The sequence below is a fragment of the Kitasatospora sp. NPDC018058 genome, from assembly GCF_044327205.1.
Lineage (GTDB): Bacteria > Actinomycetota > Actinomycetes > Streptomycetales > Streptomycetaceae > Kitasatospora.
Genome location: NZ_JBIRFA010000020.1, coordinates 109064 through 154076, shown reverse-complemented (window position 1 = coordinate 154076; position 45013 = coordinate 109064). Strand labels below are relative to the sequence as shown.

At 73.5% G+C, this 45013-nt stretch carries 38 protein-coding genes and 1 pseudogene (1 of these 39 only partly in view); 24 read left to right on the top strand and 15 right to left on the bottom strand.

Features of this window, described 5'->3' with window-relative positions; genetic code table 11:
- A pseudogene (locus ACH4E7_RS27380) lies at positions 1–184 on the top strand (haloperoxidase); the annotation flags it as partial.
- A 266-nt stretch (positions 185–450) separates the two neighbouring features.
- The gene (locus ACH4E7_RS27375) at positions 451–1329 is read left to right on the top strand and encodes an NAD-dependent protein deacetylase (protein WP_396251705.1); all 879 of its coding nucleotides are present in this window, start codon (positions 451–453) and stop codon (positions 1327–1329) included.
- On the opposite strand, the gene ACH4E7_RS27370 is transcribed toward ACH4E7_RS27375, so the two are convergent.
- Entirely contained in the window at positions 1304–2137 is an 834-nt protein-coding gene (locus tag ACH4E7_RS27370; protein ID WP_396251704.1) for a hypothetical protein, read from the bottom strand. The genes ACH4E7_RS27375 and ACH4E7_RS27370 overlap by 26 nt on opposite strands.
- A gap of 160 nt (positions 2138–2297) precedes the next feature.
- Here ACH4E7_RS27370 and ACH4E7_RS27365 point away from each other — a divergent pair, with 160 nt between their 5' ends.
- The 3 genes from ACH4E7_RS27365 (at position 2298) to ACH4E7_RS27355 (ending at position 5384) form a co-directional block, all read left to right on the top strand.
- Complete coding sequence (locus ACH4E7_RS27365) at positions 2298–3167, top strand: SAM-dependent methyltransferase (RefSeq protein WP_396251703.1); 870 nt, start codon at positions 2298–2300, stop codon at positions 3165–3167.
- 165 nt (positions 3168–3332) lie between these two features.
- Positions 3333–4196, top strand: a complete 864-nt coding sequence (locus ACH4E7_RS27360; RefSeq protein WP_396251702.1) for a hypothetical protein — start codon at positions 3333–3335, stop codon at positions 4194–4196.
- Between the two features lie 423 nt (positions 4197–4619).
- Positions 4620–5384 (top strand): D-Ala-D-Ala carboxypeptidase family metallohydrolase, encoded by a 765-nt coding sequence (locus tag ACH4E7_RS27355; RefSeq protein ID WP_396251701.1) that lies wholly within the window; start codon positions 4620–4622, stop codon positions 5382–5384.
- Between the two features lie 57 nt (positions 5385–5441).
- On the opposite strand, the gene ACH4E7_RS27350 is transcribed toward ACH4E7_RS27355, so the two are convergent.
- Positions 5442–5879 (bottom strand): helix-turn-helix domain-containing protein, encoded by a 438-nt coding sequence (locus tag ACH4E7_RS27350; RefSeq protein WP_396251700.1) that lies wholly within the window; start codon positions 5877–5879, stop codon positions 5442–5444.
- 208 nt (positions 5880–6087) lie between these two features.
- Between ACH4E7_RS27350 and ACH4E7_RS27345 the strand changes: the two genes are divergently transcribed.
- Positions 6088–7155 carry a DUF2690 domain-containing protein gene (locus tag ACH4E7_RS27345; protein ID WP_396251699.1) on the top strand — a complete coding sequence of 356 codons (1068 nt, stop codon included), beginning with the start codon at positions 6088–6090 and terminating at the stop codon, positions 7153–7155.
- Positions 7156–7232: 77 nt separating this feature from the next.
- Here the strand turns inward: ACH4E7_RS27345 and ACH4E7_RS27340 are convergent, their stop codons facing one another.
- The 3 genes from ACH4E7_RS27340 to ACH4E7_RS27330 form a co-directional block, all read right to left on the bottom strand.
- On the bottom strand, positions 7233–8705 hold the full coding sequence (locus tag ACH4E7_RS27340) for a SulP family inorganic anion transporter (RefSeq protein WP_396251698.1): 1473 nt from the start codon (positions 8703–8705) through the stop codon (positions 7233–7235).
- A gap of 101 nt (positions 8706–8806) precedes the next feature.
- Positions 8807–9418, bottom strand: coding sequence for a carbonic anhydrase (locus tag ACH4E7_RS27335; protein WP_396251697.1), 612 nt, complete (start codon positions 9416–9418; stop codon positions 8807–8809).
- A gap of 131 nt (positions 9419–9549) precedes the next feature.
- Positions 9550–9843 (bottom strand): hypothetical protein, encoded by a 294-nt coding sequence (locus tag ACH4E7_RS27330; protein WP_396251696.1) that lies wholly within the window; start codon positions 9841–9843, stop codon positions 9550–9552.
- 757 nt (positions 9844–10600) lie between these two features.
- Between ACH4E7_RS27330 and ACH4E7_RS27325 the strand changes: the two genes are divergently transcribed.
- From ACH4E7_RS27325 to ACH4E7_RS27305, 5 genes are all read left to right on the top strand, one after another.
- The gene (locus tag ACH4E7_RS27325; protein WP_396251695.1) at positions 10601–11155 is read left to right on the top strand and encodes a hypothetical protein; all 555 of its coding nucleotides are present in this window, start codon (positions 10601–10603) and stop codon (positions 11153–11155) included.
- A 365-nt stretch (positions 11156–11520) separates the two neighbouring features.
- On the top strand, positions 11521–13890 hold the full coding sequence (locus tag ACH4E7_RS27320; protein WP_396251694.1) for an ATP-binding protein: 2370 nt from the start codon (positions 11521–11523) through the stop codon (positions 13888–13890).
- 350 nt (positions 13891–14240) lie between these two features.
- Positions 14241–16493, top strand: coding sequence for a hypothetical protein (locus tag ACH4E7_RS27315; protein ID WP_396251693.1), 2253 nt, complete (start codon positions 14241–14243; stop codon positions 16491–16493).
- A 172-nt stretch (positions 16494–16665) separates the two neighbouring features.
- Positions 16666–17016: a hypothetical protein gene (locus ACH4E7_RS27310; RefSeq protein WP_396251692.1), complete on the top strand. Its 351-nt coding sequence runs from the start codon at positions 16666–16668 to the stop codon at positions 17014–17016.
- 145 nt (positions 17017–17161) lie between these two features.
- Positions 17162–17812: a sigma-70 family RNA polymerase sigma factor gene (locus ACH4E7_RS27305; RefSeq protein ID WP_396251691.1), complete on the top strand. Its 651-nt coding sequence runs from the start codon at positions 17162–17164 to the stop codon at positions 17810–17812.
- A 50-nt stretch (positions 17813–17862) separates the two neighbouring features.
- Here the strand turns inward: ACH4E7_RS27305 and ACH4E7_RS27300 are convergent, their stop codons facing one another.
- Positions 17863–20706 (bottom strand): BTAD domain-containing putative transcriptional regulator, encoded by a 2844-nt coding sequence (locus ACH4E7_RS27300; protein WP_396251690.1) that lies wholly within the window; start codon positions 20704–20706, stop codon positions 17863–17865.
- A 290-nt stretch (positions 20707–20996) separates the two neighbouring features.
- Between ACH4E7_RS27300 and ACH4E7_RS27295 the strand changes: the two genes are divergently transcribed.
- Together ACH4E7_RS27295 and ACH4E7_RS27290 are read left to right on the top strand one after the other, a co-directional pair.
- Entirely contained in the window at positions 20997–23600 is a 2604-nt protein-coding gene (locus tag ACH4E7_RS27295) for a BTAD domain-containing putative transcriptional regulator (protein ID WP_396251689.1), read from the top strand.
- Between the two features lie 271 nt (positions 23601–23871).
- Positions 23872–26229, top strand: a complete 2358-nt coding sequence (locus ACH4E7_RS27290; protein ID WP_396251688.1) for an ATP-binding protein — start codon at positions 23872–23874, stop codon at positions 26227–26229.
- A 57-nt stretch (positions 26230–26286) separates the two neighbouring features.
- Here ACH4E7_RS27290 and ACH4E7_RS27285 read toward each other — a convergent pair whose 3' ends face one another.
- Entirely contained in the window at positions 26287–27549 is a 1263-nt protein-coding gene (locus ACH4E7_RS27285; protein WP_396251687.1) for a serine hydrolase domain-containing protein, read from the bottom strand.
- Positions 27550–27858: 309 nt separating this feature from the next.
- Between ACH4E7_RS27285 and ACH4E7_RS27280 the strand changes: the two genes are divergently transcribed.
- Both ACH4E7_RS27280 and ACH4E7_RS27275 read left to right on the top strand, forming a co-directional pair.
- Complete coding sequence (locus ACH4E7_RS27280; protein ID WP_396251686.1) at positions 27859–28842, top strand: phosphatidylserine/phosphatidylglycerophosphate/cardiolipin synthase family protein; 984 nt, start codon at positions 27859–27861, stop codon at positions 28840–28842.
- A 216-nt stretch (positions 28843–29058) separates the two neighbouring features.
- Positions 29059–29964, top strand: coding sequence for an alkaline phosphatase family protein (locus ACH4E7_RS27275; protein WP_396251685.1), 906 nt, complete (start codon positions 29059–29061; stop codon positions 29962–29964).
- Between the two features lie 34 nt (positions 29965–29998).
- On the opposite strand, the gene ACH4E7_RS27270 is transcribed toward ACH4E7_RS27275, so the two are convergent.
- Positions 29999–31246 carry an MFS transporter gene (locus ACH4E7_RS27270; RefSeq protein ID WP_396251684.1) on the bottom strand — a complete coding sequence of 416 codons (1248 nt, stop codon included), beginning with the start codon at positions 31244–31246 and terminating at the stop codon, positions 29999–30001.
- Between the two features lie 82 nt (positions 31247–31328).
- Here ACH4E7_RS27270 and ACH4E7_RS27265 point away from each other — a divergent pair, with 82 nt between their 5' ends.
- Both ACH4E7_RS27265 and ACH4E7_RS27260 read left to right on the top strand, forming a co-directional pair.
- Positions 31329–31853, top strand: coding sequence for a MarR family winged helix-turn-helix transcriptional regulator (locus ACH4E7_RS27265; protein WP_396251683.1), 525 nt, complete (start codon positions 31329–31331; stop codon positions 31851–31853).
- 48 nt (positions 31854–31901) lie between these two features.
- A complete protein-coding gene (locus ACH4E7_RS27260) occupies positions 31902–32501 on the top strand; it encodes a hypothetical protein (protein WP_396251682.1) in 600 nt (199 codons plus the stop codon).
- Here the strand turns inward: ACH4E7_RS27260 and ACH4E7_RS27255 are convergent.
- Together ACH4E7_RS27255 and ACH4E7_RS27250 are read right to left on the bottom strand one after the other, a co-directional pair.
- Entirely contained in the window at positions 32489–33517 is a 1029-nt protein-coding gene (locus tag ACH4E7_RS27255) for a hypothetical protein (RefSeq protein WP_396251681.1), read from the bottom strand. The genes ACH4E7_RS27260 and ACH4E7_RS27255 overlap by 13 nt on opposite strands.
- A gap of 125 nt (positions 33518–33642) precedes the next feature.
- Positions 33643–34113 carry a DUF1348 family protein gene (locus tag ACH4E7_RS27250; protein WP_396251680.1) on the bottom strand — a complete coding sequence of 157 codons (471 nt, stop codon included), beginning with the start codon at positions 34111–34113 and terminating at the stop codon, positions 33643–33645.
- Between the two features lie 104 nt (positions 34114–34217).
- Between ACH4E7_RS27250 and ACH4E7_RS27245 the strand changes: the two genes are divergently transcribed.
- The gene (locus ACH4E7_RS27245) at positions 34218–34787 is read left to right on the top strand and encodes a TetR/AcrR family transcriptional regulator (RefSeq protein ID WP_396251679.1); all 570 of its coding nucleotides are present in this window, start codon (positions 34218–34220) and stop codon (positions 34785–34787) included.
- A 111-nt stretch (positions 34788–34898) separates the two neighbouring features.
- Here ACH4E7_RS27245 and ACH4E7_RS27240 read toward each other — a convergent pair whose 3' ends face one another.
- On the bottom strand, positions 34899–35774 hold the full coding sequence (locus ACH4E7_RS27240; RefSeq protein ID WP_396251678.1) for a chitosanase: 876 nt from the start codon (positions 35772–35774) through the stop codon (positions 34899–34901).
- Between the two features lie 95 nt (positions 35775–35869).
- Positions 35870–37081, bottom strand: coding sequence for an alginate lyase family protein (locus tag ACH4E7_RS27235; RefSeq protein WP_396251677.1), 1212 nt, complete (start codon positions 37079–37081; stop codon positions 35870–35872).
- A 254-nt stretch (positions 37082–37335) separates the two neighbouring features.
- Here ACH4E7_RS27235 and ACH4E7_RS27230 point away from each other — a divergent pair, with 254 nt between their 5' ends.
- Entirely contained in the window at positions 37336–37479 is a 144-nt protein-coding gene (locus ACH4E7_RS27230) for a hypothetical protein (RefSeq protein WP_393036491.1), read from the top strand.
- 152 nt (positions 37480–37631) lie between these two features.
- On the opposite strand, the gene ACH4E7_RS27225 is transcribed toward ACH4E7_RS27230, so the two are convergent.
- Positions 37632–38927 (bottom strand): DUF5685 family protein, encoded by a 1296-nt coding sequence (locus ACH4E7_RS27225; protein ID WP_396251676.1) that lies wholly within the window; start codon positions 38925–38927, stop codon positions 37632–37634.
- Between the two features lie 182 nt (positions 38928–39109).
- On the opposite strand from ACH4E7_RS27225, the gene ACH4E7_RS27220 reads away from it, so the two are divergent.
- The 3 genes from ACH4E7_RS27220 to ACH4E7_RS27210 are packed head-to-tail and all read left to right on the top strand — an operon-like array spanning position 39110 to position 41887.
- Positions 39110–39673, top strand: a complete 564-nt coding sequence (locus ACH4E7_RS27220; RefSeq protein ID WP_396251675.1) for a helix-turn-helix domain-containing protein — start codon at positions 39110–39112, stop codon at positions 39671–39673.
- Positions 39670–41169 (top strand): MFS transporter, encoded by a 1500-nt coding sequence (locus ACH4E7_RS27215; protein WP_396251674.1) that lies wholly within the window; start codon positions 39670–39672, stop codon positions 41167–41169. The genes ACH4E7_RS27220 and ACH4E7_RS27215 overlap by 4 nt, the downstream gene beginning before the upstream one ends.
- Before the next feature lie 28 nt (positions 41170–41197).
- Positions 41198–41887, top strand: a complete 690-nt coding sequence (locus tag ACH4E7_RS27210; RefSeq protein WP_396251673.1) for an alpha/beta fold hydrolase — start codon at positions 41198–41200, stop codon at positions 41885–41887.
- A gap of 79 nt (positions 41888–41966) precedes the next feature.
- On the opposite strand, the gene ACH4E7_RS27205 is transcribed toward ACH4E7_RS27210, so the two are convergent.
- Positions 41967–43451 carry a DUF2252 domain-containing protein gene (locus tag ACH4E7_RS27205; protein ID WP_396251672.1) on the bottom strand — a complete coding sequence of 495 codons (1485 nt, stop codon included), beginning with the start codon at positions 43449–43451 and terminating at the stop codon, positions 41967–41969.
- Positions 43452–43527: 76 nt separating this feature from the next.
- Here ACH4E7_RS27205 and ACH4E7_RS27200 point away from each other — a divergent pair, with 76 nt between their 5' ends.
- Positions 43528–43941, top strand: a complete 414-nt coding sequence (locus tag ACH4E7_RS27200) for a DUF2809 domain-containing protein (protein ID WP_396251671.1) — start codon at positions 43528–43530, stop codon at positions 43939–43941.
- A gap of 7 nt (positions 43942–43948) precedes the next feature.
- On the opposite strand, the gene ACH4E7_RS27195 is transcribed toward ACH4E7_RS27200, so the two are convergent.
- Positions 43949–44731, bottom strand: coding sequence for an SGNH/GDSL hydrolase family protein (locus ACH4E7_RS27195; protein ID WP_396251670.1), 783 nt, complete (start codon positions 44729–44731; stop codon positions 43949–43951).
- A gap of 219 nt (positions 44732–44950) precedes the next feature.
- Between ACH4E7_RS27195 and ACH4E7_RS27190 the strand changes: the two genes are divergently transcribed.
- On the top strand, positions 44951–45013 hold the start of the coding sequence (locus tag ACH4E7_RS27190; RefSeq protein ID WP_396251669.1) for an MBL fold metallo-hydrolase. Its footprint extends 831 nt past the window's final position; 63 of the gene's 894 nt are visible here — the first part of the coding sequence; it begins with the start codon at positions 44951–44953; its stop codon lies beyond the right edge, outside the window.

Below are 45013 nucleotides of genomic sequence, written 5' to 3'. Positions count from 1 at the left end.
CGGTGCACAGCACCGGTTCACGGTGACCTCGAAGGGCGTCAGCCGCACCTTCGCCGGCTTCCAGGACGCCGCCACCGAAGCCTGGCTCAGCCGGACCTGGTCCGGCCAGCACACCTCCCTCGACAACAGTGCCGGTCAACGACTCGGCACGCAGGTGGCCACGTTCGTGGCACAGCATCTCTGACCGCCCGCACCCGTACGGCGTGAACGCCCCGTGATGAACAGCCGGCTGTACCCGACACGTCGGGTACAGCCGGCTCCTCGTCGCGCGGGCGCCGGAGGGATCCACGGGGTCGGCCGACGCGCCGAAGACATCGACGTCCGCCATGGCTCCACCACGTGTCGGGAATCCCTGACATGTCGACTTCTTCCGACGGGTCTTCCGGCAGCCGCGGCCTGTGGCGGGACCGTCCTCGCGCCGGTTCGGCCGTGGGTCCTACGCTGGAGGGCATGGGTGTGCCCGCGAGGACTCTCGGCGGTACGGCGGCCGATGCGGTCGGCCTGGAGGCGCTGGTGCGGCTGCTGGCCGGGCGCGGTGTCGTGGTGCTCAGCGGTGCGGGGCTGTCGACGGAGTCGGGCATCCCCGACTACCGGGGCGAGACCGGCAGCCGGCGGCGCGGATCGCCGATGACGTACCAGGAGTTCACCGGTGGCGAGGCGGCCCGGCGCCGGTACTGGGCGCGCAGCCACGTCGGCTGGCGCACGATCGCGCGGGCCGAGCCGAACGCCGGGCACCGTGCGGTGGAGCAGCTGCGGCGCTCGGGCCATGTGTCGGCCGTGATCACCCAGAACGTGGACGGCCTGCACCGCGCCGCCGGTACGCGGACGGCGGTGGAGCTGCACGGCGGGCTGCACCGGGTGGTCTGCCTGGGGTGTCGGCGCGGCAGCTCGCGCGAGGAGCTGGACCGGCGGCTGGAGGCGCTGAACGCCGGCTTCCGGGCGGGGTCGGCCCGGGTCAACCCCGACGGGGACGCCGAACTGCCGCAGGCGCTGGTGGACGGCTTCAGGGTCGCCCCCTGTACGGCCTGCGGGGGAGTACTCAAGCCGGACGTGGTCTTCTTCGGCGAGACCGTGCCCAAGCCCCGGGTCCAGCGCTGCTACGAACTCGTCGACGCCGCCCAGGCGTTGGTGGTCCTCGGCTCCTCGCTCACGGTCATGTCCGGACTGCGCTTCGTCCGCCACGCCGCCCGGGCGGGCACGCCCGTGGTGATCGTCAACCAGGGCGCGACCCGTGGGGACGACCTGGCCGAGGCCAGGGTCGGCCTGCCGCTGGGCGCGGTGCTGACCGAGGTCGCCCGGCAGGTCAGGGCCGGGTCCCCGTCAGCCTGAGCAGGGAGGCTTTGAGGGCGCCGACGAACGCCTCGTGAACGGCCTCGTCGACCAGGTCGAGGGAGAGGTAGGGGTTGAGGTCCTCCAACTCGACGAGGAGGAGCTCGCCCTCGGGGGTGCGGCAGGCGTCCACCCGCTGGATGCCGTGCTCGACGGTGTTCCACGCGATGAAGCGCTGGGCGAACTCCAGGTCGGCGGCGGTGGGCTCGTACCGTTCGAGGCGCCAGCGCTGCTCGGGGTCGGGGGCGTGCAGGGCGTACTGGAAGGCGTCGTCGACGAAGTAGAAGGAGACCTCGTAGGCGAAGCGGATCAGCGGCTGGACCAGGACACCGTCGTACGTCACGGTGTCGAGCCGGTCGCGGGGGACGATCCGCAGACCGATCGAGTCGGCGCCGAGCTTCGGCTTGACGACGTACTCGGGGACGACGGGCAGGCGGGCGAGGTCCTCGGCCCGGTCGACGGTGGGGATGACCGGGTACCCGGCGGCGCTCAGGTCGAGCAGGTACTGCTTGCCGGCCATGTCGGCGCGCCCGGTCAGCTGGGTGTAGACGCGGGTGCCGCGTTCGAGCGCGGCGCTGCGGAAGGCCTCGTACTCGGTGCGGTAGTTGAGCACCGGGCCGCTGTTGCGGACGAGGACCACGTCGAAGGCGTCCATCAGCGCGACGGCGTCGAGCGGGTGGCACAGTGCGACGTCGAAGTCCTCGCGCAGGCGAGCGGAGAGCCGGATGTCCTCGTCGCAGTACCGGCGGCCCCGGGCCTGGTAGGCCAGGTCGGTGACGAGCAGGAGTCTGGGCTTGGCGGCGGGCATGTCGTCTCCTGAAGATCATCTATCCCGCTCAGCCTACTACGACCGCTTTTGTCGAGAGCCGGCCGCATGCTGACCGCAGCCCGACCGGACTTGCCATGCTGTACCCGTGAGTTGGCTAGACTGCGCGGGCCTGACGTGATCACAGATGAGGGGGCAGCGGATGAGCGCGGACGAGACCTGGATGACGGCCGGCGAGCCGGGGATGTCCGGCGAACCGGTCGCCCCGCACATACGCCAGGACATCCCGCACAGCGCCCGGATGTACGACTACTTCCTCGGCGGCAAGGACAACTTCGCCGTCGACCGCGAAGCCGCCGAACGAGTGCTGACCGTCTTCCCCACCATGCGCATCGCCGTCCAGGCCAACCGCACCTTCATGCACCGCGCCACCCGGGCCCTGGCCCGACGCGGCCTGCGCCAGTGGCTGGACATCGGCACCGGCATCCCCACCTCGCCGAACCTCCACGAGGTCGCCCAGAGCGTGGAGCCGGGCGCCCGCGTGGTCTACGCCGACAACGACCCCGTCGTCCTGGCCCACTCCCGCGCCCTGATGACCAGCACCCCCCAGGGCCGTACCGCCTACGTCCACGGCGACGTCCGCGACCCGGCCTCGATCCTGGCCACCTCCGAGGTGGCGCGGACCCTCGACCTGGACCGGCCCGTGGTCCTCTCGATGGTGGCCCTGCTCCACTTCGTCCCCGACCTGTCCGACGCCCACGCCATCGTCAAGCACCTACTGGACCCGCTGCCGGCGGGCTCCGCGCTGGTCCTCTCCCACGCCACCGCCGAACTCGACCCGCCCGGTGCCACCAAGGTCGAGGAGATCTACAACCAGGCCGGCACCTCCCTGCGGCTGCGCCCCAAGGCCGAGTTCGCGACCTTCTTCGAGGACCTCGACCTCCTCGACCCCGGCATCGTCCCCGCCCACCGCTGGCACCCGGACGAGACCGACGACCCGACCGGCCTCCTCCCCGCCACCGTCACGGACGCCCAGGTCTCCTTCTACGCCGGTGTCGCCCTGAAGCCCTAGCCGTACGCCCTGCTCGCCCTCGGCTCAATGGCACTGCCTGCGGGTCATGTTCCGTGTGGCATCTGCGCGTTCGGGCTCGGGCCGGGCAGGCCGGGCAGGACGCGGGGGCGGGCCCGCGGACAAGCCCTTTCAGGCGCCCGGGGCGGTCCCCTATCCTCCCCGGACATGATGATCAACACGGCGCTCGCCGACCTCCTCGACGGCGGAGCCGCCACGACCGACCCCGAGCGGGTGCTCGGCGCACTGGTCGACCACGGGATCCACGTGCCGATCCGGGAGGACGGCTCGGTCCTGTTCTTCCGCGCCGAGGACGGCACCCCCGACCTGCCCGGATACATCAGCGAGGCCTGTTGCGCCGGGCACCTGCCGGAGGCGGCGGGGGCGGTGCACTGCGACGTGCTGCGGCTGCTGGACATCGTCGAGGAGAGCGGGGTCGGGGGCCTGGTGCTCCAGTCCACGCGGGGGTGGGCCCGGGTGCCGGCGGCGCTGCTGATCCGGACCGCGGGCGAGCGGGGCCGGAAGTCCCAGGGCGGGGAGCAGCTCAAGCTCAGCTGGTCGACCCACCCGGTGGCGGTGGCCCTGCGGGACGCGCTGACGCGCCGGATGCGGGAGTTCCCGGAGGTGCGGAAGGCCTGGGTGTCGCGGGCCCGCTGGCTGGAGACCGGGCAGGAGCACCTGCTGGTGCACATCGCCGTCGACGAGGAGCTGCCGTCGCAGTCCGCGGACCGGCTGATGCGGACCCTGCTCGCCGAGGAGGTGAAGCTCGGCGACGACGACCCCAGGGTGGCCATGATGGCGCTGAACACCGTCCAGCACGCCGAGGCGATCGAGGAGTTGGAGGGCTTCGGGCTGGACACCGTACGGGTGGACCGCGTGACGGGTCGGATGGAGGTGCTGTCGCGGGAGTACGACGACCCGGAGGCGGCGGAAGCGGCCCGCCGCGCCCTCGACCTCGCGGACGCCGAAGCCGGGGCCGAGTCCACGCCCGAGGCCCCGAAGCGCCCGAGACGGTGGTGGCGGCGCTCCTGAGCCCGTGGCTGACCCACCCGCCGGCCCGGGTCCGGCGGCCCCCGGCGTCCGGGGTGTCCCGGGACGGGGGAGGGACGGGGATGCGTGGTGGGGCGGGTCGGTGGGCTCCTAGCGTGGCGGGCGAGTGGTCCGTCCAGGGCGGACCGGTGCCGGATCGAGGAGAAAGCAGCAGGTACCCCCGCATGAGCCCAGAACCCGCTGAACCCCGGTCGTCGCACCTTCCTGGCCGGTGCCCCGGCCGTCGGCGCCGCCGCCCCGTTCGGGTCCGGCTGTCCGCCGGGGTGGCGCGCGCCGCGACCGGGCCGGTGATCGCCGACACCACCGCGTGGAGCCGGTTGCTCGGCTGACCGGACGGGCACCAAGCCCTGAGCGCCCCCCAAGGCGCGACGCCCTGACGGCCGACTCCTCGAAGGAACACGAGAAATGAACAGCTCCTCCCTCGACCGCCGCTCACTGCTGCGCTACGGCACCGGCGCCGTGGCCGCCGCCGGGCTCGCCGTGGTCGCCGACGTCGGGTTCGCCCGGCCCGCGGCGGCCTACGGCTGGTCCGGCATGCTCAGCCAGGGTTCGTCCGGCTCGGATGTCGCCGAGCTCCAGATCCGCGTCGCGGGCTGGGCGGCGGACTCCGCCTCGCAGACCTACGTGGCCGTGGACGGCTCCTTCGGGCCTGGCACCGCCGCCGCGGTGCGCCGGTTCCAGGCCGCGTACGGGCTCAGCGCCGACGGTGTGGCCGGGCCGCAGACCTTCGGTGTGCTCGACGCGCTGGAGAAGTCCGACGGTTCGACCGCCCACTTCGCCTGGTCGGAGTTCACCAGCCACGACGGCTCCGGCTTCGGCGGTGGCAACGTCGGCTCCGGTGCGGTGCAGGAGAACGTCCGCCGCACCATGTACAAGCTGGAGGCGCTGCGGAAGAAGGCGGGCGACCGCGCGATCAGCGTCAACTCCGGCTTCCGCAGCACGTCGTACAACGCCCGGGTCGGCGGGGCGTCGAACTCCATGCACACCTACGGCGTCGCCGCCGACATCGCGGTCTCCGGACTGTCCACCCTCGCGGTCTACCGGATCGCCGAGACCTGCGGCTTCTCCGGCCTGGAGACCTACACCGTCTCCTGGCAGCACGTGGACAGCCGGATCGAGCACGGCGACTACGGCTCGGGCTTCTGGTGGTGGCAGGACGGCGTCGCGTAACCACGAACCGGCCCGGGCACCGCGCTCCCCTTCGCGCGGTGCCCGGGCCTCAGCAGATCAGACGCTGTGCCGCAGCGGCCGTCGGCCGGCGGCGGCCAGCCCCGCGCCCGCCGCGAGACCCAGCCCGAGCAGGACCAGGCGCCGCAGGATGACGGCCTGCCGGTGGTGCGGGCACTCGGGCGGCCGGTGGTCGGACGGCCCGTCCGGCAGGGCGCCGGGCGCGCCGACGGTGACCCGGCAGGTGCTGGCGAGGTGCCACAGCGCGAGCAGCTGCTCGGCATCGCCCTCGCAGACCGAGGCGATGCTCTCCACCGCGTCGCGCGGCGGGAACTGCTTGCCGTTCACCCAGCGCTCCCACGAGGACTTCGCGTAGTGGGTGCGTTCACTGATGCGGGCGTAGGTCAGGCCCGATGCGGACTTCAGCGACTGGAGCTCCTTGGCGAGTCTGTCGGCAGGGGACAGAGACGTGATGTCGGACGCGTGCTGGCGGCCCATGAGCCTTCTCCCCGTACTTGCTCTGATCGGTTTGGGCAGGGTCAACTCTCCGATATTTGACGGCGATCATTCGAGTGTCTCCGAATGTTCTGAGACGGCCGGTCCCGTCTCACGGCCCGGAGCTGGGCCTTTGGCGGGCGGGCCGGAGACGGGTGAGACGGTGCGCCGGGAGCCGATCTAAACTGATCATCTGAAAAGTGATCAGTTCATGTCTTCTGTCGACCTGTCAGAGGGGACCGCGATGAGCCAGCCCTGGAAGCCACTTCCTGACGATCTATCGGAATCCGCCCGGCGGTTGGCCGAAGAGCTGCGCGCGGTGAAGGACACGCATCGGATCTCGCTCGCCGAGCTCGGCAAGCGGACCTACCTCAGCAAGGCCTCCTGGGAACGGTGGCTGAACGGGAAGCGGTTGATCACCCCGCAAGCGTTAGCCGGGCTGATCGCGGCGGTGGAGTGCGACGCCGAGCTGTTGACCGACCTGCTGCGGCAGGCCGAGGCCGCGCGGGAAGAGAGCGCTCCGGAATCCGTGCCCGTGCCCGCGCCCGTGCCCGTTCCCGTTCCCGTGCCCGTTCCCGTTCCCGTGCCCGTTCCCGTTCCCGTGCCCGATTCCGTGCCCGTGCCTGTTCCGGTGCCCGGGCTTCCCGCGGAGGCGCCCGCGCTACCGGTCGAAGCGGAGGAGCGCGCACCGGTACCCGAGCTGTCGACCGGCATCCCCACGGCACGGGTCGCCGCCGCCGTGGCCGCCGCCGTCGCCGCCGTGCTTGTCCTGGTCGCGGGCCTGTGGTTGCGCGACCCCCGGGGTGACGGCGCCGCGGTCGCGGCGACGGTGCCGGCCGCTACGGCTACCGAGCCCGCCCCGCTCTGCCAGGGCGTCGGCTGCGCGGGCAAGGACCCCCAGGCGATGGGGTGCGAGACCGACGACCACACCCTGCTGAAGGGCAACGTCGGCCAGGTCGTCCTGTACGTCCACTACAGCCCGCGGTGTCGGGCCGCCTGGGCCGGGATCACCGACGGCTCCCCGGGGGACAGCGCCACCATCACCACCAACACCGGCTGGCAGGAGACCGCCCTGATCCACTGGGGCTACGACAACTACTCGGTGATGGTCGACGCCAGCCCGGGCGACACCACCCTGCGCGTCTGCGGCCACCAGAAGGGCGGCGACGGCTGCACCCCCGTGGTCGCCGACCCGGCCGCGCGCGCCAGCGCCCTCAGCCTCCCCGCACCCCCGACCGTCACCACCACCCCGACCGTCACCACCACCCCGACCTCCTGAGACGGCTGCGAGGACCGGGACCGAGCCCCATGGGGTGGACGGGGTGCCGCCCCATGGGGCTCGGTCGGGGGTCGGGGTCAGGCGGTCACGGCCGTCCGGTCGGGTTGGACGGTAAGGGCGTTGTGCTGGTCGGACCAGATCTGCAGGGCGCTCATGCAGGCGTGATCGAGGTGGCGCAGTCCGGCCAGGTTGAGTTCGATCGGCCGGTCGGTGGGCAGCTGCTCCAGGGCGTCGAGGATGCGGGGCAGGCGCAGGAAGGTGGCGTTGCCGAAGATCCGGACCCGTACCAGGCCCTCGCCCCGGTCCTCGACCTCGATGTGGACCTGCGAGGTCTCCCAGGCGGCCTTGACCACCGCCATGGCGAGGCCGATCAGCACACCCTCGAACATGTTGGTGACCAGGATCGCGCCGGCGGTGACCACCAACACGACGGCCTCGCCGCGGTGTTCGCGCCACAGCGGCCGGAGCTCCTTGGTCGGCAGCAGCTTGAACCCGGCGTGGACCAGCACGCCCGCCAGCGCGGCCGTGGGGATCACGCCGAGCACGGCCGGGAGCAGTGCGGCGAACAGCAGCAGCCAGAAGCCGTGCAGCACCCGTGAGACCTTGGTCCGGGCGCCGGCCTGGACGTTGGCGGCGCTGCGGACGATCACCGCGGTCATCGGTAGCGCGCCGAGCAGCCCGCACACGGTGTTGCCGGCGCCCTGGGCCATCAGTTCCTTGTCGTAGTCCGTCTTCGGTCCGTCGTGCAGCCGGTCCACGGCGGCGGCGCTGAACAGGGACTCCGCGGAGGCGATCAGGGTGAAGGCGACGATGGTGGCCAGCAGGCCGACCTCGCTCAGCCGGGCGAAGTCCGCCCCGCCGGGCGGCTGGATGGCCTCCAGCAGGCCCCTGACCTGCACCCGCTTGACCGGCAGGTCGAAGATGACGGTGGCGGCGGTCGCAGCGCCGACCGCGACGAGCGGACCGGGCAGCAGTTGGGCGCGGCCCGGCAGCCTCTTCCACAGCACCATGATCAGGACGGTGGCGGCGCCGATGCCGACGGCGGTGAGCGCCGGACCGGACCGGACGACGTCGAGGGCGAGCCGGGGCAGCCCGGCGAGGCTGGACAGTCCGGCGCCGGGCGCCTTGCCGTCGGCGAGCGCGTAGATCTGCCCGGCGACCAGGACGAGCCCGATGCCGGCCAGCATGCCGTGCACGACGGAAAGCGAGATCGCGCGGAAGAAGCGGCCCAACTTGAGCGCGCCGAGGGCGAGTTGCAGCAGGCCGCAGGCCAGGACGACCACGCCGAGGGCGGTCAGTCCGTAGTCCTGCACCAGGGTGAGGACGAGCACGGTCAGGCCTGCGGCCGGACCGCTGACCTGGAGGCTGCTGCCGGGCAGCAGGCCGGTGATCAGCCCGCCGACGATGCCGGTGATCAGGCCGAGTTCGGCCGGGACATCGGAGGCGACGGCGACGCCCACGCACAGCGGCAGGGCGACCAGGAAGACGACGAGGGAGGACGTGAAGTCGGTGCGCAGCGCGGAGCGCAGCGTGGAGAAGGAGGAAGTCATGGGCGTTCTCTGTTCGAGGGAGGGAACGTCGTGGAGGGGGCACCCGCCGTGCACGGGCACGGTGGGTGCCGGTTCGTGGAGCGTGCGGAGCCCGGTGGGGTCTACAACGGCCGGAACACGCCGCTGGCCGGCGTCCAGGCCTGCACCTCGCCGGTCTCGACCGTGTAGTACCAGGCGTGCAGTCGCAGTCGGCCGACCGCCAGGCGTCGGGCGACGAACGGGTAGCTGCGCAGGTGGTCGATCTGGGTCAGTACGTGCTGCTGGGTGACGGCGACCAGGTCCTCGCGCGGGGCCGGGGGCTCCGCGGTCTCGTCCGGGCCGGGCTGGTGCCCGGCCCCGGCCAGCCAGCGTCCCACCAGGGGCATCTCGGCGACCCGCTGCCGGCGCATCAGGCCCTGGACGGCGCCGCAGTGCGAGTGGCCGCACACCACGATGTCGGGGACGCCGAGGGCCTGGACGGCGAACTCCACGGAGCCGGCGACGCCGCAGGCGCCGGTCTGGGCACGGTAGCGGGGGACGATGTTGCCCGCGGTCCGCAGTTCGAAGAGGTCCCCGGGGCGGGCCCCGGTGAACATCGACGGGATCACCCGGGAGTCGGAGCAGGAGATGAACAGGGCTTGCGGCCGCTGGCCGTTGGCCAGACGGGCGAACTCCTCCCGCCGCTCGGAGAGCGCGGTGGGGAAGGTGCGGGCGTGCTCGATGAGGGTCTGCATGAAATCGGCCTCGTGACTCTTCGTGTGCTCACCGGGCCGAGCGGGGAGGCTCGGCGGGGAGCGGTACAGGGACGCGAAGAGTGCGTGCGGCGCACGCCCGACGTGGGAACGTGGGTGCCGCACGCCGCCTGTCAGCAGCGGAACGTCTGCAGGGTGGTGGCGTCGGGGGTGAGCGCGGAGGCCGGGCTCCAGGCCTCTCTCGCTCTGCGTGGATGGGCCGCACCGGCCGGGGTCTCGGCTTCCGGGACCGTCGCCGTGACGTCCGGGGCCTCGCCGGCGGGGGTCGGTTCGTCGATCAGCTGGGACCGGCGCGGGGCCAGGACCGGTGCGGCCGCCGTGTTCTGGCGGGTCGAGGTGTCGGCCTCTTCCGGATCCGAGAGCGAGCCGCGCGGTTTGCGCTGCTCGGCCTCCTTCTCGAGTGCCATCGCGCACACCGGGCGCGAGGCGGCCGACGCGGCTTTGGTGGGCATGAGCAGCATGAACGCGGCAAAGGTCAGCAGAACCGCTGCTGCTGCGACCCGCCGTATCACCACTGGACTCCCGACGTCGTACTCGTCGTGCCGACGCCGAAACATTACCTGCTCTTGGTGAACCCCTGCCCGAACTCCGAACGTGATGTGGGCAACAAGCGCGTCCGCCCCACTGGACAACTTTCGGAAGGGTGCACTCAGTTGTGGTCGGGTTGTGCGGGTTGTATCGGCACGGAGGGGGAGTGGTGGGGTCGGCGACGCCCGTTCGGTACGGCGCGAGTATGCCGTCGGGCACCGACGCCGCCGGTCAGCGGGGCAGGGCCGGGCCGGCCCGGAGCATCAGCTCGCGGCGCAGCGGCCGGAAGCCCGCCGCCTCGGTGAGGGCCTGGTCGGCCGGGCGCGGCCCTGACGCTTCGTGAATCCCTGGGGCGCCCATGCGTCCGGGCGGGCTCGAACGCCCCGTCTGTATCATCTGTTCGCACGCAGGGGCAGGGGCATGTACACGTGGAAACGCTGGGGCCGTACGAGCCGGTGCAGGTGGGCCCGTACCGCGTCCTCGCCGAGATCGGCCGGGGTGGGATGGGCCGGGTGCTGCTGGGGGCCGGACCGGACGGGCGGCTGGTGGCGGTCAAGCAGGTGCATGAACGGTTCGCCGCCGACGCCGGGTTCCGGGCCAGGTTCCGGCGGGGTCCCCGCCGAGACCCGCCCGCTCGTGGCCGCGTGCCTGGCCAAGAACTCCGCGGCGCGCCCGACCTACCTGCTGCTGCGCGACCCGAACGGCCCGGCGGTACCGGACAAGTACCTCAAGGCGCCGGTCTGCGCGGAGGCCGCCGCGCGACTGCCGCTGCCGTCCTCGGAACGCAAGCAGGACGCCGACGGCTACCTGGAGCAGTCCACCTTCGCCCGGACCAATTGCTTCTGGTACGGCTCGACCGTCGTCGCCGGGCAGCGTTACTCGGATCAGACGCCGTCCGCCGCCGTCCAGTGGGAGTTGCAGCGCAGTGCCGGCAGCAGCGACAACGCCACGCAGAAGCAGCGCAAGGACTTCGCCTCCGCGGCCAAGGGCAAACGGCGCGACGACAGGCCCGGGATCGGCGAGGAGGCGTACTGGGACTCGCCGGGGAACGGGGAGGGGTGCTCGCTGGCCGTCCGCGACGGCAATCTGAGCCTGTTCGTCGGCCTGGGCGGCAAGGAGCACCCGGCGGCGGACTGCGAGGCGGAGGCCGTGAAGGTCGCCCGCGCGGCCCTCGCGGCGATGCCGCGCTGACTGGTGTCGCGCTGGGTGATGCGCGCTGAATGGTGACGGTCCGCAAGCTGCGGTACACCCCTTGCGCGGCTCGCGGACCGGCGGACGGGCGGTGCCCCGGCACCGTCCGTCGGTCCGGTGGATCAGTTGCTCACGTCGATGCAACCGGACCTCTGGTCGGACGCGAAGCAACCCTGCCGGCGTTCATGCGTTCCTCCTCGGACGGATCCGTTCGGTGCTCATCCTCGCGGCAGCGCGGCGGGTCGACCATGACGTCGATCTGACATTGACCTGACACTTGGGCCTGTCGCCCGCTACGCTCATTCGCGATCCGGGGTCGGACGGGTGGGGCGACGGCACGGTTCGCAGGGGATCCGGGGGGATGTGTGGGGGCTGCTGTTTTCGCCGCGCTGTTGCGGGAGCGACGCCTGGCGGCGGGGTGGAGCCAGGACGAGCTCGCGGAGCGCTCGGGGGTGTCGGCGCGATCGATCAGCGCCCTGGAGGCGGGTGGGCGCCGGCCGCGGATGTCCTCGGTGGTCCGGCTCGCCGAGGCCCTCGGTGTCGATCCGGACACCCGTACCCGGTGGCTGACGGCGGCCCGGGACACGGACGCGCAGCGCTCGGCGGACGCTTCCGGGGAGGCCCCGGCGCCCGGAGGCGGTGCCGTCGTCTCCCCGGCGCTCCCTCCCGCCGTGCCGTCCGGCCCGGCCGGGCCGACCGGTCCGCAGCAGCTGCCCATGGCCGTCCGGCACTTCACCGGTCGCGCCCGTGAGCTCAAGGTGCTCGACGAGCTGCTGGACGACGTGACGCCCGGTTGCGGAGCGGTCGTGATCTCGGCGATCGCCGGCACCGCGGGCGTGGGCAAGACCACGTTGGCCGTGCACTTCGCCCACCGGGTAGCCGACCGCTACCCCGACGGCCAGCTCTTCGCCAACCTGCGCGGGTTCGACCCCGCGAGGGACCCGGTCGACGCCTCCGAGGTGGCGCGCGGCTTCCTGGACGCGCTGGGCGTTCCGGCCCTCCGTGTGCCCGCCGACCCGGACGGGCGGCTCGCGCTCCTGCGCAGCCGGCTGGCCGGCACCCGGACGCTGATCGTCCTGGACAACGCCCGCGAGGCGGAACAGGTCCGCCCGCTGCTGCCGGGCTCGAACACCTGCCTGGTCGTGGTCACCAGCAGGAACCGGCTGCCCGGGCTGGTCGCCCTGGACGGCGCCGTCCCGCTGACCCTGGACGTGCTCTCCCGAGCGGAGGCGCGCGACCTGCTCGCCCGCCGCCTGGGTCGCGGGCCCGTCGAGGAGCAGCAGGAGGCGGTCGACGAGCTGGCCGAGCTGTGCGCCCGGCTGCCGCTGGCCCTGAACATCGCCGCCGCGCGGGCGGCCGACCACCCCGGCACCCCGCTCGACGTGTGGGCGCGCGAACTGCGTGACTCCCGCGTGCGCCTGGACCTCCTGTCGGCCGGCGACAGCCACGCCGACGTCCGGGTGGTGCTCTCCTGGTCCTACCGCGCGCTGGCTCCGCAGGCCGCCCGGCTGTTCCGGCTGCTCGGCCTGCACCCGGGCCCGTTCGTCAGCGCGGCGGCGGCCGCGAGCCTCGCGGGCCTGCCGCTGTCCGAGACCCGCGCTCTGCTGGAGGACCTGCACCGCGCCCATCTGATCGCCGCGCCGGAGCGGGGCCGGTACACCTTCCACGACCTGCTGCGGGCGTACGCCGCCGAGCAGGCGGAGGCCCTGGAGCCGCCACGGGGGCAGGCCGAGGCGATGGTGCGGATGTTCGACCACTACCTCCACACCGCGCACCGGGCCGGCTGCCTCGCCTACGCCGACGACGCCTCCTGGCAGTCGCTCGACCTCGCGGAACCGGCCGTCGGGGTGGCACCCGAGGACCTCACCGACCGTCGGCAGGCGCTCGACTGGTACCGGGAGGAGCAGCCGGCGCTGGAGCGGATCGTCGACCTGGCGCACCGGACGGGAGCCGACGTCCACGCCTGGCAGCTCGTCGGCGCGCAGGTGGCCTACCTGCTCAAGTCCGGGCTGTGGCAGCAGTGGCAGCGGGCGAGCGAGACCGCGCTGGCCGCCGCCGAGCGCACCGGGGACCTCGGCCGGCAGGCCCACGCCCACCGCTGGCTCGGCCAGGTGCACCGCTCCCAGGGCCGCCAACCCCAGGCCCAGCGCGAACTGCGCCTGGCCCTCGACCTGTTCGACGCGCTCGGGGACCGGCCGCGTCAGGGCAGGACCCAGCTGGACCTCGCCATCGCCCACGGCGAGGAACATGCCAACGTCGAGGCGGTGGCCGAGTCCCGTCGGGCGCTGGAGCTGTTCCGGGCCATGGGCGACCCCTCCGGGCAGGCCCTCGCGCTCAACAGCATCGGCTGGTACCTGGCGCAGCAGGGCGAGCTCAGGGAGGCGCTCCCGTACTGCCGCCGCGCACTGGCGCTGGCCCAGGACGCCGGGAACCTCCCCGGCCAGTCCTCGATCTGGGACAGCATCGGCTTCATCCACCACCACCTCGGCGAGTACCACGAGGCGCTCCCCGCCTACCACGAGTCGCTGCGGCTGCGTCAGGCGGTCGGCGACTACTTCCTCCAGGCCGACATCCACACCCACATCGGCGACACCCACGTCGCCCTCGGGGACGTCGCGGCCGCCCGAGCCTCCTGGCTCCAGGGCCTCGCCATCCTCGAAGACCTGCAACACCGGGACGCCGACGCCGTCCGGGCCCGGTTGAACGCCCACGCCGGGCCGGAGCGGCTCCGGTGAGCGGCGCACCCGGCGCCGGAAATTGCCCTGACCGGTATTCCGGCCGTGCGTGGACGGCCGCGAAATCCGCGCGGCCGGGAACATTGTCAGGCGCCCGCCAGAATCCTCGGCCGGCGCCGTTCTGGAGCGCGAAAGCGCTGGTCGCGGCCGTTCGGTCAGGGCGTCATCAAATACCGTCAATCCGCCGCACATTGACGGGTACACATTCTGACCGGGCCTTTCCTCCGGTGCTTCCCCAGCCTTGGTAAACCTTGTTCCCAGCCTGCTGCGCGTGCCCGATCAGGCCGGGCATGATCGGCTTCCATGAGTCGAATCACCGTTATGCCGGTAATACCGCAGGGGGCCTTCGCGTGAGGGCCTTCCGCTTTCTCCCCGCCGTCGCGCTGGCCGTCGCCACCGCGGTGATCGGGTTGGCCACCGTCGTCCCGGCCTCGGCCGCGACCTCGCGGGTGGACCTGAACGTCCTGGTGGTCACCGACGGCAACCCCTGGGTCGAGGGGATCCGGCAGCAGCTGGCCGCCGAGGGCGTGCCGACCACCGTCATCGACCTCACCAGCACCAGCCGCGCCACGATCACCGCCGGCTTCCTGGCCGACACCCTGGCCGACGGCACCCCGCACGGCCACTTCGAGGGCGTCGTGCTGCCCAGCGACGCCCCGTCCCAGCTCTCCGCCGCCGAGCTGAGCGCGCTGGCCGGCTACGAGCAGGGCTACCAGGTGCGGCAGGTGGACGCCTACGTCTGGCCCGGCGCCAACACCGGCCTGAACGCGCCGAGCTGGTCCGGCTCGCTGGACGGCACCACCGCCACCGCGACGGCCTCCGCCCGGGCGGGCGCCTTCCGCTACCTGAACGGCCCGGTGGCCTTCGAGGGCGCCCCCGGCGGCAACGGCTCGTACGGCTACCTGACCACCCCGCTGCCCGACAACCCGGCCACCGGCTCGCACTTCGAGCCGTACCTGACCGAGACGGTGCCCGGTACCACCACCCAGGGCACCCTCGCCGGGATCTACACCTCGGGCGGGCGCGAGCAGTTGGTGCTGACCTTCGCCTACAACTACTACCAGCAGCAGTACCGGCTGCTGGCGCACGGCATCGTGGACTGGGTCACCAAGGGCGTCCACCTGGGCTACTGGCGCAACTACTTCTCGGCCCACATCGACGACCTGTTCAACGCCAACTCCCGGTGGAGTCAGAGCGGTCACTGCACCCCGGGCGAGGGCGACTGCGTCGGCAGCGTGCTCGCGACCACGCCGATCCGGATGACGCCGGCGGACGTCACCGCCACCGTCGCCTGGCAGCAGCAGAACAACTACACCCTGGACTTCCTGTTCAACGGCGGCCCCAGCCTGGACTACGCGTCGGCGAGCGGCGGCACCGACTCGCTGACCACCGCCCTGCTGGCGAACAAGAACAGCTTCTGGTGGCTCAACCACACCTACCAACACCCCTTCCTGGGCTGCGTGCAGAACTTCACGGTGATCCCGTGGAAGTGCCAGACCGACTCCACCGGCGCGATCCAGTACGTCGACCAGGCGACCGTCGACAGCCAGATCCAGCAGAACATCCAGTTCGGCCAGGCCAACGGACTGCCGTTCCGGCCGGGCGAGTTGGTGGCCGGTGAGCACTCCGGCACCGTGATGCTGCCGCAACAGCCCAACGACAACCCGAACTTCCTCGCCGTGCTCAGCCAGAACAACATCCAGTGGCTCGGCGTGGACGCCTCCCGGGAGAGCGGCCAGCGGCAGATCGCCTCGGCGCTCGGCGTGCCGCGCCACCCGGTCAACGTCTTCTACAACGTCTCCACCCAGTCCGACGAGGTGAGCGAGTACAACTGGCTCTACACCTCGAAGGCCAACGGCGGCAGCGGCAACTGCGAGGCCAACCCCACCACCACGACCTGCATCACGCCGCTGGACCTCAACACCGGCTGGGCGGACTACGTCCTGCCGCTGCAGGAGAAGATCACCCTCGGGTACGTGCTCGGCAACGACCCGCGCCCGTTCTTCATGCACCAGTCGAACCTGACCGACGACCGGCTCGCCCTGCAGACCCTGACCGGCATCCTCTCCACCTACCGCGGCTGGTTCACCCCGGACACCCCGGTGGTCAACCAGACCCTCACCGACGCGGGGACGACGCTGCAGCAGCAGACCGCCTGGCAGCAGACCCTGACCGCCGGCACCGTCAGCGGCTACATCCAGGGCGGCGCGGTCACCGTCCAGGGCCCGGCCGGCACCACCGTCCCGGTCACCGTGCCCACCGGCACCACCGTGACCGGCGGCGCCGCCTTCGGCACGGTCTACGGCGGCGAGCAGTCCGGCTACACCACCCTCGGCGCCGCGCCGACCGGCCTGACCCTGGCCTCCGCGGCCTTCGGCACCGCCACCACCGCCGGCCCGACCCCGAGCACCGGGATCGCGCTCGCCTCGTACGCGATCGGCTCGCCGCACGAGGTGCACCGCAACGGCACCGCCGTGACGGTCACCGACCCGTTCGGCACCCATGTGCTGCCCAAGCTCGCGGGCAAGCCGGACGAGGAGCTGCACGTCGGCTCCACCCACCACCACCCCTACCAGACCCCGCCGGGGCAGGTGAAGAAGTAACTCCTGTCGAGCGCGGACGGCCGGTCGGGGGGCACCTGCCCCGACCGGCCGTCGGCGTGCCGGGCGGTTGGCTAGAGTCGCGGCACGGAAGCCCCCTGGCGCCAGGCCGGGAACGGCTGAACCGCTGTCGGCGCAGAGGCCGTTGAACGGGACGGGACGGGGAGGAACGGGGATGGAAGCGGACCGGTCGGAGGCGCGCGCGTTCATCGCGGCCCTGGTGCGCGAGGAGGCGCCGAGCCTGCCGGGTACGCCCGCGCTGGCCGTGCCGGAGGGGTCGGTGGCCGAAGTGACCGCCGTCGCCCGGCGACTGGCCCTGTACGTGCTGCCGGCGGGTCGGCCGGGGCCGGAGCCCGCGCCCGAGCTGCTGGAGCTGGCGGCGGCGCTGGTGGTGGACGAGCACCCGTCGGCGCCGCGCTGGTCGGCGGCCGAACGCCGGCGGCTGGCGCACTGGGTCGCGGTGCTGATCGAGCACCGGGGCGAGGACGGGGTGCAGGACCTGGTCCGGGAGCTCAACCGGGGCTGAGGCCGGCGGTCGGACGGCGCTCGGACCGGGACGTTGGCGGATCGTTGGCGGGTCCTTGGCAGCGCCCGGCAGCCTGCTGTGAGGAGCCGCCGAGAACCGATGGCGGGCTCCCAGCCGTGCCCTTGCCCGACCTGAGAGGTAGCGCGTGTCGAAGCCGTCCGTTGCCCAGCCCGCCCCCGGCCCCCAGCCGTTCGTCGTCACACCGGCCATCGCAGACACAGCGGACGCACCGGACCCCGCGCCGGCGACACCCGGGCCGGGCACGGCCCGCCCGACCCTCGCCCCGGAGTTCGTCGCCGAGATCCACCGGCTGCACGGCGGCTACATCCTGCGCTCCCTGCTCCGGATCACCGGGGGCGACCGCGGCAAGGCCGAGGACATCCTGCAGGAGACCCTGCTGCGGGCCTGGCAGCACCCGGAGGCGATGAGGAACGGCCCCGAGGGCAGCCGGCCCTGGCTGTTCACCGTCGCCCGGCGGATCGCGATCGACCACTACCGGATGGCCGCCTCCCGCGCGCCCGAGGCGATCGGGGAGCCCCTGGAGGACCATCCGGTGGCCGAGGACCCGTACGAGCAGGTGGTGGTCGCCCGGGACATCGCCCTGGCGCTGCGGCGGGTGCAGAAGCACCACCGGGAGGTGCTGGTCGAGCTGCACCTGAAGGACCGCTCGGTGCAGGAGGCCTCGGCCAAGCTGGGGGTGCCGCCGGGGACGGTCAAGTCCCGGAACTTCTACGCGGTCCGGGCGCTGCGGCCGGTGCTCGCGGCGGAGCACGGGTACGCGCCGGTCAGCCCGTGACGTCGCGACGGGCGGTCCGCGGGCCGGGGAGCCCGCGGACCGCCCGCCGGTCAGGCCGTGAACTCCAGCCGGTCACCCCGCAGGCTGAGCGACGACTCCAGGGCGGCGGTGAACTCGCTGCTGAAGCCCGCGAGGTGTTCGAGGCGGCGGAAGCGGTCGAGCGCCGAGCACAGCCGCTCCCGGACCGCCGGTCCGCGCCCGCGCGCCAACAGGTGGGTGGCGTAGGACTGTTCGGCGACGGCGTGCAGATAGAGCAGGCCCGCCTCCTCACAGGCGGCGAGCAGCCGGTGCCAGGCGAGGTCGGCGGCCGTGTCCCGGACGGCCGGTGACAGGGCCTGGGCCTCGGTCAGCAGCGACCACAGGTGGACCTGGGTGACCGGCAGGGGCGGCAGCAGCTCCCTGGCCTCCCGGGAGCGGCGCTGCGCGGCCTCCGGATCGCCGGTGGCCAGACTGACCCAGCCCTGGTGCACCAGGGCGTCGACCAGTCGCTTGCGGTTGCCGGACTCGACGGCGAGCGCCGTCGCGTCGGCGGCCAGCCGCCGGGCCTCGGCGGAGTCGCCCAGCATCGCGGTGACCAGCCCGAGGGTGGCGAGCGCCCGGACGTGTGCCGAGGCGGCCGCGGGCCCCTCGGCCGAGCCGGACTCGGCGGCGGCCACCGCCCTGCGCGCCGCCTCGGCGGACTCCCGGCGGCGTTCGAGCGCGACGAGCGCCTGCGCCCGGCAGTTGTGCAGGAAGGCCGCCGCGACGGGGTCGCCGCACCGCTCGGCCGCGGCCAGGCCGACGTCGGCGCGGGCCAGCCAGTCGGTGAAGCGGCTGGCACCGTAGTAGAGCGATCCGGTGGTCAGCGCGAGCCGCCAGGCGCGGTCGGGGGCGGCGACGGCGGCGCCGTCGACGAGCACCCGGATCGCGGGCTCCTCCGCGCGGAACCAGTCGAGCGCGGCGCGGATGCCGGCGGCGGACGGCACGGCGTACCGCGGGCGGGCGGGGCCGGCGGCGTCCCCCCGTCCGGCGGCGTCCTCCTGCCGGTCGGTGTCCTCCTGACCGGGGTCGAGGTAGCTGCCGCAGTGCTCAAGGGCGGCCTGGTAGTAGTCCAGCAGGCGCTCACGGGCCTGCTGCTTGCATTCCTCGGGCCGGGCGGCGAACAGCTCGACGCCGAACAGCCGGACCAGGTCGGTGCGGTGGTAGCGGCCGGGGGCGGTGCCGGTGAGCAGGTGGTGGGAGGCCAGTTCACCGAGCGCCCGGTGGGCGGTGGCGGTGTCGGTGCCGAGCAGCGCGGCACTCGCGAGGGTGTCCACCTCCCGGCCGGGGTGGGCGGCGAGCAGGGTGAGGAGTTCCACCGCCTCATCGGTCAGGTGGCGAAGCGTCAGTGTCAGCTGCGGCCGGATGCCGGTGCTGTCGTCGATGTCCAGGCCGGCCAACCGGGTGTCCTCGTCGGCCAGTTCGTCGGCCAACTCCGCGACCGACCAGGTCGGGTGGGTGGCCAGCCGGGCGGCGGCGAGCCGCAGGGCGAGCGGCAGGTGCTCGCAGAGGCGGGCGAGCCGCGCGGCCTCCGCCGGCTCGGCGCGCAGCCGTTCGGGGGCCAGCAGCTGTTCCAGCAGCCGCAGGGCGTCGTCCTCGGGCAGTGCGGTCAGACGCAGCAGGGTGGCGGCGTCGGTGGCGACCAGTTCCTCCAGTGAGCCGCGGCTGGTGACCACGGCGGCGCAGTCCGGCCCCCCGGGCAGCAGGTCGGTGAGCTGGTCGGCGCCGGCGGCGTCGTCCAGGACCACCAGCAGGCGCCGGTCCCGGGTCCGTTCGCGGTAGAGCGCGGCCCGGTCGGCCAGGGTGCCGGGGATGTCGCCGTCGGGCACGCCGAGGGCGCGCAGGAAGTGGCCGAGGACGGCCGCGGGGTCGGCGGGGCCGCCCGGGTCGAGGCCGCGCAGGTCGGCGTAGAGCCGGCCGTCGGGGAAGCGGTCGGCGGCCCGGTGGGCCCAGGCGGTGACCAGCGCGCTCTTGCCGACCCCGGCCGGGCCGACCACCAGCGCCGGGCCGTCGGAGGGCCGGTCGGCGGCGCAGGCGCGGTCCAGCCAGGCCAGCTCGGCCGCCCGTCCGACCAGCTCGACGCGCTGCCGGGGGAGTTGCCGCGGGACCCGCACCACCGGCTGGGCGGCGGCCGGCGGCCGGTCGTCCGCCAGGACCTCGGCCAGTGCCGCCCGCAGTGCGGGCCCGGGGTGGATGCCCAGCTCGCGGTCCAGCCGCAGCCGGGCCTGGTGGTAGGCGTTCAGCGCGTCCGCGGGCCGTCCGGCCTGGTGCAGACAGCGCATCAGCAGCGCCACCAGCTCCTCGCGCAGCCCGTCCCGTCGGACGTTCTGCTCCAGCACCGCCACCGCCGCCGCGCCGGTGCCCTGGTGCAGCCGCAGTCCGGCCCAGCGGAGCAGGGCGGCGGTGCTGGACTGCTTCAGGTGGTCCACCGCGGCGGCCCGCAGCGGGGTGTCGGGCAGGTCGGTCAGGGCCTCGCCGCGCCACAGCCGCAGGGCCTCCTCCAGCAGCGCGATCGCCTGGGTGTCGTCGCCGTGGCCCGCCTGTTCCTCGGCCCGCCCGATCAGCGCCTCGGAGCGCAGCGCGTCCACCTCCTCGGCCGGCCCGGTCAGCAGGTAGCCGGACGCCCGGGTGTGCAGCTCGAACGGCGTGTCGGCGAGCACCTTGCGCAGCGCGGCGACATGCCCCTGCACCGCCGCCCGTGAGCTGGCCGGCGGGCGGTCCCCCCACAGCAGCTCGCAGAACTGGTCCACGGTGACCAGCCGCCCCAGCCGCAGTGCCAGCAACGCCAGGATCGCCCGCCGCTGCGGCCCCGCCAGCGTGGCGAAGCCGTCCGCCCCGACCCGCAGCTCCACCGGCCCGAGGAGCCGAATCCGCACCAGTACCCCCACCATCCACCAGGCCGCACCCGACCTATCCCGAAGCCGGCCCTCGGGGTGGCGCAGTGTAGTGCGCGTCCGTGTCCTGAACGCACTCGAACGCTCACCGCCGGCAGGGCCTCCACCGGTACAGAGCCCGAAGAGGCGCGCGATGGTTGCCTCCGTGCGGGCATCGGTGGCCGCGGCGATGTCGGTCACGTGAACCAATCGGCTCCGGTCCGTCGTACCTTCCTACGATGGGTGGGCAGGCCCCGGGGCGAAAGGGGCAGGTCGGAACGGGGGAGGGGACGATGGACATCTGGCTGCTCGGGCCGATGACGGTTCGGCGAGCCGACGGCACGGAGGTCACGCCCTCGGCCCCGAAGCGGCGGGCGCTGCTGAGCGCGCTGGCCGTACGGCTGAACCAGCCGGTGAGCGCCGAGCAGCTGATCGAGCTGGTCTGGGCCGGTGTCGCCCCGCCCACCGCCAGGGCGGCGCTGCAGGGGCACGTGGCGGCGCTGCGGCAGCTGTTGGACGACCCCCGGCTCGCACTCGGTACCCGAGGGGGCGGGTACGTCCTGGAAGGGGACGCGGACCGGGTGGACCTGGTGCGCTTCGGCTCGCTCTGCGACCGGGCGGGGGTGCTGCTGCCCGAGCCCGCCGCCCGGGTCGAGCCGGACGACCCCGCCGTGCCGCTGCTGCGGACGGCCCTCGACCTGTGGCGCGGCCCGGCGCTGGCCGACTGCGGATCCGAGCTGCTGCGCGAGCGCACCCTCCCGTACCTGACCGACCTGCGGCTGCGCGCCCTGGACCGGCTGGCCGAGGCACTGCTGCGGGCCGGTCGCGGCGGCGAGTTGACCGCCGAACTGGCGGAGGCCGCCGCGGCACACCCGACCCGGCGGATACTGGCCGCCCGGCTGATCCAGTGCCTGGAGCAGGCCGGTCGCGGCGCCGAGGCCCGGGAGTGGCACGAGCGCACGGCGGCCCGGTCGAGCCCCCGGAGACAGACCCCGCCCGACCGCCGCTTCGTCGGCCGCGCCGCCGAACTCGCCCGACTGCACGAGACCCTGGCCCTCGCCGCCCGGACCGGCCGACCGATCCTGGTCACCGGCCCGGCCGGAGTCGGCAAGACCGCCCTGGTCCGGCACTGGGCGGCCCAGCGCTTCCCGGACGGCGTGCTGTACGCCGATCTGCGCGGCTTCGACCCGGACGGGCCGCGGCAACCCGCCGACGTGTTAGGCGGGTTCCTCACCGACCTCGGCCTCGCCCCGGACGCCCTTCCCGCCGAACCGGAGGATCGCGCCGCCCGTTACCGCGAACTCCTGGCCGACCGCAGGATGGTGATCCTGCTGGACGACGCCGCCTCGTACCGTCAGCTCGCCCCGCTGCTGCCCGACCGCCCCTCCTTCCCGTCGGACGGCGCCGGTCCGGTCGCCGTGGTCACCAGCCGCGGCCGCCTGCGCGAGCTGCTGGTCCACGAGGACGCCCTGCCGCTCCCGCTCGGCCCGCTGACCGCCGAGGACTCCCACGCCCTGCTCGCCCGCACCCTCGGCCCCGAGTTCCCGGACCGCCCCGCCGCCGACCCGGAGGCCGTCGCCGAGATCGCCGAGGGCTGTGACCACCTGCCGCTCGCGCTGCGCCTGGCCGCCGCCCGGCTGGCCGCCCGCCCGGACTGGTCCGCGGAGGACCTCGCCGCCGAACTCGCCGACGAGCAGACCGGCCTGGACGCCCTGGCGGGCACCGGAACCGGCCGCGGCCCGACCGGCATCACCGCCGCCCTGGACCGGACCTACCGGACGCTGCCGCGGGCCGCCGCCCGGCTGTTCACCCTGCTCGGCCTGCACCCCGGCACCGTCCTCGACACCGCCACCGCCGCCGCCCTCGCCGACCTCCCGCGGGGCGTCACCCGCACCCTGCTGGCCGCCCTCGACACCGTCCACCTGCTGGAGGAGGTCAGCCCCGGCCGCTTCGCCCGCCGGGAGCTGGTCCGTCGCTACGCCGCCCGGCAGGCCGCCGAACTCGGCTGCGAGGAACGGTTCGTCGCCCTCGACCGGCTGATCGCCCACTACCTGGAGCTCACCGCCGACTGGACGGCCGAGGGCTCGGCGCCCGGCGGCGGCACCCGGGCGGCGTCCTGGTTCCGGCGCGAGGAGAGCGCGCTGAGGGCCGTCGTGGTCTGCGCAGAGCAGTACGGACGTACCGTCGCCGCCTGGCAACTCGCGCACCGGATCGGCCTGTTGTACGAGACCACCGGCCACGACCGGACCCACTGGCGGGCCGTCGCCGAGGCCGGGCTGCGCGCCGCCCACGCCGGCCGGGACGAGTCGGCCGTCGCCCGGCTCGGTACCGACCTCGCCGTCCTGCACATCGACCGCGAGGCCCACCGCACCGCCGTCGAGCACCTGGAGCGGGCCGTCGCGGCCGCCGACCGGGCCGGGGACGCGGTGCTGCGCCACCACTGCCGCAGCCGGGTGGCCGCCGCGCTGCTGCGGGCTGGGCGGCACGACCGGGCGGTGCCCATCCTCACCGACCTGGTGGCCGCCGCCCGCACCCCGGCCGCCGACCACCTGCTGGTCCGTTCGCTCACCGACCTCGCCGACGCCCTGGCGCTGGCCGGTGCCCCTGAGCGGGCGCTCGCCCACGCCGACGAGGCGGTCCGCACCGCCACCGCCCGCACCGGCGGTGCGGAGGCCGTGCTCGCCGCCCACAGCCGGGCCCGCGCACTGCATGCCCTCGGCCGTCGGGAAGCCGCTCTGTCCTCCGCCCGACTGGCGGTCGCCCTCGCCCGGAGCGTCGGCGACGCCGCCGTGGAGGCGCGCTCCCACGGTCTGCTCGCCGACCTGCTGTTCGAACTCGGCCGCAGAGCCGAGGGCGAGGAGGCCAGACGCCGGGAACGGGAGCGAGGGCGTGCCTGACGATTCCCGCCGGGCGCGAATGGCCGGGCACGCCCCAGCGGCGGGCGAGCGCTGAGGATGCGGCCGTCGCTCGCCACAGGCGGAACTATCGGCGGTTCCAGCGTGTGCCGGAGCGCCGCCGCCACCGGCGGAACCGGATGTCACCGCAGGTCAAGGAGTACATCCCTGGGCGGATGCCGGTTCGGGGCATACTTCTGCCTGGGGAGGTCCGGCCGGCGCAACGTCGGGCGGAACTGCGGTAATTCGCGGCGCGATCGGGGACGGGCGGGGCATGACCTCTGGGGGCAGTACGGGGACGGGGACGGGCGGCGAGTTCTGCCGCCTGCTGGCCGGGTACCGGGTCGAGGCGGGCCTGACCCAGGAGGAGCTGGCCGCCGGAGCCGGGGTCAGCCTGCGCGCCCTCGGGGACATGGAGCGCGGCCGTACCCGCGGACCGCAGCGGCGCACCGTCCGGGCACTGGCCGCGGCCCTGCGGCTGGACGAGGCGCAGGCGGCCGCCCTCGACCGCGCCGCGCAGTCCGGCCGCCCCCGCGGCACCCGGCGGCCGGCGGCCCCGGCGGCGACGCAGGCGGTGACCCGGGCACCGGCGCAGGCATCGACGCAAGCGCCCACCGCCCGGCCCGCCGAACCGGGAGCACCGACGGAGCCCCCCACCGCCCTCGCCCTCCCGCGCGACATCGCCGACTTCACCGCCCGCGAGGAGGCCCTCGCCGCCCTCGCCGCCCTCGCCGACGACGAACAGCCCGCCCACCCCCGGGTGGTGCTGGTCAGCGGACAGCCCGGACTCGGCAAGACCGCCTTCGCCCTGCACGCCGCCCACGCCCTCGCCCCGCGCTTCCCGGACGGCCAACTCTCCCTCGACCTCGGCGGCATGGCCCCCACCCCGCTCTCCGCCCGCGAGGCCCTCGGCCAGGTGCTGCGCGCCCTCGGCGTCGCCGACGCCGCCGTGCCCGCCGGGACGGAGGAGCGAGCCGGCCTCTACCGCGCCCTGGTGCGCGACCGCCGGCTCGTGCTGGTGCTGGACGACGCCGCCGACGAGAGCCAGGTGCGCCCGCTGCTGCCCGGCTCCGGGCCGGCCGTGACCATCGTGACCAGCCGGGCCGCCCTGCCCGGCCTGGAGTCGGTGCACCGGCTGCGGCTGGGCGTGCTCTCCCCGGCCGAGGCGGTCGGCCTGCTGGCCCGGATCGCCGGGCGCGAGCGGATCGAGGCCGCGCCCGACGCGGCCGCCGACCTGGCCCGGCTCTGCGGATACCTGCCGCTCGCGCTGCGGATAGCCGGTCAGCGGCTGGTCGCCCGACCGCAGCAGCAGGTGGTTCACCTGGTGCGTCAACTCGCCGCAGAGGAGAGCCGGTTGGACCTGCTGGCGACCGGCGACCTGGCGGTTCGCCCGGCCTTCGAGCTGTCCTACCGCAAGCTCCCCGCCGAGTCCCGACTCGTGCTCCGCCGCTGCGCGTTGACCGCCGGGCCGGACTTCACGGCCGCCGTCCTCGCCGCCTACGCGGGCCTGCCGCCGGTGCGCGCCGAACTCCTCCTGGAGGAGCTGGTCGATGCCGGACTGGTGCAGCCGGCCACCGCGGAGCGCTACCGCCTGCACGACCTGGTACGGCTGTACGCGGGGGAGCGGCTGGCCGCCGACGAGACGGCCGAGGAGGTCGCCGACGCCCGTAGCGAGGCCGGTCGTCGGCTGCTGCGCAGGGCGGCGGCACACGGGCTGCGGTTCGACCCGGACCACGCGATCGGCGCGGCGGCCGACGACCCGACCGAGGTACCGCTCACCGAGGCCGCCCGCTGGCTGGAGGAGGAGCAGCCGGAGTGGCTGGCGGCCCTCTACGAGGCGCAGCGGACCGGCCGTCACCGCGAGGTGATCGACACCGCCGAGGCCATGCACTGGTTCTCCGACCGGCTGCTGAGCTGGGACCTCTGGGGCGAGGTGTTCCAGCTCTCGGTGGACGCCGCCCGGGCGAGCGGCGACCGCCGGGCCGAGGCGGTGCATCTGAACCACCTGGCCTGGACGTACGTCACCTGTCTGCACCGCTACCAGCGCGGTATCGAACTCGCGGGCGAGGCGATGGAGTTGGCCCGCAGTCTGGACGACCACGAGCAGCAGGGCTGGGCGCTCACCTACCGCGCCTCCGGCCTGAGGCAGTTGCATCGGCACCACGAGGCGAGCGAGAGCTACCGGCGGGCGGCGGACGCCTTCGCCGCCGTGGACAACCGGGCCGCGGCGATCGGTCGGCTGGTGACCCTGCGCGGCGCCGCGACCTGCCTGCGCGACCTCGGCCGGGCCGAGGAGGCGGTGGAATCGCGCCGGCGCGCGCTGGCGGGCGCGTTGGAGCTGGTGGAACGCTGGTCCTCGCCCCTGATGCACCTGCTGGCGGCCCTGACGGCGCACGAACTCGGCCAGGACCGCGCGGCGTTGAAGCGCTGGCCGGCCGCCGAGAAGGCCTACCGGCAGGCGCTCGACCACTACGAGGCGACCGGGCGCCCGGACAGCATGACCAAGACGCTGACCGAGCTGGGCACCGCCCTGATCGAGCAGGGCCGGGCGGACGAGGCCCGGGAGATCCTCACCGAGGCGCTCACCGATTTGAGCGCGGACGGCAGCCGCTCCGGCCGGGTCTCACCGTAGCGAGCCGTAGCAAGCAGCGGCGAGCCGTGGCGAGTCCCGGCCGGGGTGGCGGAGGCGTCAGATCCAGGTGTCCTCCACCACCGGAACGCCCTGGTCGTCCCCGTCCTGCGGCGCGAAGGCCGTACGCGGCGCGGCCGCCGGCTTCTTCCCGCAGAAGGCCGGCTCCAGCGCGTTCATCAGCCCCTGGGTGACCGCGCCGTTGTTGGAGGCGTTGGCGAACACGACCACGCTGCGCTGCCCGTCCGGCGTGGTGAATGACTGGGTCTGGTAGCCCTGGACGATGCCGCCGTGCCCGTAGACGTCCCCGCAGGAGAGCGAGATGCGGCGCAGCCCGAGCCCGTAGCTGATCTTGGCGGTCGGCGTCGGCAGCACGGCCTCCATCTGCTTCAGCGAGGCGTCCGAGACCAGGCCGCCGTTGCTACCCGCCATCAGCGCGGTGAGGAAGCGGTCGAGGTCGCCGGCGGAGGAGATGACCGCCCCCGCGCTCCACACCCAGGAGCCGGTCTGCTCGGTGGAGTCCAGCAGCGGCTTGGTGCGGTCGTCGTTGGTGAGGTAGCCGGTGACGTGGGCGCCCTCGATCCGCTGGTCGGGGACCACGAAGGAGGTCTTGTCCAGGCCCAGCGGCTCGATGATCCGCTCGCGCAGCACGTCCGCGTAGGGGCGGCCGGTGAGGTGCTCGACCGCCATGCCCATCAGCACGAAGTCGGTGTTGGAGTAGGAGTAGCGGCTGCCCGGGGTGTACTGCTGGCCGTGTTTGACCGACATCGCCACCAGGTCGGCCGGCGGGTAGACCTTGGTGCGGATGCGGGCCTCGAAGGCGCTGGTGGTCTCCTCGCCGGCCTGCTCCAGCAGGTCGTTGGTGTGGTCGTAGACGCCCGCCCGGTGCTCCATCACCTGGCGGCCCGTCATGGTCCAGTTCTCCGGCAGGGTGCCGGTCGGCAGGTAGGCGCGCAGCGGCTTGTCGAGGTCGATCCGGCCCTCCTCCGCCAGCTGCATCACGAGAACGGCCGCGAACATCTTGCTGTTGCTGCCGACCCGGAACCTCCACGAGGAGTTCATCGGGGTCCCGTCAAGGTTGGCCTGGCCGACGGACAGCGAGCGGGTCCGATCGTCCTCGTCGTGGTCCCGGATGACCGCGAAGGCGCCCGGGGCGCCCGCGCGCATCGTGGCCTGAAGTGCGCTGAGCACCCCGGCGGTGTCCGGGACGGGCAGCTGGCCGCCGTCACCGTCGGCGGCCAGGGCGGGTACGCTTCCGGTCGCCGCCAGGACGGCGGCGGCGGCGGCAACCGCGAGGGGGCGCAGCAGGCTGGTCTTCGCCATGTTCTCCGGCTCTCTCGTGAACTGACGCGGCGTCTGATCATGCCGCTCGAAGATCACCATCATCGGTCCCGACGGCCGGTGGCAATGTGAACCGCGCTGACCGCATCGTCCGTTGTCGGCCGGTTTGCCCGGCGCACCGTTCGTTTCCCGATCCGGAGACAAGGTTTTACCTGCCGTCGTCTACCCGCGTTGACTGCCCCGCCCGCATGCTGTTCGGGCGCTTCGTTCGCCGTCCGGTGCCGCCCCGCACCGGCCTCCCCCTCAGCGACTTCCCCCGAGCGACTTCCCCTCACCGACCATGGAGTCCCCATGCCCCTGGCCACCTTCGCGCGCCGTGCCGGCGCCCTGCTGCTCGCCTGCGCCGGACTGATATCCGCCACCGGCACCGCCCACGCCACCGGCACCTACACCGCGGTGGTCTTCCCCGACCAGGACCACACCGTGGTCTACAACCTGATCAACTCGGCCACCAGGACCGTCGACGTCACCATGTACGAGCTGCGCGACACCACGGCCGTCAACGCCCTGATCGCCCGTCAGCACGCCGGCGTCAAGGTCCGAGTGATCCTGGACGGTGCGCACACCTCGGTCAACGGCACCGCCTACAACGCCCTGAAGGCGGCCGGCGTGGGCGTGACGTACTCCTCCTCGGCGTTCGTCTACACCCACCAGAAGACCGTCACCGTCGACGGCGCCAAGTCCCTGATCCTGACCGGGAACCTGGACGCCACCTACTACTCCAGCAGCCGCGACTACGGCGTCTTCGACAGCGACGCCAACGACGTCGCCGCGATCGAGCAGGTTTTCGCCGCGGACTACGCCAAGACCTCGATCACTCCCTCGGACGGCGACAACCTGGTCTGGTCGCCCACCGACTCGCAGGACCGCCTGCTGGCGCTGATCAACGGCGCGCAGACCTCCCTCGACGTCCAGGAGCTGGAGTTCGGCGACCCGACCCTGGTGGACGCGATCACCGCCGCCGCCGACCGCGGCGTCACCGTGCGGGTCGTCGGCATGAACCCGAGCTCGTACGGCTCCTACTTCGACCAGGTCACCACGGCCGGCGCCAAGGTCGTCACCTACTCCTCGACCACCGGCCTGTACATCCACGCCAAGGCCATCGTCGCCGACTACGGCACCCCCTCGGCCAAGGTGTTCGCCGGCTCGGAGAACTTCTCCGACAACTCGCTGAACAGCAACCGCGAGCTCGGCCTGATCGTCTCCGACTCCGGGGTGCTCAACACCATCGAGACGACCTTCAACACCGACTTCGTCAACGGCACCCCGTACTAAGGCGTGCCTGACGATTCCCGCCGGGCGCGCGAGGCTCCCCCAGCCCGGCGGCTGGGAGGTGCCCCCATCCTCCGCCTTGCGATGCACGCACCCCAACGCCGCGCGCCGATCCGCCGCGAATCGTCAGACACGCCTGAGCCGTTCGCGAGCGCCCGACCGTCCGTCACCTCCCGTTCGGGCGGCCCTTCGGGGCCGCCCTCCACCCGAGGATTTGTCATGACTTCGTCCGCGAAGCCCCTGAACGACGCCCCCCGCCGCTCCCGCCGCAGCGCGACCGCGATCGGCTTGGCCGTCGCCCTGGTCGCGGCCTCCGCCGGGCTCTGGGCGGCCACCGCCACCACCGCGCAGGCGGCCGGGCTGCCCACGCCCGACCACATCATCGTCGTCGTGATGGAGAACCACGCCTACAGCCAGATCATCGGCAGCAGCAGCGCGCCGTACATCAACAACACCCTGAAGGCGGGCGGCGCCAACCTCACCCAGTCCTACGCCATCACCCACCCCAGCGAGCCGAACTACTACGCCCTGTTCTCCGGCTCCACCCAGGGCCGGGTCGACGACAGCTGCGTGACGGTCGGCGGGTTCCAGGCCCCGAACCTGGCCTCCGAGGTGGCCGCCGCCGGGAAGACCTGGGCCAGCTACAACGAGTCCCTGCCCGGCCAGGGCAGCACGGTCTGCAGCATCGGCAAGTACGCGCAGAAGCACAACCCCTGGTTCGGCTTCGGCAACGTCCCGCTGAACACCGCCATGACCTTCACCCAGTTCCCGACCGACTACACCACCCTGCCGAGCGTCTCCTTCGTCGTGCCGAACCTGTGCAGCGACATGCACGACTGCTCGGTCAGCACCGGTGACACCTGGATCAAGAACAACCTGGGGGCGTACGCCACCTGGGCGCAGAGCCACAACAGCCTGCTGATCGTCACCTTCGACGAGGACAACAGCCTGTCCGGCAACCGGATCCCGACCGTGGTCTACGGCGCCCACGTCATCCCGGGCAGCAGCTCGGCCACCACCTACAACCACTACAACGTGCTGCGCACCCTGGAGGACCTCTCCGGGGCGAGCGGCCACGCGGGCAACGCGGCGAACGCCACGGACATCGCCGGCATCTGGAACTGACCTTCCACTGCCGGGAGTTCCGGAGTTCAAGCGTTCAGGAGTCCACCCGGACCGGTGGCCGCTCGGCGGCCGCCGGTCCGCGGGCCTCCCGTTCGGCGCCGAGGCGGCGCACCCCCGGCACCGCCGCCGTGCCCGCGCACACCGCGGTCACCAGCGCGGCCGCGGCCAGCAGCGGCACCCGGCTGCCCCAGGCGTCGGCGGCCAGCGGCGCCAGCACGTACCCGAGCGGCGCCGCGGCCAGCGAGAGCAGCCAGTCGTAGGAGGTGACCCGGGCCAGCACCCGGGCCGGGAAGTCCTGTTGGACCACCGTCTCCCAGACCGGGTTGAGGAAGCCCAGCCCGGCCATGGCCACCCCGTACGCGGCCACCGTCAGCGGCGCGGGCGCCGGTACGGCGAGTGCCAGCAGCGGCAGTCCGTACAGGGCGAGGGCGAGGTTGCCGGCCAGCACCGGGCGCCGGGGCCGGACCCGCCCGGCGATCAGCGAGCCCAGCAGCAGCCCGACCGCCCCGGCCTGGGTGATCGCCACCCAGACGCCGTCCCCGCCCAGGCGGGTGGCGGCGATCAGCGGGCCGAGGGTGAGTGCGACGGCGCTCGCGCCGTTCCACACGCCGTGGGCGATCAGGCTGGTCCAGTACCAGTCCCGGGAGCGCACCTCGCTCCAGCCCTCGGCGAGGTCCCGGCGCAGCGAGCGCGATTCGGCGGGGGTGTGGGCGACGCTGATCCGGGTGAGCAGGGCGGCGCTCAGCAGGAAGGAGACGCCGTCCAGGACGAAGGCCCAGCCGGGCCCTGCCGTGTACACCAGCACGCCCGCGAGCGCCGGGCCGCCGAGTCGGGCGGCGCTGGTGGCGGAGCCGAGCAGGGCATTGGCGCGCAGTCGGTGTTCGGCCGGGACGGTGGCCCTGACCAGCGGCGAGGTGGTCGGCATGGCGAAGGCGGAGGCGATGCCGCCGGCCGCCGAGGCGAGCGCGATGTGGCCGAGGCCGGGGCGGTGGCCGAGGAGTTCGAAGCCGACCAGCAGCTGGGTGGCGGCGCGCAGCAGGTCGGTGGTGAGGGCGACCAGGCGCGGGTTGACGCGGTCGCCGACCACTCCGCCGAAGGGCAGCAGGAGCAACCGCGGCACCATCGCGCAGCCCAGGACGAGGGCGAGCGCCCCGGAGGAGCCGGTGGCGCGGGTGATGGCGATGGCGAGGGCGGCGGGGACGACGGCGTCGCCGAGGGTGGAGACCGTCCGGCCGAGGAAGAGCAGGCGGAAGCCGCGCAGGCGCAGGGGGTGTTGGGGCATGCGCGGCACTGTATTTCGGTATCGAAATTTAGGCAACGAATATTTCGGCACCGACAGATTCGGCTGTTTGTAGACTCCTCCCATGGCCGAGCACCCTCCCCAGCAGCCGACCCAGCCCCGCGACTGGTCGGACGGCCACGTCGAACGCTGGCTGCCGGTGCTCTCCGACCTCGACCCGGACATCGAGGCCTCCGTCACCCGGATGTCCCGGCTCACCCACCACCTCGGCCGGGTCCGCGAACAGGGCGTCGCGGACTTCGGCCTGCACAAGCACGAGTTCGACACCCTCCACGTGCTGGCCGGCCGCGGCGGCCACGCCGCCCCCTCCGACCTGCGCGCCGACCTCAACCTCGCCCCCGCCTCGATCACCGGCCGGCTGGAGACCCTGGAGCGCCGCGGCTTCATCGTCCGCACCCCCTCGACGGAGGACCGCCGGAAGGTCGACATCGTGCTGACCGAGACCGGGCGCGCCGCCTGGCACGAGGCCCTGGACGTGGTCGGCCGCGAGGAGCGCCGGCTGCTGGGCGTGCTGACCGAGGAGGAGCGGCGGACGCTGTCGGATCTGCTGCGGAAGGTGATGCTGGTCCAGGAGGCGACCGAGGGGTAGTGGCGCGCGGGTCGACCGGTGAGGCGCCGGCCTGGTATCGATAGGGGCGTGCGATTCGAACTAGTGCCGATGCCGGACGAGGTGGGGGCGCGTCCCAAGGACGTGCGGGGATACCCGGTGCCGGCGATCACGCCGTGGCAGGACGGGCAGCCGCAGTTCGCCCTGACGGACCACGGGCGTAGTGCCGACTGCGCGCTGGAGCGCCGCTGTTCGGTGTGCGGCGCGCTGATGGCGCGCGGGCCGGTGTGGCGGGTGGTCGGCCCGGCCGAGAGCGCCGCGATCGCCGAGGCGATCGCGGCGGGGCGGCCGTACCGCAACCTCGCGCCGACCATGGAGGGCCCGGGCCACCGCTCCTGCATGCTGTACGCGTCGATGGTCTGCCCGTACCTGGCCCGGCCCAACGCGCGCCGGCGGGTGACCGCCGAGTCCACCGCGGACGGGGTGACCTCGGCTGCCGTCCGCGGTGCGGCGCGCGGCGGGACGGGCGCGGTGGTCGGGTTCGGTGACTACGAGTACGCGGTCACCGAGACCCGGGTGCTGTTCCGCTTCCTCGACGTGGTCGAGTTCCTGCCGCACGAGTCGGCCGACGAGCATCTGGCCGAGCTGCGCGCCGAGTTGGCTCGTGCGGCCGGGGCTCAGGGCCGGTAGGAGGGCAGGCCCTTGATGGTGGAGACCTGGGTCGGCGCCGCCGAGCCGTCGGCCGGCAGGGTGCTGACGCCGTCCGGGGTGCGGGCCGCGAGGGTCTTGCCGTCGGGGGACCACGCGGGCTCGGTGTAGTCCGTGGTGGCCGAGGGGGTGAGGTCCTTCTCGGTCTTCTGCTCGTAGTCGGTGGAGCGGGAGAACAGGTGGTCGTGGCCGTTCACCGAGCGGACGAAGACGACGTGTCCGCCGTCCGGGGACAGCGCCGGCTGCGAGCCCTTGCCGATGTCGTGGGTGTTCGGGCGGATGTAGTCGTCGTAGATGTACACCTCGTTCCCCGGGGTGTTGGCGTACGCGATACTGCCCTGATGGCCGCCCGCGTTGGGCCAGGTGTTGCCGGTCGTCGGCGGCTGCGGGATGCCGTTGTCGGTGCCGCCCTCGGAGCTGCGCGGGGTGAGCACCTCGGGGGTGCCGCCCTTGGCGGGGATGGTCTCCAGCTGCAGCGCGCCGTCCTTGCTGGACGCGAACACGATGTTGTTGAAGTGTTCGGTCTCGTTGGGTACGGAGTCCCCGCCCGGCCCCTTCGAGGCGTGCTGCCAGGTGGGGTGGGACCAGGTCTCGCCGCTGGGGGCCTTGGCGAGTGAGGACTTGCCGCTGCCGTCCGGGTTGGCGGTCACCAGGTCGCCGTCGCCGTTGACGAAGACGACCTTCTTGCCGTCCGGGGACCACGCGAGGTCGCGGACCACCGTGCCGAAGTCGACGGTGGTGCCGTTCATCGCGACGGTCTTGGTGCCCGTGCTGATGGCCAGGTGGTTGGCGGCGGAGGTGCCGTTGATCTCCTTGCCACCCGGCGCGGGGCTGCCGGAGTGCGACCCGCCGCCCGGCGCCGCCGTCCCCGGGGCCGCCGTGCCGGGCGCGGCGGTGGAGCCGGGGTCGCTGTTGTCGGGGCCGCACGCGGAGAGCAGGACGGCTCCGACGGTGGTCATCAGGGCGATCGCGGCGGCGGAGCCGAATCTGTTGCGCACGGACATTCCAGGGTCCCCCTCGGGCATTGCTGTTCGCTTTCGACAAGGAGATTCCCAGCCCCGGGTCAGCGCCCGATGCTCGCCGTGTCACAGTCGTGGAACAGTGCCCCGACGGCCCGGACCGCTCAGAGCCCGAGCCCGGTCAGCCCCGGGTGGTCGTCCGGCCGACGCCCCGGGGGCCAGTGGAAGAGCCGCTCGGCGGAGGTGATCGGCAGGTCGTTGATCGAGGCGATCCGACGGGCCATCAGGCCGTGCTCGTCGAACTCCCAGTTCTCGTTGCCGTACGAGCGGTGCCACTGGCCGCTGTCGTCGTGCCACTCGTAGGCGAAGCGGACGGCGATCCGGTCGCCGCCGTACGCCCACAGCTCCTTGACGAGGCGGTAGTCGAGTTCGCGCCGCCACTTGAGGGTGAGGAAGTCGACGATGGCCTCGCGGCCGGTCAGGAACTCGGCGCGGTTCCGCCAGCGGCTGTCGGGGGTGTACGCGAGCGCGACCCGCTGCGGGTCGCGGGTGTTCCAGGCGTCCTCGGCGGCCCGCACCTTCCGGCGGGCACTCTCCTCGGTGAACGGGGGCAGGGGAGGGCGCTGTTCGGCCATCGGTCCGGCTCCTCGGGAACGGGTATTCCACCGGTGAGAACGATCGTTCTCACTTCACTGGCTACCCTAGGAGAACAATCGTTCTCGCGCAAAGGGCACGGCAGATGGACCAGGAAGACCCGCGGACCCGCATCCTCGACGCGGCCGAGGAGCTGTTCTACGGACAGGGCGTCCAAGCGGTCGGCATGGACGCCGTCCGGGCCGCCTCCGGGATGACGATGCGCCGCGTCTACCAGCACTTCCCGTCCAAGAACGACCTGGTCGAGGCCTACCTGCAGCGCCGCGACGGGCGATGGCGGGCGAGCCTCGCCGTCCATGTCGCCCGGACCGGCGGCACGCCCCGGGAGCAGCTGCTCTCGGTCTTCGACTGGCTCGGCCGGTGGTTCGCCGAACCGGGCTTCCGCGGCTGCGCCTTCGTGAACTCCTTCGGCGAGCTGGGCGCCACCACCCCCGCTGTCGCGGCGGCGGCCCGACACCACAAGGAGGAGTTCGCCGGCTACCTGGCCGGCCTGGTCGAGGCCGTCGGCGCCCCGCCCGCGACCGCCGTCCACCTCGCCCTGCTCGCCGAGGGCGCCATCACCACCGCGGCGATCCACGGCGACCCGGGCGCCGCCGCCGACGCGAAGGAGGCCGCCGGGCTGCTCCTGGACGCGGCCCTGGCCGCCCGGAGCTGAGGAGGGTTCGCCCGGTGCGGCCGCCGGCCCTCGGCGGTGGGGGACACCGAGGGGGCGGCCGCACCGGGTCGGGGTCCGGGCCCACACTCCGGACCCCGGGTCGGGAGGGGCCTAGCCGATGGTGTAGCCGGAGCCGAAGGCGGTGATGCTGAACGGGCCGTCCAGGTCGTAGTTGCCGGAGGCGGCGATCCGGCGCAGGCACTCGACCCGGTCGACCGACTTGCGCCACTCGTCGGCGGTGGAGGAGTTGGCCGGGTTGTTCAGGTCGTCGATCCGGACGTCGAAGAAGGCGTCGAGCCAGGCGCGCTCACCGGCGGCCGAGGGCGTGCCGACCTTGACGTTGGTACGGTCGATCAGCGCGGGCAGGGCGTCGTACTCGCTGCCGTTGCCGTGCTGGATGGAGGCGTCGTAGAGCTCGGCGCGGGCCAGCGCGGTGGTCAGGCCGAGCTGGTCGGCCTGGTTCATCGCGGGGGCGAAGTAGCGCTGGTCGACCTGGTCGTCCTGGACCTGCCGGAAGGCCGGGTCCTGGGCGGCCTGCTTCCAGGCGGCGATGTACTCGCTCTCGGGCAGGCCGCCGGTGTCGCCGCTGCCCGCGGCGGCCAGGCGCTCCAGCTCGGGGATGAAGCGGGCCAGCGGGTTGTCGGGGGAGACGGCGGTGTAGGCGCGGACCACCTTGAGGGCGTCGCCGTCGTTGGTGGTGAACCCGGCCCGGCCGGCGGTGACGCCACGGCCGTCGTCGATGTTCTCCGCGTAGCCGTACTGGATCTCGGTGGTGCTGTTCTCGAAGACGCTGATCAGCTGGTCGGCCCGGCGGCGCTGGTCCGGGGTGAGCCCGCCGGCACTGACCTGCTGGGAGGCGGCGGTCTGCCGGGTGGCCGTGGTGTCGGGCGCGGCCTGGGCGGAGGTCGCGGCGCAGGCGGTGCCGGCGGCCAGGGCGGCGACCACGGCGACGGTGGCGGCGAGGCGGTGGGTTCGGGAAACTCGCATGGGTGTGCTCCGATCTCCGACGGCGCGACCGCCGGAGGCAGTGGGGGGTGTCCGCGGTGTGGGGGCGGGGGTGGGGGTGTGGCGGGAGTGAGCCGTCAGGGCGCGCTGGTGTGGGTCAGGGTCTCCCACCCGATGAAGTAGTTCGCCCCGAACGGGCTGTGCGCGGCCACGTACTGCTCGGTCTGAGGCATCGCGAGGCCCTCGCGCAGGTGGTACTCGTTGTACGCGAGCTGGACGGCCGGGCCGAGGCCGGTCTTCACCGAGCCGTCGCACAGCCAGTCCGGCACCGGGGCGCCGTTGTCGTAGGCGGTGTGGAACTCCAGTGCCTTGACCAGCCGTTCGCGCCCCTCGCCCCACAGGTCGAGGCCCTGCAGCCGGGCCGTCTCGGCGCTCTGGGCGGCGGCCTCCAGGCCCCAGCCGGTGTGGCCGAAGTCCCGGCAGGTCTCCTGCGACAGCCCGTCGACGAAGGTGGACTGGCCGTTCCAGTACTTCACCAGCGCGGCCTCGCCCTCGATCCCGGCGTTCGGTGGCGGCACCGGCAGCTCGCCGTCCGAGGAGAGGTAGACGTACGCGGGCAGACGACCCCGCCACAGGTCGGCGGCCCGGTCGAACAGGCCGCGGTCGTCCAGGAAGACCGCGATGCCCATCAGCGCGTCCGTCTCGATCAGCTCCCAGTTGCCGTTCTTGCGTGGGCTGCCGGGTGTCAGTAGCGGCACGTAGACGGTGCGCAGCATGGTGGCGAAGCGGTCGATCGAGGCGGCCGACCAGCCCGCGCCCGAGTAGCGGATCAGCTCGGCGGCGCGGGCCCAGTCGTTGCCCGACCAGCCGGTCTGCAGCGGGGCGTTGCTGTTGGTGTGCTCCTGGATCACGCCGGACCAGGCGTCCATGATCTCGATCGCCTTGTCGGCGTACCGCTGGTCCTTGGTGAGCACCCACTGCAGCGCGTGCGCGTACGCGGCCATCGCGTCGTCGCGCTCGTCGGAGCAGCCGTTGTCGGGGTGCGAGCTGGACCCGCACTCCACATCGGCGCGTGGTCGCGGCTGCCAGTCGAGCGAGGCGTACGTGCTGGCCCGCAGATCGGCGAAGGCGGAGGTCCAGGGCTCGGCCCCGGCGTCCAGCTTGCCCTTGAGGAAGGCGAGTTGTTCTGCGCCGACCAGCACGCCGGGGTGCTGGAAGCCGGCCTGACGGGTGGCGGCGGTGGCGGCGGGGGCCGGCGTCGCGGCCCCGGCGGGGGAGACCGCGGTCGGCAGGAGCAGGGCGGCGAGTGCGGCCCCGGCGATCAGTGTCCTGGTGGTGCTGCGACCCATGGGGAGGTTGTCCTATCGCTGGGGGAGGGGGTCGTGCTCAGGTCTCTTCTCGTGTTAGGAAACCTTCCTAACGAAAGGCATTGAACCACCAACCCGTGGACACGCCAACCCGCCTGGCGTCGCCGACTCGCTGCGACCGGACCGCCGTTGCCCATCGGCAACGGCCCGTTGCGGCGCCGGACCTCTCCCGTCCCACCAGTCCCACATGCCCCACGTTTATCGCCCGTTGATCCCCGCCGCCTAGCGTCGTGCGCATGGACGACAGGACGGCCGAGTGGCCGGGGGCGGCGCCCGAGGGGCGGATGACGGAGCAGGACGCCGAGCGGTTCCGGCAGTTGCTGGCCGGGCTGGAGAGCTCGCTGGCGGCGGACCGGGAGACGGCGGGGCGTGATGCCTGAGGCCGTCGAGTCGCGTCCGGTGGTGGTGTTGCCGCTCTGGCGAAGAGCCGAGCAGCGTGAGGACGCGGACCGGCCCGGGGTGCTGCGGGGGCACCCCGGGCCGATGGCGTCCGATCAGTTGGAGGCTGCGCCGGAAGAGAATTGACGGAGTGTCAGCAGTCGCAGCCGCAGTCGCAGCCGTCGCAACCGCAGTTGTCGCACCCGCAGTCATCGCAGCACTGGCACCCGCAATTGCAGCAGTCGCAGTCACACGAGTCGCAGCAGTCATGCCGATCGCAGAAGCCCTTGCGGCGCTCGCGGCTGAACGGGTCGTTGTGCTCGCAGCAGAGCAGCTGGCAGGTGCAGGCCATCAGCGCCCAGACCGCGCACCCGGCGAGCAGGTTGCGCGGGCGCGGCGGCTTGCCGCCGGGCGGGGTGAAGCCGGGGCCCTGCGGCACCCACGGGGGGATCGGTGCTTGGTTCGGGTCCTGGCCGGGGTACGGCCCGCCCGGGTACGCGGGCGGCGCCTGACGCGGCGGCGCGTCCTGCGGGTGCTCGCCGGTGGCGCCGTGCTCGCCGTGGGCGCCGCGCCGGCAGCCCGCCCCGTGCGCGGCCGGGCCGAAGACCCGGTCGACGGCGCGCTCGGTCTCGTGCCCGAGCAGTACGTGCACCAGCGCCTTGTCGCCCAGCTCGACCTCGCGCAGCGCGAGCCGGATGCCGTGGACGGCGTCGCGGCAGAGCCGTTCGGCCTCGGCGCGGTCGGTGCCGGTGGCGGTGAGCGGGTTCCAGGCGCCCGTGGCGGCGTCGGCGGCCTGGTCCTCGGCGGCGTCGAGGAGGTGGGCGAGCCGGCCGAACAGCCGTCCGGCCTCGGCGAGCGGAGCGGCGTTGCCGGGGCGTCCGGCGATCGCGGCGGTGTGCGTGAACGCGGCCGAGGTGGCGGTCTCGGTGGGCTCGGTGACCAGTAGGACCGAGCTGCCGGGCAGCAGCGTGCGTTCCAACTCGCCCTGCCGGGAGGCGGCGTCGAGCAGGACGGCGGTGTCGAAACCGACGGTCGAGGCGCTGCCCGCGCTCTGCCGGTCCCAGCGCCGGGTCACCGCGCGGGCTCCGGCGGCCACCGGACGGCGGGCGAACACGCCGTCCCGGTCCTCGACGTGGTCGCGGATCTTCACCGAGGCAAGCGTGAGCGAGACGGCGGCGGCGAGCCGGGCGCCCTCGCCCTTGGCGACGGAGGTGGTCCGCATGCCGCGTAGCGGGCAGGGTCCGGCGGTGCGGCGCCAGGAGGAGTCCTCCCGGGCGGCCTGGGCCTCGACCAGGACGGAGATGATCAGTCCGTCGTAGTTGGTGGCGGTCCGGGCGAGCTGTCCGTGGTCGTCGCGCAGGGCGAGGCAGAGCCCGCACAGATGCGCCATCCAGGAGGTCTGGAGCCGTTCGGACAGCCGGTGCCTGCATGGTCTGATGATGCCGAACACGATCGTCGTCCCCCTCGCCCGATAGGCCGCTGACCGGCCACTTTGTCGTCGATCATCATATGATCACCGACCTGTGGAGGTGGATGGGGCGGAGGCGATCGGAGTCGAGCTGCCGTCAGACCGTTACCGGGCCTCCGCAAATCCCGAGAAGGTGATCTCATATCCGGGATAGCATCGCGAATATGGGAATCGACACGGCCGCCGACGAGCGGCTGGCACAACGGCTCGCCGAGCTGCGGGTCGAACGGGGCTGGACCCTGGAGGAGTTGGCGCGCCAGGCGGACGTCAGCCGGTCCACACTGTCGCGGGTGGAGCGGGCCGAGGTCAGCCCGACCGCCGCGCTGCTCGGCCGGCTCTGCGCCGTCTACGGGCGGACCATGTCCCGGCTGCTCGCCGAGGTGGAGTCCGAACCGACCCGGCTGGTGCGGGCCGGGGACCAGCAGGTCTGGCGCGACGAGACGACCGGCTTCGTCCGCCGCTCGGTCTCGCCGCCGCACGGCTCGCTGCGCGGGGAGATCATCGAGGGCCGGCTTCCGGCCGGTGCCGACATCGCCTACGACCGCCCCTGTCTGCCCGGGCTGGAGCACCATCTCTGGGTGTTCGACGGGCAGTTGGAGCTGACCCTGGACGGCGAGGCGCAGCTGATCGGCCCCGGCGACTGTCTGCGCTACGGCTCCGGCACCAGCCGCTTCCGCAGCCTCGGCCCCGGCGAGGCCCGCTACGCGCTCATGGTGGTGGAGCCATGAGAGCCGCCGGCAACAGCCCGATAGCCGACGGCCCGGCGGCCAAGGCGCCCAAGGAGCGCTTCGACGCGGCCGGGCGGCGCGTCCTGCTGGTCTGCGTCGCGGGGGGCTTCACCACGCTGCTCGACCAGTCGGTCCTCAACACCGCCCTCCCCGCCCTGCGCGAGACCCTGCACGCCCAGCCCGCCCATCTGCAGTGGATCGTCGCCGGGTACTCGCTCGTCTTCGGCCTCGCGCTGATCCCCGGCGGGCGGCTCGGGGACGTCAAGGGCCGCAAGTGGTTCTTCGTCACCGGGCTCGCCCTGTTCACCCTGGTCAGCCTGGTCTCCGCGACCGCCACCGACCCCCGGGTGCTGATCGCCGCCCGGCTGCTCCAGGGCGCCGGCGCCGGGCTCGTCAACTCCCAGATGATCGGCACCCTCCAGGACGTCTTCGACGGCCAGCTGCGCGCCCGGGCCCTCGGCATGTACGCCGTCACCGGCAGCCTCGCCTTCGCCCTCGGCCCGCCGATCGGCGGCATGGTGCTGGCGGCGGCCGGCCCCGAACTCGGCTGGCGGCTGACCTTCCTGCTGAACGTCCCGTTCGGCCTGGCCACCGTCGCCCTGGCCGCGCGCCACCTGCCCAAGCCCGGCCCCGCCGCGAGGCACGCCGATCTCGACCTGGTCGGCCTGGTGCTGGTCGGCGCGCTCACCCTCGCGCTGATGCTGCCCTTCGTCCAGCCGCCCGGCTGGGCCGGCTGGCTCGGCTTCACGGCCGCCGCGCTGCTGCTGCTCGGCACGCTCGCCTGGTGGCAGCGCCGCTACGCGCGGGGCGGCGGGCACCCGCTGATCCACCCGGCGCTCACCCGTTCCGCGCCGTACGCGTTCGGAACGGCCACCGCGATGGCCCAGTTCGGCTCCTCGCTGGCCGCCTCGCTGGTCCTCGCCATGTTCCTCCAGGACGGCCTGGGGCTGTCCCCGCTGGGTGCCGCCCTGGTCGCACTGCCGTCCGCGCTGGCCATGGCCACCGCCTCCGCGCTCGCCTGGCGGGTGGTGCAGCGCTTCGGCCGACGCACCATCACCATCGGGATGACCGGCTCCGCCCTGGCCATGCTCGGCAGCGGACTGGTCGCCCACTGGGCCCCGGTCGCCGTGCTGCCCTGGCTGCTCGCGCTGCTGCAGCTGCTCAGCGGCGCCTCGGTCGGCCTGATGGGCTCCACCAACCAGGCGTTCGTGCTGCGCCACGCGCCCGCCGAGGCGGCCGGGGTGAGCGGGGCGATCCTGCAGATGACCCAGCGGATCGCCGCCGCGGTCGCGGTCTCGGCGCTGTCCGGCGTCTACCTGCGGGCGACCGCCGGGGGCGGCGGCCACCGCTCCGCCTACCTGACCGCGAGCGTGGTGTGTGCCGCGGTGGCCGGACTCGCGGTACTGGCCGCGGTGTTCGCCGGGCGGGCGACTGAGCGGGAGCACCGCGAGAACGAGCCGGTCGCGATGAGCCGAGGGCGAACACCGGTCCGCTGACCTCCCGTCGGCACGTACGGTGGCGGGCATGATCAACGTACGGACGGTACAACTGCCCGAGGTCATGCTCGCCTATCGGGAGAGCGGCCGGCCCGACGGCCCGCCGCTGGTGCTGCTGCACGCCCTCGGCGAGCGCGCCGCCGACTGGGACGTGGTGCTGCCCGAGCTCGCCCCCGGGCACCACGTGTACGCGCTCGACCTGCGCGGCCACGGCGACAGCGGCCGCACCGCCGCCTATGGCCTGGAGGCGATGCGCGACGACGTGCTCGCCTTCCTCGACGCCCTCGGCCTGGCCCGGATCGATCTGGTCGGCCACTCGATGGGCGGCGCGGTCGCCTATCTGCTCGCCCAGGCCGTGCCGGAGCGGATCGACCGCCTGGTCCTGGAGGAGATCCCCGCGCTCCACCCGCGCCCGGCGAGCGTTCCGCCGGAGGGGGCGGAGGACGAACCGGCGCACTTCGACTGGGCGATGGTCCGGGCGGTCAAGGCACAGATCGACACCCCGGACCCGGCCTGGCGGGAAGGGCTGGCCCGGAGCACCGCCCGCACCCTGGTGGTCGCGGGCGCAGGGGACAGCCACGTCCCACAGGAGCGGATCGCCGAACTGGCCCGGCTGATCCCGGACTGCCGACTGGTCACGATCGAGGCCGGGCACCTGGTGCACAGTGCCCGGCCGCGCGAGTTCGTGGCGGCGGTCGCGCCGTTCCTGGCCTCCTGAACCGCATCCCTCAGACCGCCCCGTTCGGCTTCTGAACCGGATCTCTCAGACGCCTTGTCCGGCTCCTGGGCCGGACCTCTCAGACGCCCTGCTCAGCGGGCAGCCGCCCGCCGCGCACCGCCGCGACCAGGTCGGCGTGGTCGGCCTCGGTGCGGTCCGCGTAGGCGACGGCGAAGGCGGCGACCGCCTCGTCCAGCGCCTCGCCCTTGCCGCAGTACCCGGCCAGCAGGCCCGGGTCGGCGGTGTGGGCGTGGGCCCGGGCGAGCAGCGCGCCGGTGATCCGCGCGTAGTCGTCCAGCTGGCCCGGCAACAGCGCGGACGGGTCGACGCTGCCCTTGCGGTTGCGGAACTGCCGTACCTGGTACGGGAGTCCTTCGACGGTCGTCCAGCCGAGCAGGGTGTCGCTGACCACCTGCATGTGCTTCTGGCCGAGCACGACGCGCTTGCCCTCGTGCTCCACCCGCTGAACGCCTGGAAGGTACGGCAGCAGTGCGGACGGCCGGGCCTCCTTCACCTGCAGCACCAGCGGTTGGTCCCGGTGGTCGGTGAGCAGCACCACGTACGAGCGGGTGCCGACACTGCCGGTGCCCACCACCCGGAACGCCACGTCCTGCACCCGGTACCGGGACAGCAGGGTGCGCACCTCGGCGGGGACCGTCGCCACGTACGGGCCGAGCGCCTCGGCCACCGCGCGGGCGGTCGCGTCGGTCACCTCGGTGAGCACCGGGGGAGCGGCCGCGAACCGCCAACCGCCGTCCGCGGTGCGGGTGGTGCTGCGGGCGGCGAAGCGCGCGCTGGTGTTGCCGAGCGCCTTCGCGCCGACCTTCCGCAGCACGTCGGCGAGGTCGTGCGCCTCGGCGAAGGACACCAACTGCTCGTCCGCCACGGCGTTCCAGGCGTCCAGCGCGGGCAGCTTGGCGAGCGTGCGCATGGTCCGGCGGTAGGAGCCTGCCACGTGCTGGGCGGCCGCCCGGGCGGTGGTCTCGCTCGCCCCGGTCTCCCGGCCGGCCAGTACCAGGCTGGTGGCCAGGCGCTTGACGTCCCACTCCCACGGGCCGGGCACGGTCTCGTCGAAGTCGTTGATGTCCATCACGAGTTGGCCGCGTGCGTCGCCGTACAGCCCGAAGTTCGCCGCGTGCGCGTCCCCGCACAGCTGCGCGCCCACCCCGGTCACCGGCGTGCCCGCGAGGTCGACGGCCATCAGCCCGGCCGATCCGCGCAGGAACGCGAACGGCGTGGCGGCCATCCGGCCCACCCGGATCGGCACCAGCCCCGGAATCCGGCCGGCGTTGGACGCCTCTATCGCCTCCACCGCCGTCGGCCGGTCGGTCGCGGCCGCGAACTCCGCGTGCCGCTCCCGGGGCACCCGTGCGCGCAGTGCCTTCCCGCGCTCCCGTGCCCGCTGGGCCCGGCCGTCCGGTCCGGCCGCGAACCCGTCCACCGTGAACTGCCGTCGTGCCTCGGTGTCTTCGCTCTCTGCCACTGCTCCCCGCCCGTACGTTCCGTTCGGCTCATGCCCGTTGAGGCTCTGCGGATGCCCGTGACCTGCACGGATCGGCCCCATCGGGGGGTAGTGACGTCCGGCGGGGCGCGGTGGTTCCGGAACGACGGAACCGCGGCCCGGGCGTACTGTGGGGCGGGTGGATGATCTCAGGAGGGGAACGGTCGTACGCCTCCCGGCCGCCGTGGCTGCGACGCTGACGGTGGTCGCGGGCCTGGGCGTGCGCGCCGCGATGGACGGCGACGTCGCCAAATACGCGGGTGACGGGCTCTACACCGTCCTGGTGTACACCCTGGTGGTGCTGGTCGCGCCGACCGTACGCCCGGTCCGGGCGGCACTGGTGGCAGCGGCCGTGAGCTGGGCGGTCGAGCTGTTCCAGGCGACCGGGCTGCCGGACGCCTGGGGCCGGCGCAGCGGGCTGGTCCACCTGGTGCTCGGGTCGACCTTCAACCCGCCGGACCTCGCCTGGTACCTCGTCGGCGCGGCCTGCGCCGCCCTGCTCCACCGGGCGCTGTCGGCGACGCGCGCCGCAGCGCCCGGTGAGCAGTGGTGACGAGGCGTCAGAGCGGCAGCAGATCAGGCCGCTTGGGCTCGACGTGGTCACCCGAGGACTCGCCGCGCAGACGCCGGCCGACCCACGGGATCAAGTACTCGCGGGCCCACTGGAGGTTCTCCCGCCGCTGGTCCGCCGGGGACAGCACGGGCGCGGCCGGCCACGGGGCCTCCGGGTCCTGCGCGGTGTCCAGGCCCAGCGAGCGGGCGGCCAGCAGGGCGACCCGCTGGTGGCCCTCGGGGGAGAGGTGCAGCCGGTCCTCGCTCCAGGCGCGGCGGTCCTGCACGGCGCGCAGCGACCACAGGTCGGCCACCTTGCAGCCGTAGCGGTCGGCGACCGCCCGCATGTGCCCGTTGTAGGTGGCGATCTTGCCGCGCAGGTGCTTGAGCAGCGGCACGTCCTTGGTGTCGAAGCCGGTGCAGATCAGCACCGTCCCGGCGGATTCGGCGAGTTGGGCGACGGCGGCCTCGAAGCGCTCGGCCACCTCGTCGGGGTCGCTGCCGGGCCGCAGGATGTCGTTGCCGCCGGCGCAGAAGGTGACCAGGTCGGGCTGGAGCCGGCGGACCTGGGGCACCTGCTCGGCTGCGATCTGGTCCAGCAGCCGCCCGCGCACCGCCAGGTTCGCGTAGCGGAACCCGCCCGGCGGCCGCCCGTCGGCGAGCAGCCCGGCCAGGCGGTCGGCCCAGCCGGCGAAGGCGCCGCCCGCACCGGGGTCGTTCAGGCCCTCGGTGAAGCTGTCGCCGAGGGCGGCATACGAACTGAGGTCAAGGGTCTCCTGGAGGTTCGGCATGAAAGAGATAGTTCACCGAATCAAGTGACCTACGCCACCGTAGGTGACCTCGGCGGCACGTGAGATGGGCCACGTACCCTGCGTCACCCCGCGCGACCCCGCAGAGCGCCGCAGTCCGAAAAGCACAAGATCCTTGCCCTCTTCCCGTTTTGGGCCCGAACGGACGATGCTCGACGTGTGCGGCCGCCCGGCCGCCGTCCTGCCAGGGAGAAGCCAGCCGTGAATCCGTCCGAGAACCAGACCGCCGACGAGAACTGGACCATCGACGACCGCTGCACCAAC

Coding starts and splice junctions, on each gene's coding strand:
- ACH4E7_RS27330 (WP_396251696.1), bottom strand. CDS start 9,843: ATGGCACTCGAGAAGGAGGCCGAGCAGCGCAAACCGCGCGGCTCGCTC.
- ACH4E7_RS27205 (WP_396251672.1), bottom strand. CDS start 43,451: ATGGGGCCGATCCGTGCAGGTCACGGGCATCCGCAGAGCCTCAACGGG.
- ACH4E7_RS27215 (WP_396251674.1), top strand. CDS start 39,670: ATGAGAGCCGCCGGCAACAGCCCGATAGCCGACGGCCCGGCGGCCAAG.
- ACH4E7_RS27295 (WP_396251689.1), top strand. CDS start 20,997: ATGGACATCTGGCTGCTCGGGCCGATGACGGTTCGGCGAGCCGACGGC.
- ACH4E7_RS27375 (WP_396251705.1), top strand. CDS start 451: ATGGGTGTGCCCGCGAGGACTCTCGGCGGTACGGCGGCCGATGCGGTC.
- ACH4E7_RS27210 (WP_396251673.1), top strand. CDS start 41,198: ATGATCAACGTACGGACGGTACAACTGCCCGAGGTCATGCTCGCCTAT.
- ACH4E7_RS27230 (WP_393036491.1), top strand. CDS start 37,336: ATGGACGACAGGACGGCCGAGTGGCCGGGGGCGGCGCCCGAGGGGCGG.
- ACH4E7_RS27245 (WP_396251679.1), top strand. CDS start 34,218: ATGGACCAGGAAGACCCGCGGACCCGCATCCTCGACGCGGCCGAGGAG.
- ACH4E7_RS27365 (WP_396251703.1), top strand. CDS start 2,298: ATGAGCGCGGACGAGACCTGGATGACGGCCGGCGAGCCGGGGATGTCC.
- ACH4E7_RS27370 (WP_396251704.1), bottom strand. CDS start 2,137: ATGCCCGCCGCCAAGCCCAGACTCCTGCTCGTCACCGACCTGGCCTAC.
- ACH4E7_RS27350 (WP_396251700.1), bottom strand. CDS start 5,879: ATGGGCCGCCAGCACGCGTCCGACATCACGTCTCTGTCCCCTGCCGAC.
- ACH4E7_RS27265 (WP_396251683.1), top strand. CDS start 31,329: ATGGCCGAGCACCCTCCCCAGCAGCCGACCCAGCCCCGCGACTGGTCG.
- ACH4E7_RS27345 (WP_396251699.1), top strand. CDS start 6,088: ATGTCTTCTGTCGACCTGTCAGAGGGGACCGCGATGAGCCAGCCCTGG.
- ACH4E7_RS27310 (WP_396251692.1), top strand. CDS start 16,666: ATGGAAGCGGACCGGTCGGAGGCGCGCGCGTTCATCGCGGCCCTGGTG.
- ACH4E7_RS27275 (WP_396251685.1), top strand. CDS start 29,059: ATGACTTCGTCCGCGAAGCCCCTGAACGACGCCCCCCGCCGCTCCCGC.
- ACH4E7_RS27235 (WP_396251677.1), bottom strand. CDS start 37,081: ATGGGTCGCAGCACCACCAGGACACTGATCGCCGGGGCCGCACTCGCC.
- ACH4E7_RS27240 (WP_396251678.1), bottom strand. CDS start 35,774: ATGCGAGTTTCCCGAACCCACCGCCTCGCCGCCACCGTCGCCGTGGTC.
- ACH4E7_RS27220 (WP_396251675.1), top strand. CDS start 39,110: ATGGGAATCGACACGGCCGCCGACGAGCGGCTGGCACAACGGCTCGCC.
- ACH4E7_RS27250 (WP_396251680.1), bottom strand. CDS start 34,113: ATGGCCGAACAGCGCCCTCCCCTGCCCCCGTTCACCGAGGAGAGTGCC.
- ACH4E7_RS27335 (WP_396251697.1), bottom strand. CDS start 9,418: ATGCAGACCCTCATCGAGCACGCCCGCACCTTCCCCACCGCGCTCTCC.
- ACH4E7_RS27285 (WP_396251687.1), bottom strand. CDS start 27,549: ATGGCGAAGACCAGCCTGCTGCGCCCCCTCGCGGTTGCCGCCGCCGCC.
- ACH4E7_RS27360 (WP_396251702.1), top strand. CDS start 3,333: ATGATGATCAACACGGCGCTCGCCGACCTCCTCGACGGCGGAGCCGCC.
- ACH4E7_RS27340 (WP_396251698.1), bottom strand. CDS start 8,705: ATGACTTCCTCCTTCTCCACGCTGCGCTCCGCGCTGCGCACCGACTTC.
- ACH4E7_RS27355 (WP_396251701.1), top strand. CDS start 4,620: ATGAACAGCTCCTCCCTCGACCGCCGCTCACTGCTGCGCTACGGCACC.
- ACH4E7_RS27290 (WP_396251688.1), top strand. CDS start 23,872: ATGACCTCTGGGGGCAGTACGGGGACGGGGACGGGCGGCGAGTTCTGC.
- ACH4E7_RS27270 (WP_396251684.1), bottom strand. CDS start 31,246: ATGCCCCAACACCCCCTGCGCCTGCGCGGCTTCCGCCTGCTCTTCCTC.
- ACH4E7_RS27280 (WP_396251686.1), top strand. CDS start 27,859: ATGCCCCTGGCCACCTTCGCGCGCCGTGCCGGCGCCCTGCTGCTCGCC.
- ACH4E7_RS27195 (WP_396251670.1), bottom strand. CDS start 44,731: ATGCCGAACCTCCAGGAGACCCTTGACCTCAGTTCGTATGCCGCCCTC.